Raw genomic sequence first — 56,404 nt, 5'->3', positions numbered from 1 at the left:
ATCGACGGTTTGCGCGCGATGATGAATCGCGTCGTGCATGAGGCCCGTCGGCCCTGTTTGGGTGTGGGTTCAATCAGCGAGTTCGGAGACTCGGAGCCGGAACTGACGAAATTGCGCGAAGGGATCGGTAAATTCTTGCTCAAGGCGCTGACAAAAAGGGTGCAGGAGGCCCAGGCACAAGGTGACGTTTCACGGGAAGTTGACGCCGAACAGGCTGCAAGCTTTCTGGTTGCAAATATTGCTGCTATTCGGTTGTCGGCACGCGGAGGTGCCAGCGACCCGGAATTGGCATCCCTAGGCCGGTTGGCGATGCGAGTCTTGATGTGAAAATTTTTTGCCTTTTAATGGAACAATCATTCCAGTATTGGAGGGTATGATGAGAGCAGTGGTGATGAACGGCGTTGGCGATGTAGACATGCTTGAGTATGTCGAGCGAAATGATCCGGTTCCTGGTCCGGATGAAGTGCTGGTCGGCATCGCTGTGGCTGGCGTGAACTTCATGGATATTGGAGTTCGCCAAGGAATGGCATGGACCAACATGCCCAATCCTAAAATAATTGGCGTGGAGGGTGCGGGACGTGTGCTGGCACTGGGTGAGGGCGTGTCCGATCTTGAGGTCGGTCAGCGTGTGGCTTGGGCATATGCGCCAGGCAGCTATGCGGAAAAGGTCGTGCTGCCGGCGGCTGCGCTAGCGCTGGTGCCAGACGACATTGACGACCGTGTCGCGGCGTCGCTCATGATGAATGGATTCACTGCCAGTCATTTCGCCACCGACTTCTATCCGATCCAGCAGGGCGATATCGCACTGGTGCATGCCGCCGCCGGGGGCGTAGGTTCGTTGTTGGCTCAAATCATCAAGTTGCGTGGCGGTACAGTCATTGGCCGTGTTTCGTCGGAATCTAAGGCTGCGTTAGCTAAAGCCGCCGGTGCGGATCATGTAATTGTGGATCGCGAGGGCAATTTCGTTAATGCCGTGATGGACATTACGGGAGGAGACGGCGTGCATGTGGTGTACGATGGCTCGGGACCGACGACATTCCAGGCGTCGCTTGACGTGTTGCGTTATTCAGGTACCTTTTGCTGGTACGGACCGGTTCTAGGAGCAGATGCGACGATAGAGCTGTTCCGGCTACCCAAGAGCATCAAGATCGGATATGCCTCTTTCGCGAACCATATTCGGACCCCGGAGTTGCTGCGCTCGCATGCAGCGCAGCTGTTCAGTTGGGTGCGTAAAGGGGTTCTCAAGGTACACAATGGCGGCGTATACCCGTTGGCAGATGCGGCAAAAGCTCAAGCCGATATGTGGAGCCGTAAGACTTCTGGCAAGTTGCTGCTTATTCCATGATTTGACCGGCAGGAGACACCGAGCAGCGAACATACTGATCGGGGTCAGAGTTTGCTGTTTCGTTATGCAAAACGTGCAACTCGTTCACTCGCAACGGTATCTGACACTCGAGGCTATGACGGTGCGAAGGGCGACAAAGCGTCTATTAGCTGCCCAGTAGCCAACGGCAGGAGAGGCGATGACTTGTCGTCGAGCAACGATACGGAATGACCGTTCCGCTCTGATACCCGCCCTTAGGCCTACCACGGCTTGAGCGACAGCAACGGGTCGGGTCACGCCTTTTGCATCGCGAGCACGCCCGTGACGATCGCCGCGCACGGTCGTGGGGCTCTGGTCGGCCAGAAGGAGCTTTTCACGGTTCGTGGCACTTCATCATTCAGACGACCGTTCCTGGCCAGAAGGCGGACATGTCCGAGGCTCACTCAGAGGCGGCCAGATGGCTATTACACTCACCGGGCCGGCCACGACTGTTATGCCGCGAGGCTTCTCACGTAAGACGGTCTAAAGAGAAAACGGGCGTGATCGCGCCGATAGGTTGCGACCAGGCGGGCCGGCCGTTGTCTCATCCGATTGTCCGAACCACACCCCCATCGACCCGCAACGCTGCACCCGTCGTGGCGGACGCCTGCTCCGAGCATGCGTACACAACCATGTTTGCAACTTCGTTCGTCGTGGCGAAACGGTTGATCAGCGATGTTGGCCGCGAAGTCTTCAGGAACTGTTGTTCAGCCTGCTCTTGCGTGATTCCCTGCTCTCGCGCGGTCGCCTTCATCCAGTTCGACAGGATTTCCGAACGGGTCGGGCCGGGAAGCACGGCATTGACGGTCACGCCCGTGCCGGCAACCAGTTCAGCCAGCCCTCTCGACACCGCGAGCATCGCGGTCTTGGTCATGCCGTAGTCGATCATTTCTTTCGGGACATTCAGGCCAGACTCGCTACTGACGAACACCACGCGCCCCCAGCCCTGCTTCGCCATTTTCGGCACGTAATGGCGGGCGGTGCGAACACCGCTCATCACGTTGAGCTGGAAGAGGTCGAGCCATTCGCGGTCGTCCTGTGCGAAAAAGTCGTTCAGTCGCGCTGTCCCTGCGTTGTTGACAAGAATGTCGGCGGCCGGCGCGTGTGCAAACAAGGTCGCGCAGCCTTCGGGCGTCGCAACGTCGGCGGCAACGCCAGTCAGTTCCGCGTCCGGCAGGGTCGCGCGCATTTCGCGCAGCGCGGCATCGACCCGCTCCTGGGTTCGACCGTTGACCACGACCGCAGCGCCTGCCCGCGCCAGGCCCTCGGCAATTGCGCGGCCGATTCCCGCTGTAGAGCCCGTAACGATTGCCTTGCGGCCATTGAGTTCGATCTTCATGGCGCTTATCTCCGTCCTGCTTCTGCTTCGGCGGCTCGGGCGAGGCATTCAACCCATTCCTGGTGATAGCGATACAACGCGCCGGGATTCCTGCTGCCGATCAGCTCCACGAAGAACTGGCCTTGCTGCGTCTCTTCGGTCAGCAGATGACAACCATCCTGGGTCGGCGTGATCACCCAGCCGTGATAGGCGCTCGACCCGGTTTCGTCGCCATCGACGGTCGTTGCCCACGCCAGCCGGCGGTTCGGCACGCACTCAGTGACGACGAGCGACATGGGATATCCGACCGTCACGCGGCTGTAGCGTGTGCCGAGCGCGAGTTCCGGTTCGCCGGACATGATCCTGACCTGATCTTCGGCCGGAAAATAGCGCGACCAGCGCTCAGCGTCGACGAGGAGTTTCCAGACCACTTCGGGCGGGGCTTTCACGTCGATGTCATTGAGCGCGTAAATTGCCGAGATACGCGGGTCATAGCGTTCCGGCCAGTTAACTTTGTCGATCATGTATCGGACCTCCGTTTTTTCGGTAGGGTTAGCTGCGGGAACGCTCACGCGCCGTGGCGACTTCGGCGAGATTCCTGAGCAGCTTTTCGTGGGTGAGCCAGAACACGTCAGGTGCCTGCTTTGCGAGCTCCAGCCAGTGCGGTCCCTGCATCGTCTCCTCGGTCCACAGATGGCACCCACTTGCCGTGGGCGTGATGATCCAGGCGTGGTAGGCCCGGGACGTACTGGAAACCTTTGGATAGCCGCCCCACGCAATGCGGGTCATCGGCTCGAACTCCTGCACGGACGCGGACACATCCTGGCCGGCAAGATTCGTCTCGAATCTCGTACCCAGGCCAAAGCGATCGTCGCCGTCAAGCGGCTGCACGTGTTGAACACCGGGATAGAAAGCGGGCCACGACCTGAAATCGGTCAGCAAGGACCAGATCGTCTGGACGGACGCCGGGACCTCGAGCTCGTTGGTGAAATGGATCGGAGAGCGGCTCGGTTTCATCTCCTCGGGCCACTTGATTGTTTCGTACATGGCGATTCCCTTATGGAACAGCGGTGGACTCGAATGCTGCGCAGGCATGAGAGGCGCGCGAGCTACTCAGGCCTTACGAGATCCTTGAAGATGAGCGGCGCCCACTCGCGGCCCCTTGCCTGTACGAGCGAGCCGCCTTCCCGGAGTGCACCCAACCAGACCGGCGCAAAGCCGAGCCGTTCAGCGAGGTTGGCTACCGGTGCCGCCACTCCCTCGTCGTCGCTGGATAAAAACACGACGCGCCGGCCGCCGCCGACTTTGGGGTTGGCCGCCAGCACGTGTGCAGGCAGATGATTGAATCCCTTGACGAAGCGGGCACCCGTGAAGGCGCGCGCAATGACGGCCGATGACGGCAAGCCTCCCAGTTCCTCGACAGGCACCCCGAACGCGTTCGTCGCGTCGATGAGGGTTTTGCCCTGCCAGTCCGGCAGGACCTCAGCGACGTTGCGGTGCTCCCAGAACGGCACCGCGAGGATCAGCGTGTCGGCCTGCACGGCGTCCTGCAACGTCTTGGGAGTGACCTTTGGGCCGATAGCCTGTGCTTCCGGCAGCAGCGCATCGGGCGCTCGCCGGCTGGCTACAGCGACTTCAATGTTTTGTCGCGCGAAGGCGCGTGCCAGCGCCTGACCCACCGCGCCGAAACCGATGATCGAATAACTCACGATCTTTCTCCTGCTTTGAGTTAGCTCGTGGAGAATAGTAATTTCGGCTCAATCGAATGATAATTTCGGTATTTGATATAGAACTTATTCCAGACTGGAATAAGTTCCGAATGCCCATAGCGGGGTCGCGGATGGATCGGTTTCAGGAACTGAATGCATTTATCGCCGTCGTGGAGGCAGGGGGCTTTTCCGCAGCCGCTCGACGGCTTGGCGAGTCGCAGTCCGCCATCAGTAAAGCCGTGAACGCGCTGGAGAAACGCCTCGGCGTGGCACTGCTTCATCGCAGCACGCGCAAAGTGACACTGACCGATCAGGGGCAGCTGTACTACGAGCGTATGGGTCCACTGGTGGACGAGATCCAGGTGGCGGATAACGAGCTGACCAGCACCACGCTCGACGTTTCAGGCCTCATCAGGATCGCGGCACCCTCGACGTTTGGCCGACTGCACGTGTTGCCGCTCATTCCCGCATTGCTGGCGCAACATCCTGGCTTGCGGATCGATATGGTTCTGTCCGACGCCGTACGCGATATGGTGGAAGACAGGATCGATCTTGCGATTCGCGTGAGTCCCGTTGAAGAGCCCGATTCGGTGATGCGCCGTGTGGCTGCTACCTCGCTTGTGTGCGGCGGATCTCGCCGTTACTTTGAAAAGTTCGGTGTACCCCGTACGCCTGCCGAGCTCAAGGACCACAACTGTCTGGTCTATGGCGAGATGACGGAGTGGCCGTTCACAGGGCCCGAAGGCCAGTTCAATGTGCCAGTGCGCGGCAATCTGTCGTCCAACAGCGTGGAGACGATTCTTGCGGGCGTGCTGGCCGGCGTCGGCATTGGCATGTTTCACCGCGCTTCGTTAGTGGGCGAGTTTCGGCACCCGGACATCGTCACCGTACTCGATGACTTCGTGCGGCAGCCCAGGGAGGTCAGCCTTGTCTGGCCCAAGCGACGGTTTGTGCCTACCCGCGTACGCACTGCCACGGATTTTCTGGCAGATGCGCTCGCACAACGGATTTAGCTCCACGGCGATTGGCAATTCAAGATCACGATCAAGGTCGCCGTTCACTGTGCCACCGCTGATGCCGATGTGCTCGCGCTACGGTGCGTCATCGCTCCATAACGCGTGCTGTCGGCGAGGCTCATTGTTTCGCGACACTGCACACTTTCGCCGGCAACCTGCCCACGACGAACGGCCGGAATGGATGGGTGACGCGACGATCATCGCTACGGTCGCGAACGACTGCATAGGGTCCGTGTTATGCCTCTTGCGTCGAACGCGCAGCCGAGGCGATTGTCGCGCTCGGTTGTCGGACTCTGGTCGGCGGCAGCCTCGGCCGTTCGACATCGTCCCTGACTCGTCGACAATTCGGTTCGTCGCCTTTTCTTGCATCGGCCCGGTCATCCCTGTTGACGGCGGAAAACCCTGATGGAACCTTCTATGGCATGCGCTCGATGGGAGGATCTTTGCGTTCGGTATGCAATCAGACATCCTCGCGAGCCGAGGTCTCTTCACCGGTAGACAACCGGAGTCATTCCGGCCTGATAGCCGCGCGAGTCGCTCAGTGGGACCATACCGACAGGTATCTATCCAAATCCTGCACCGCCGAGTCTTTTCAGCTTTCCTTCTGAGGCCCCAACGAAGAATAGCCACCAAGCGCCTGCATCGACCTTATGAGAACGTCCGCGCTTTGCGGCGGCGGTCGCGAGCTATTGGTCAACGCATACACCCAGTTTTCCGTCGGGGACACGATGGGCCGCATCTGCACCTTTCCTGCTGATGCACCTGCTTGCGCCGTGAAGCCATCGACAACTGCGATACCCACGTTTGCTTCGACCAGCGCGCGCGCCAGTGCGTATGTCTTCACCGATGCCTTGATTTCGGGTTCGACGCCATCGAGCCATCCCATGACGGTGACGCCCAGTGGCGAAGCGGTATCGAGCGCGATAAACGGCTGGCCCGCGAGATCGGCGGGTACCGCTGGGCGGTTGAGCACCCTCTTTGGCCACCAGTCCGGTGGAGCGATGACATACAGGTCGAAATTGCAGACGGGCGTGGTCACGAGATTGGGCTGAGAGATTGCCTGCATCGTGAAACCCATATCGATCTCGCCGATCAGCAGCCAGTAGATCATCTCGCGTGTAAGCGACGAGACCAGCATGCACTGTGCGTTCGGGAACGCGCGGCCCCAGTCCGCCAGCGCATAGGGCACCAGATGATGGGCAAGCGAAGACGTCGCGGCAATCCGCAACGGCGCTTCCTTGCCCGCCGACAGGTTCGCCACGACCCGGTGAACGCGCGCCAGCTGATCGTCGAGCGGCTGCAACTCTTCCTGCAAACGCAGCGCCTCGGGCGTCGGCACCAGTTTGCCTTTCGACCGCACGAACAGTGCGAACCCGAGCGTGCGCTCCGCGTGCTGGAGCATTTTGCTGACGGCCGGCTGCGAGATGTTCAGCACCCTGGCTGCGCCGACCGCGCTGCCCGTCTTCATGATGGCGGAGAATACTTCGATGTGTCGAAGGCGCATGCGGGCTCCTTTTCGTGTGAGAAAAGTATATAGCCTGCGGTTATAGCCCATCGATTTTGTCTCATTCGACGGTCTCGCCATCCAGCTTCTATAGTCGCTTCCAACCTATACGCGATCGCACCAGGAGACGCACATGGAAGCACAAGCGGTCAGTCCCGCATACACACGGATGCAGAAAACGGTTTGTCTCGCCGCCTTGTTCCTCGCATGGGCAATCGGCTATTCCGACCGGATCGTGATGAGCACCGCGATTATCCCGATCCGCCGGGAATTCGCACTCGACGCCGGCCAGGCCGGTCTGCTGCTCAGCGTGTTCTACGTCAGCTACGCCGTGATGCAACTGCTCGGCGGCTGGCTCTCGGACCGCTACGGTTCGCGCATTGTTGTCGTCATGTGTGTGACGTTATGGTCGCTGTTTACAGGCCTGACGGGACTGGCGTGGTCGTTCGGATCGCTACTGGTGATCCGTTTCATGTTCGGCGTCGGAGAGGGATTTTTTTCACCGGCCAGTTCGGTAACGGTCGCTGAGACGTTTCCGAAGCCGGAACGCGCGCGTGCCAAGTCGTTTCTCATTTCGACCGTCTTCCTTGGCAATGCCGCAGGCTCAGCAGGCGTCGCGCTGGCCGTCGTGTATCTCGGCTGGCGCAGCGCATTCCATATTCTCTCGGTCGTCGGCCTGGCTGTCGCCGTGATGCTGTGGCTCGCGCTGAGGGGTGGCATGGCGGGCCAACGCGGCAGGATGGCGGCGCGTCCGAAGCACCAGCTGCGTGAACTTCTCCGGCGTCCGGACGCACTGAAGCTGACTTTCATCTGGTTCGGCACCAGCATCGTCTATATCGGAATGATTTCCTGGATGCCGTCCTATCTGCTGAAGGCTTATCGCATCGATCTGCTGCATGTCGGCATTGCATCGACCATTCCGTATCTGATCGCGTTTCTCGGCACGAACGTCGTCGGCTGGCTGCTCGACCGTCACGGCAAGGGGCGTGAAAAGCACTTCATGATGGCTGGCGCACTCGGTTCCGCAGTGTTTCTCGCACTGATGATCTCGACGACGTCTATCACCCTGCTCGTGGCGTACTGGACGCTCTGCCTGCTGTCGTTCAACTTCGTCTATGCCACGGTGTTCTCGATTCCACTCAAGTATTTTCCGGAGCATCTGATTGGCAGCGCAACCGGCCTGATGAATTTCGGCGGCCAGATTGCCGGCTCACTCGCGCCGTCCGTGATGGGTGCGTTGATTGTCGCGTTCCACGGCAGCTATCTCGTCGCGCTGTCGTTTCTGGTGTCGAGCGCGCTGCTTGCTTTCATCGTTGCCACGACGTGGCGCGCGCAGCCGCGTCTGTCCGCCTGAGCCAGCCATGTACATCCATTCCGAACTCGACCTTATCGTCCACGGCGGCATGCTGATCGACGGGACGCGTGCGCCCCGCACGCGAGCCGACATCGGTATCAGAAACGGACGAATCGCCGTTATCGGCAACCTCGCTGATTGCAACGCCACCAAACGGCTCGATGCAAGCGGAAAGATCGTCGCGCCAGGCTTCATCGATTCGCATGCTCACGACGACCAGGCGGTGCTTGCGCAGCCGGACATGACGGCCAAGATCTCGCAAGGCGTGACGACCGTCGTCACCGGAAACTGCGGAATCAGCATTGCGCCGTTTCGCGACGATACGCCGCTGCCTGCGCCGCTCAATCTGCTCGATGCCGGCAACAGCGAGCGCTACGCAACGTTTGGCAGCTATCTCGCTGCGCTGCGCAGCGCGCCGTCTGCGGTGAACGTTGCACCGATGGTCGGCCATTCGACATTGCGTGTGCTGACGATGGATGCGCTCGATCGTCCCGCACGCGACTTCGAAATCGCCGCGATGCGCGAACTGCTTGAGGAAGCGCTGGCGGCAGGTGCAATAGGGATATCCACCGGCACGTACTACCCGCCCGCGGCTCACGCACCGACCCAGGAAATCATTGACGTCTGTCGTCCGCTCACCGGAACCGGCGCGGTCTATGCCACGCATATGCGCGACGAAGCGGACGGGTCGATGGAATCTCTCGAAGAGAGCTTCCTGATTGGGCGCGAACTGGGCTGCCCGGTCATTATTTCGCATCACAAACTGTTGCGGGCGTCGAATCACGGCAAGTCGGCCGTGACGCTGCCGCGTATCCGGCAGGCGATGCGCTGCCAGTGCGTGGCGCTGGACTGTTATCCGTATAACGCCAGTTCCACGATGTTGCATAGCGACCCCGCGAAGCTCCGCGAACGTATCGTGATCAGTTCGAGCGAGCCGCATCCTGAGCAGGCTGGCCGGGAACTCGGCGAGATTGCTGCAGGGTGGGGCGTCTCCAGGGAAGAAGCGGCCGCGCGGCTCCAACCCGCGAACGCGATCTACTTCGGCATGGACGAGGGCGACGTGCGCGCGATCCTCGCCTTCGATGAAACGATGATCGGCTCGGACGGCCTCGCCGTCGGCGCGCGGCCGCATCCACGTCTGTGGGGTACATTCCCGCGCATTCTCGGGCACTACAGTCGCGATCTGCGTCTGTTCGATCTCGAGACGGCGGTATGGAAAATGACGGGTCTGACAGCCAGGAATTTCGGACTCAGTGGGCGCGGCACGTTGGCGGTGGGCAATCATGCCGACGTCGTCGTGTTCGATCCCGAGACGATTCGCGACGTCGCCAGTTACGAAAGACCGATCCAGGCGGCCGAGGGCATCGAGGCCGTGATCGTGAACGGTGTGCTGACATGGCGCGATGGCCTGCATGCCGGCGCGCGCGCCGGGCAGGTCATCACGCGCAGGGTGTGCGCTTCATGAAAGTCCTCGTGATAGGCGCTGGCGTCATCGGTTTATCGACCGCTTACTACCTGCAGACCGATGGCCACGACGTGACCGTCGTCGACAGCAACAGCGGCGTCGGCACGATGGCGAGCTACGCCAACGGCGGGCAGCTGTCGTACAGCTACGTGGCGCCGCTCGCCGGACCCGGCGTGCTCGGCAAATTGCCGGCGTGGCTGTTGCGCGCCGACTCGCCGGTGCGCTTCAGCCCGGCGCTCGATCCGGATCAATGGCGGTGGTGTCTGAGCTTCGTGCGCGCGTGCAGCCAACGGCAAAGCGACCTGACGACGCGCCGTCTGCTGGGCCTGGCGATGTTCAGCCGCGCACTGATGCATGAGTTCGTTGCCCGCGAACCGGATATCGCCTTCGACTATGCGAATAGCGGCAAACTGGTGCTTCATCGCGACTTTGCTTCATTCGACAAGGCACGCCGACTGCTCGACTACCAGCGAACACTGGGCTGTGAGCAGCAGGCCATGACCGCAGATGAATGCGTAGACGCAGAACCGGCCCTGGCGCATATGGGCAGGCATCTGGCGGGCGGCATCTATACGGCAAGCGAGGACAGCGGCGACTGCTATCGCTTCTGCGTCGGTCTTGAACGGCGTTTGCGGCGCGAAGGTGTGCGGTTTCGCTTCGCCACGCAAATTGACGCTCTTCGCGAAGATGGCTCGGGCCGGATCGGCGCTTTCGCCGCAGGGGAAATGCTGGACACCGAGCACATCATGGTGGCGGCGGGAACGGCCAGTGTTGCGCTGCTGCGGCCGCTGCGCATCCGGGCGCCGCTCTATCCGCTGAAGGGTTACAGCCTGACCGTGAAGGTAAGAAACCAGGCTGCGGCGCCGTCGATCAGCGTGACCGATTTCCAGCGCAAGATCGTGTATGCCCGTCTTGGCGACCGGTTGAGAATCGCCGGCATGGCTGATCTGAATGGGCAGCGGGCAACCATTGATCCATCGCGTGTGGCCACGTTGAGAACTGAGGTGGAGGCGGCGTTTCCCGAGGCCGGCCACTACGCATCAACTGAACCGTGGGCCGGTCTGCGGCCCGCGACCCCTACGGGCACGCCGATACTCGGGCGCACGCGATATCGGAACCTGTGGTTGAACGTCGGTCATGGCGCGTTGGGCTTTACGCTGGCGCTCGGCAGCGGTAAAGGGGTGGCCGACAGAATTGCCGGCCGGGAACGCAAGTCTGCTGCGGACGAGTTTTTGTTGTGAACGAATGACTTCGACGAGCAGGACGGTGCTTACCGCAATCCAGGTCCTCACCCTGTGGGTGCCAGGAAGAGAGTCGCCTGCAACGGGCGAAGATCACGCGTATCGCCATTTCAGCCGGGTGGCTGGCCCGGCACGTGTGCCCAGCTGGCCAGCACGCGTGCACCGTCCGGGCCCGCTGTTGTCGTGTGCGAAGCATAGGCGGGCGACTGGAAGGACTCGCCCGCGTGCACGACGCGTGTCGGTTGGCCGTCCACCTGCACGGTTACTACCCGCTGAAATATTACCTACGAACGGGAACATAACGTTTTCATCGGTGCAGTCGCCTGCGTGGACGCCGCTCGCGATGAGCTAAACGATGCCATGGCGTGCGCGGTCCATTGTCGACACGGCCTCTTTCAGCAGCGCGCGCAACCACGTGAGACCCGGATCCGACGTGCGATGCTTGTGCCATTGAACGGACTGTTCCATCGTGGGCACGGCGACCGGTACGTCGCGCAGCACGATGGGCAGGCTGCGCGAAGCCACTTCGGCAAGCCGCCGGTGCATGGTGGCGATGCGGTTCGTGCCGATGAGCAGATGCGGGGGCGAGAAGAAGCTGTACGTGCTTGCCTCCACACGTCGCACGACGCCAAGCCGCTGCATGAACCAGGCTTCGAGCGCGGTCTGCCCCTCGCCTACCTGCACGACGATATGCCCGGCCCCCATGTAACGCTCATTCGTCATCTCCCCCTTTGCGAGTGGACTGTGTTCCCACACGACACAGCAGAACGTTTCCTCCAGCAGCACCTCGGCCGGATGCTCGGTCGAGCAATACTCCTTGGGGATGATGAGCAGGTCCGCTTCGCCGCGCTCCAGCACGCGGTGCGGATAGGCGACCTGCGGGCGCAGATCGAAACGGATGCCGGGTGCCTGCTCGTAGGCGAGCCTGAACAGGTGCGGAATCAGCGTCGTCATCGTGTAGTCGGACACGAACAGCCTGAACAGTCGATTGGCCTGCGCGGGCACGAATTCGGGCTGCGCTGCCACCGTCGCATCGACACGCACGAGGATGTCGCGCACGGCGTCCTTGAGTGCCTCGGCACGCGGCGTGGGCTCCATCTTGCGACCCACCTGCACGAGCAGTTCATCGTCGAAGTATTCGCGTAACCGCGCAAGCGCGTTGCTCGTGGCTGACTGGCTCAGGTGGATTTTCTCGGCGGCGCGGCTGATGTTCTGCTCGCTCAAGAGCGCGTCGAGCGCGACAAGCAGGTTGAGGTCGAGCTTGTTGAACCGCATGCGTGCTGTCTCCGTGCTTCTATTCTTGTCGCGGTGTGAGGGCGGCACCAGGGTTTTGCCTGAGAGTATTCACACCATCGATATCGCGCATGGATTGAATCCATTTCTCCAATACGTCCGGCTATCTTAACCTACGTCACATCTCGACGCGATCACGCATGCATTGCATCGGGAGGCCAGCGTCAGGGCACTTTCAGCGTGCACGTACCGCGCGTACGTGCACTGTGCACACCACGCTTTCCACTACTAAAGAGACGCCGCGCGGCACGAGCGCCGCGCAGGTTGAGGAGACAGCATGTTGAAGAATCCGGTCGCAAGGGCCATCGGCTGCGCCGTGTTGGCCGTCGTTTCGATGAACGAAGCGCAGGCATTCGAAGGCGGCGTTTCGCCGTATCCCGCGGGCGCGGTGGCCACGAATTTCGCCAATCTTCCGCCCATTCCGGGTCTGTTTGCGCTGGAGCAGTTCAATTACAGCTTTGCGAACGGGCTCTACGGCAATGACGGCAAGAAGCTGCCCATCCCGTTTCATTCGTCGGTGTTTTCCGAGACCACGCGTCTGCTCGTGGCGTATCCGTTTCATTTGCTGGGCGCGAACGTCTACTCGCAGCTCGTCATTCCGGTCGTCTCGCTGCATACCAGCGTAGCGGGGCAATCGGGCACGCAGAACGGTCTTTCCAACATCACGCTGACACCGGTGCTGGTGCAATGGAACGTGTCGCAAAACCTTGCGATTGCGTCAGGCATCGACGTCGCGTTCGAGACGGGTTCCTACAGCCCCGTGAAGGCGAGCGTGGCGGTGGGCTACACGTCGGTGCAGCCGGTCTTCTCCATTCGCTACAACGTGCCCAACGGCATCGACATCGGCATTGCCAACCGCCTGCTGCTCAACGCAAAGAATGGCACGACGAACTATCGCTCCGGCGACGGCTATGTCGGCGAGTTCGAGGCCGGCTGGAACTTTGGCCCGTGGAAGCTCGGCGTGGTGGGCGCGTATCTGAATCAGTTCAGCGACGACAAGGCAAATGGCGTGAACGTGGGCAACCGCATGCGCACGTTCGGCATCGGCCCCTCGCTCGTCTACGACGCGAGAAGCTGGAACATCAACCTCAATTATCAGCAGGGCGTGTATGCCGCGAATACGTCGAAGAGCAACAACGTGTGGCTGAACATCGCCATTCCCCTGTGGCCGGGCTTCGGGCGCAAGGGCTAGGCACGCTCACGCGCGCCATCGCAGGCAATACGTCATTTCAACGAAGGTAATCCGTATGTTTCGCTACTTTCCTACCAACTACGTCTGGAATCTGTCTGTCGATCTCGCCATCGAAATGGGCGCGCGCATGGGCGAAATCGAGGACATGTGCGCGCCGCTGCAGGAAGCCTCGCGGCAGCCCGATGCGGAAGGCACGCGCGCGTTTCGCGAAGCCTGGGTCAAGACGGCCGACCGCCTGTGCGACCTGGCGTGTGAAGACGAAGCGCAAGGCCGGCAGCTCTCCGCGGGCGAGAAATACCGGCGTGCCGCGATGTATCTCATCACGGCCGAGCGCATGCTCGCGCACGATGCGCCCGGGCGCATCGACCTGTACCGCCGTTCGCTCGATACGTTCGACCGGGCCATCGCGCTGACGGGCGAAAACTGCGAGCGCGTTGCCATTCCATACGGCAACGGGCACCTCTCCGGTCTGCTCGTGAAGGCGGAGCAGGCCGATGGCGCGCAAAGCCCGCTGCTCGTGCAGGTGAACGGGCTCGATTCCACGAAGGAGATGAAGTACCTCGTGGGCTTGCCGGCATGGCTCGCGCGGCGCGGTGTGTCGTCGCTCGTCGTCGATCAGCCCGGCACGGGCGAAGCGCTGCGGCTTCATGGCCTGCATGCGGTCTACAACAGCGAGGTCTGGGCGAGCCCCATCGTGGACTGGCTCGAAACGCGCGACGACGTGGACGCGAAGCGGATCGGCATGGAGGGCGTCTCGCTTGGCGGCTACTACTGTCCGCGCGCGGTCGCCTTCGAGCCGCGCTTCGCGTGCGGCGTGGTGTGGGGTGCCAATCACGACTGGCGCGACGTGCAGAAGAAACGCCTGCAGCGCGAAGGCAACTTCCCCGTGCCGCATTACTGGAAGCACGTGTGCTGGGTCTGGGGCGCCAAAGACATCGACGACTTCATGCGCATTGCCGAAAACGTGCATCTCGACGGCGTGGTCGAGCGCATCAAGGTGCCGTTCCTCGTGACGCACGGCTCGAAGGACTCGCAGATCCCGGTGGCCTGGGCGCATCGCACCTACGAGCAGCTCGTGAACAGCCCGAAGCGCGAACTGAAGATCTTCACCGAACGCGAAGGCGGCGTGCAGCACTCGAGCTTCGATAACTCCATCAACGCGGGGCACTTCATTGCCGACTGGGTTGCCGAAACGCTCGGCGGACGCACCGCACGCTGATCCACTTTTTTTAGAACGCCTATCTCATGAACATCATCGGACTCGATACGCTGGTCTTCGGCGTGGACGACGTTGCCGCCTGCGGCCAATATCTGATCGACTACGGCCTGTTGCCGGTGCGCCGCGACGCAACGGGCGGGCGCTTCGAAGCGCTCGACGGCACGGGCATCGAAATCGCGCATCGCGACGATGCGCGCCTCGCGCCCTCGCTCGGCACAGCGAGCATGCTGCGCAAGACGGTCTACGGTGTGGCCGATGCCGCGACGCTTGATGCGATTGCCGGCGAACTGCGTCGCGACCGCGAAGTGCGCACGCTTGCCGACGGCTCGATCGAATCGGTGGACGACATGGGCTTTGCCATCGGCTTTCAGGTCACGAGGCGCCGTCCGCTTGCGCTGCCCGCCGAGCCCGTGAACGCGCCTGGCGCGCCGGCGCTGCGCGCGCCGAACGTGGTCGGCGTGCGCGACGATGCCGCGCTTACACCGCGTACGCTTTCGCACGTCGTCTACTTCGTGCCGGACGCCGCGCGCGCCGAGGCGTTCTACGTCAAGCGGCTCGGCTTTCGCTGCACGGACCGCTTCACGGGCGTTGGCCCTTTCCTGCAACCGGCCGGCACGCTCGACCATCACACGCTGTTCATGATCGAGACGCCGCCGTTCATGAAGGGCTGCGAACACTTTACGTTTCATATGGGCGGCCCCACCGAGGTGCTTCAGGCAGGCACGCGTTTCGTCGCGAAGGGATACCAGTCGTTCTGGGGCCCGGGGCGTCACCGCTTCGGCTCCAACTGGTTCTGGTACTTCAACAGCCCGTTCGGCTGCCACGTGGAGTACGACGCCGACATGGACCTGCACGATACGGCGTGGACCGCGCGCGAGGCGCCCCTGGGCGCGGATACGTCGCAGCTCTTTCTGTTCCAGCATCGCGAGAACTGGGCGCCGGGCGCGGCGCCGCCGCCCGCCGTCAAGGCGGATTGACCGGACACTGCCATGTCAGGCCCATTGCTTCTGGTGCGCCTCGCAAGCGTCGCGGATCTGCCCGATCCCGGCGCGCGCGGCTTCGATCCGGACGGCACGGGGCGCGACACGCTCTTCGTCGTGCGCCGCGGCGAGGCGCTGCACGCGTGGCGCGACGCATGCCCGCATTTCGGCGACACGCCGATGGCCTGGCGCAAAGACGCCTATCTGAACGGCGACGCCACACGCATCGTCTGCCATGCGCACGGGGCGCAGTTCGACATGGCGAGCGGCGTGTGCCTGCTCGGCCCGTGCCTCGGCCAGCGGCTGATTCCTGTGCCGATAGAAGTGACCCGCGACGGCGAGATCATGCTGATCCGGCACGAGACATGACTCATCACATAACACCCAAGGAGACACCCAGATGACCACCCCTATCCAGCGCGTCCTCGTCATCGGCGGAGGCTTCTCCGGCATGGCTACGGCGATTCAGTGCGCGAAGCTCGGCATGACGGTCGATCTCGTGGAGATCGACGAGGGCTGGCGCTCGTATGGCGCGGGCATCAGCATCGGCGGCCCGACGCTGCGTGCGTTGCGCACCGTGGGCGTGCTCGACGCCTTCTTCGAACGCGGCTACGGCGGCGACGGCGTGAACCTGTTCACCGCCGCGGGCCAGCCGATCGGCACGTTGCCCACGCCGCGCGTAGCGGGCGACGATGTGCCCGGCGGCGCGGCCATCATGCGTCCCGCGCTGGCCGAGATTCTCGCCAATGCGACGCGTGCGGCCGGCGTGCACGTGCGGCTCGGCTGCACGTTCTCGCAAATCGCGCAGCGCGAAGATGGTGTGGACGTGATCTTCACCGACGGCACACGAAACAGCTACGACCTCGTAGTAGGCGCCGACGGCCTCTACTCGACGGTGCGGGCCGCCGTGTTCCCGGATGCGCCAAAGCCGCGCTACACGGGCCAGGGCGTGTGGCGCGCGGTCGTGCCGCGTCCGGCGGAGATCGTCTGCGCGACGATGTGGCTCGGGCAGAAGGTGAAGGCCGGCGTCAATCCCGTTTCGCAGGAAGAGATGTACGTCTTCGTCACCGAAGACCGGCCGACGAACGAGCACATCGATCCCGCCCACTGGCCGCGCATGCTCTCGGATCTGCTGGCGTCGTTCGGCGCGCCGCTGGTGCAGTCCATCCGCGCGCAGCTCGGGCCGCAGTCGCGCTGCAACTATCGTCCGCTGGAAAGCCTGCTGCTGCCGCAGCCGTGGTTCAACGCACGCGTGGTGCTGGTGGGCGACGCGGTACACGCCACCACGCCGCATATGGCATCGGGCGCGGGCATCGGCATAGAAGACGGCATCGTGCTGGCCGAGGAACTGGGGCGCGGCGCGACAGTGCAGGCGGCATTGCAGGCTTTTCAGGCACGGCGCTGGGAGCGCTGCCGCATGGTGGTGGAAAACTCGGGGCGCCTTGGCGAGATCGAGATTACCGGCGGCGACAAGGCCGAACACACCCGCATCATGCGCGAGACGCACCAGCGTCTCGCGCAGCCGATCTGACGACGGGAGGCGCGATGGAAACGAACCTTTCTGCGACACACGCGGCGCATGCCGCGCACGTCGACCTCCCGGGCGGCACCGATGCGGACACGGATTCAGCAGCCCGGTTGCGCACATCCGGCATTGTTGTCCTGATGGTCTCGCACTGTGCCGGCATGGTCGATCTGGTTGCCTTGCCGGTATGGGTGGGCACCTTGATCGGCGCATACCGGCTCGATGCAGAGCAGGCCGGGCTGCTCGCCACGCTTTTTCTGGCGGGCGCCGTGGTGGCCAGCCTGTTCTTCTCGCCGCGCCTGAACCGTCTGCCGGCGCGCGTCATGGCGACGCTCGGCTTCGGCGTGGCGACGCTCGCGTTTGTCGGCGTCGTGTCGATAGACGGCTATGCGGCGATGGCGGTTCTACACGCGGTGGCCGGTATCGCCGTGGGATGCGGCTTGAGCTTTACGCACGGCACGATTGGACGCAGCCGCCATCCGCATCGCCTGTTCGCTATTGCGGGGCTAGCGCTGGGTGTGTTCGCGATCGCGTTTCTGGGCGCGACGCCTGCCTTGATCGCGCAACACGGCGGTCCCACGCTGTTTCGCGTCTTCGCGGGCGTCATGGGTGTGGCGACGGTGGCCTGCGCGCTGGCGTTTCCGTCCGTTCGCGCGCAACGCAGCACGACGACGGTGGCCGAGCCGCGCTTCGAGCGCGCGGTCTGGTTCGGCATGGTGGGCGTGGGATGCATGGGGCTCACGCAGTCGATGCTCTTCAGCTTCGTGCAGCGCATCGGGCTCGACCACGGCTTCGGCTTCGGCGCCGTGACGGGCACGCTGATCGCGCTCGGCCTCGTCAACCTGTTTCCGGCGCCTGTGGCGGGGTTGCTCGAACGGCGCATTGCCGGCCGCAGGGTGGTGCAGGCCGGCCCCATCGTGCAGGCTGCGCTGGCGTTGATCATCACGCAGAGCGCGACCTTCGGGCCGTATGCAGCAGCCACCTCGGTCTTTGCCGCCGTGATGATCTTCACCCACACCTTCGCCTTCGGCATGCTCGCCCGCATCGACCGTACTGGACGCGCCGTTGCCGCGACGCCGGCCATGCTGATGACGGGCGCCGCGATCGGGCCGCTTCTGGGCGGCACGCTCGTCAAGCACTCGGGCTACGGCAGCCTGGGCGTTGCGGCGGTCGTGATGGCGGTGGCGGCGGTGTTCTGCTTTTCGCGGCTCGAGAGCCGTCCTGATTCGCAAGGAGTCAAGGCATGAAGCCTGTTCGCCGGTTTGTCGATCTCTCCATCTATCTGGAGAACGATGTGCTGTCTGATCCGCCGCCGCTCGCGCCGAAGATCTCGTACCAGAAGCACGCAGACACGTTGCCCGAGTTCATGGCCATGCTGCCGGGCACGAAGCCCGAGGATTACCCCGACGGCGAGGCTGCCGCCGCGGAATGGGTCACGCTCACCACGCACAGCGGCACGCATCTGGACGCGCCCTGGCATTTCCATTCGACCATGGACGCGATGCTCGGCGAGGCGCGGCCGTCCATCACGATCGACGAGGTGCCGCTGGAGTGGTGTTTCCAGCCCGGCGTGAAGCTCGATTTCCGCCATTTCCCGGACGGCTACGTCGCGAGCGCCGCCGATGTCGAGGCCGAGCTGGTACGTATCGGCCACACGTTGCAGCCGCTCGACATCGTCGTCGTGAACACGCGGGCCGGCTCGCGCTATGGGCACGGCGATTACGTGAACGCAGGCTGCGGCATGGGCTACGAGGCGACGCTGTATCTGCTGGAGCGTGGCGTGCGTCTGACGGGCACCGACGCCTGGAGTTGGGACGCGCCGTTCTCCTATACCGCGAAGAAGATTGCGCAGACGGGCGATACGTCGCTGATCTGGGAAGGGCACAAGGCCGGACGCGACATCGGCTATTGCCATCTGGAGAAACTGCACAACCTCGAAGCGCTGCCGCCCACCGGCTTCACGATCAGCTGCTTTCCGCACAAGATTCGCGGCGCTTCGGCGGGCTGGACGCGTGCCGTCGCGATTTTCGATCAACCCAATGCGGAGCCCGCGGCATGAGCTTTCCCACCATTCGCCGCGTCGTGACCGGCCATGACGCCAACGGCCGGGCGATCGTCGTGTCCGATGGGCCGTTGCCTAACGTTGCAGAGATTGCCGCGATTCCCGGCACGGTGTTCCACGAAGTCTGGAGCACGTCGGAAAGTCCGGCTGCGGTGAACAACGGCTCCGATCCCACCGTCGGCGCGCTCATGTTGCCGCCGCCCAGCCAGGGCACGCGCATGCGCTTCGTCGACATTCCGCCCGACACGCCGGAGTTTCTCGCGCACGGCGCCGCGAACATGCATGCCGCGTTCAGCCAGATAGGCGATGCCGATGCGTCCACCGTCCAGGCCGATTCGCCGCATCCGCTCATGCATCGCACGGAGTCGATCGACTATGGCGTCGTGATGGAAGGCGAGATGACGTTGATTCTGGACGATGCCGAGGTCGCGTTGAAGCCGGGCAGCGTGGTGATTCAGCGTGGGACCAACCATGCCTGGGCGAATCGTTCGGGGCGTATGTGCCGGATGCTGTTCGTATTGATCGACGGCGTCTACGACCCGGCCATTGCCGCCGCGCTCGCGAGCAGGGCGCAAGGGGAGACGCAATGAAATTCAGTTCGTTACCCGATGGCGTGGATGGCGCCGACGGCCGCCTGCTGCTCGTGTCGCGCGACCTTCGTTATGCGGTGGAGGCCACGCCGATTGCGCCGACGTTGCTCGATGCGCTGCAACGTTGGGACGCAGTCGCGCCGCTTCTCGAGGCACGTTACGACGCGCTCAATGCCGGCGCCTTGCCCGAGGCGCGCCCGTTCGATCCGCGGGCCTGCGCCGCGCCGTTGCCGCGCAGCCCTCAATGGTGCGACGGCTCGGCGTTCCTGAACCACGGTCGCCTGATGGAACAGGCGTTCAATACGCCGCCCATTCCCGAGTTCGATACGGTGCCGGTCATGTACCAGGGCGCGAGCGACGACTTTCTTGGGCCGCATCAGGACGTGCCTTTGCCTGACGAAGACCACGGCATCGACTTCGAAGGCGAGTTCGGCGTGGTGGTGGCGAACGTGCCGATGGGCGTGTCGCCTCGCGATGCGCTTCGGCACGTCCGCCTCGTCGTGCAGCTCAACGACTGGAGCCTGCGCGCGTTCGGGCCACGCGAGATGAAGAGCGGCTTCGGGTTTCTGCAGGCCAAGCCCTCCACGAGCTTTGCGCCCGTCGCGGTCACGCCGGACGAACTGGGCGAGCATTGGCACGACGGCCGCGTGCATCTGCGTTTGCATGTGGACTGGAACGATCGCTGGTTCGGGTATCCGCATGGCGGTGAAATGAACTTCGGTTTCGGCGACCTCATCGCGCATGCCGCGCGCACGCGCAGGCTGTCGGCGGGGACGATCGTCGGCTCCGGTACGGTGTCGAACGTGGACCGCCACGCAGGGTCCGCATGCATTGCCGAGCGGCGCGTGATCGAAATGATCGACGAAGGGAAGGCGCGCACGCCGTTCATGCAGTTTGGCGACCGGGTTCGCATGACGGCTCGCGACGACGCGGGCGGCGCGCCGTTTGGGTCGATCGACCAGCAGGTGGTGCGTGCGCTTGGCGGCGCAGAAGAGGTCGCGAATGAGGTCGCAACCCAGGCGCCGCGATCATGAGAGTGCTTGTTACGGGAGCGGGCGGGTTCGTCGGGACCGCGCTCGTCCACCGGCTGCTGCGCGAAGGCATCGCGCAGCGCGGCGATGTGTCGGAACTCGTGCTGATCGATCGGCAGATGGGGCTGGCGCAAGGCGATGCTCGCGTTACCGCGGTTGCCGGCGATTTCGGCAGCCCGCAGGTGCTCGAACCGCTCCTGGCCAAACCGGTGGACGTCGTCTTTCATCTGGCAAGCGTGCCGGGCGCGCAGGCGGAAGCCGAACCGGCCGTGGGCGACAGCGTGAATCTGTGGGGCATGCTCGCGCTGTTCGAACGTCTCGCGAAGCAGGCGGCGCAGTACGAAGGACGGGCGGCGCGCGTCGTCTACGCGAGCAGCGTCGCGGTGTTAGGCGAACCGTTGCCTTGCTCCGTCGATGAGCACACAGCGCCACAACCGACCATCAGCTACGGCACGCACAAGCTCGTCGGCGAACTGCTCCTCGCTGACTGGACGCGCCGCGGCATGCTCGACGGCCGCTCGCTGCGTCTGCCGGGCATCGTGGCGCGGCCGGAGTTGTCGTCGGGGCATGGGTCGGCGTTCATGAGCCAGCTTTTTCGCATGGCGCAGCGCGGCGAGGCCTATACGTGCCCCGTTTCGCCCGCGGCCACCGTATGGTGGATGTCGCGAAGATGCTGCGTCGACAACCTGCTGCACGCCGCACGCATGCCGGCGGCGCATCTGCATGCCGGGCGAGTCTGGACGCCTCCGGTATTGCATCTGTCCGTGGGCCAGATCGTGGAGGCCTTGCGCCGGCGTTTCGGCGCGTTCGAGATCGACTACGCGCCCGTGGAGCGCATCGAACAGCGCTTCGGAAGGCAACCGCCACTCACGGACGGCCGCGCGCTCGCGGCCGGTTTCAAGGACGATGGCACGATCGACGCGCTCGTAGAGGCCGCGCTCGAGGGGGAAGACGGAACCCTGAAATAGATGAGTGTTTGTGTTGACGCGACCGAACGTTAGATTCAGCGCCACTCAGCAAAGGGTGCGGGCTTTATGGGTCGCGGCGCGACCTGGGTCGGGTTAAATAGCGCTGCCCTGGCCTGGAAGTGGATATGCCGCACGCCTCATATCCCGTTGCCACCGTTCAGGGTCGTACAGTCACGTCTGCTCTCTACCGTGCTGTTGCTGATCACCGGGGAACGCGATCCCGGTCATGGAAGTGTTGCATCCAATGCGGAAACGGCATTGGCGTCGCAGAGACCTCATCGAGGCGTGTGAGCTGTTCAGGGGTCAGCAGAAGGTTTTGCGCATCGAGATTTTCCGCGAGTTGCTCCGGCGTTCGAGCTCCGACGATGACAGAAGTCATCTGCTCGCGCGCGAGTAGCCACGCCAGTGCGACTTGCGCTGGCGTAGTCGCCAGTTCGTTGGCCACTTCACGCAATACTTCAAGGATTGGCGCGGCCCTGACTGCATCAACGGGCGGAAAGTCGAGTTTCGCACGGCGCCCCGCAGTCTCACGCGTCGGTCCGTACTTGCCGCTCAGGTAACCGCCTGCGAGCGGGCTCCAGACCAGCAGGCCCAGCTTGTTTGCCGCAGCGACAGGCATGACTTCGTGCTCGACGTCGCGGCTCGTCAGCGAGTAGTGAACCTGATTGCTCGCAAGAGGTATGCGATCTGTGCGGGTCGTTATGCCGAACGCCCGCTCGATATCAGCAGCGCTGAAATTGCACACGCCGATGTGACGCACCTTGCCCTGTGTAACCAGGTCATCAAGAACACGAAGCGTTTCATCGAGCGGCACAAGTAAGTCGCGATCGTGCAGTTGGAACAGGTCGATGTGATCGCGGCCGATTCTCTTCAGACTTGTCTCCACCGTGCGCATGATGTGCGAGCGGCCCAACCCCACGTCGTTATGGCCGGAGCCGGTGCGCAGCCGGACCTTGGTCGCGACGAGCATCCGGCTTTCGTCGAGGCCCAGCGCGCGTAGAACCTCCCCCACAACTTCTTCGGAGCGGCCCTGTGAGTAAGCGTCCGCCGTGTCGATCAGGTTGACGCCGCGCTCCACGGCCATCGCGACAAGCCGGGCGGCCTGAGCGCTGTCCAGTCCGGCAATGTCGCTCCAGACGCCTGAGCCGGCCCCGAACGTCATTGCGCCCAGGCTCAGCCGTGAGACGCGCAGGCCGGTTCTACCCAGTGTGCTGTATTCCATCGTGTATTCCTTGTGTGTACGGCAATGAGATGCAATGGCCTGTCCACGCGCAGTTGCCCGCGTCGGCCCATCGGCTCCGTTCAGACGGAACGTGACACAAGCTCGCCCAGAACCGTATCAAGCTCGACATCACCGCGGACTATTTCGTCAGGATTGCTCTCGAAATCGATCCAACCTTCGTTGAACCCATCCAGCATGCGCATCCGTGGCAGCGGATATTTCATGCCCTGCGAGCGGAACAGCGCTTCCCAGGTCTGCCTGTCGACCACCTCGGCGCGGACGGGGCGACCGAGCACGCGAGCGAATGTCGACGCGAGATCGTTGGGCGATACCCGGCGCGGGCCTTCGAGCTCGACGACGCGTACGCCGCTCCACGTCTGCTGGAGAAGTTCGGCCGCAACTCGCCCGACGTCTGCGGTGCCAACCATCGGTACGGGCTTGTCGAGCGGCTGCAGGTAACTGGCGATAACACCGTCGTCACGCGCGGACGCGACGTCCCATGCCGCGTTTTCCATGAACCAGCCCGGCCGCAGGAAGGTCACCGGCATTGGCATCTCGCGCAACGCCTGCTCCATCAACGTGCGCTGCGTGAGCAAATTGCTTTCGTGCGCTTGAGCCCCGATCGTCGACAGGCAAACCACTTTTTCGGGTCGTGCCTTCACGATCGCCGTCGACACGGCGTCGATCACCGCCCGCGCCTCGGGAAATCCAGGCTCCGGATCGAACTCGGAAGGAGGCAGGATGAAAACACCCTTTGCGCCTTCGAACGCAGCGGTGAGCGACGAAGCGTCTTCCATGCGAGCCGTCGCGAGTTCGCAGCCGCGTTCTGCCCATGCTCCCGCTCGTGTGACGTCGCGCACGACGCCACGCACCGGTTGACCTGCCGCGAGAAGCCGGCGGGCAACTGCGCCGCCGACCTTGCCCGTGATTCCCGTAATCGCAAACATTGCTCGTTCTCCTTACATGGGTAAATAAAGGTGGCGCCTCGCCGAAGCAGCGGCCGCGAGGCGCTCAGGCGCGCGGCAAACCGTCGTAAAACGCCCGCTCGAATTGCCCGTAGAGATTCACCACGCGGGCATCGTAGAAAGGCAGCATCTGTGTAAAAAGCGATCCGGCGACGCGCTTGACGGGATCCACCCAGAAGTACGTGTTCAGCAGCCCGGCCCAGCTCACGCTGCCCGCACTGCGTCCGTGTGGTCCGGGCTGGGTGTTGATGTCAAACGACAATCCCCACTTGTGCGCCGCGCCCGGAAACTGATCGAAGCTGTTCGACCACGACGGTTGGGCCGTCTCCATTTCGGTAACCTGCAGATCACCGATGTGGTTGCGAAACATCATCGCGACAGTGTCGGCACGCAGCACGCGGTCGCCGCGATACGTGCCGCCGTTCAACAGCATCTGCAGGAACGCCATGTAGTCGCGCGGCGTACTGAACAGTCCACCACCGCCCATGAAGAACTCGGGGCGCTGGTTGATCTCGAACGGCTCGGGCACCAGTAACCCGTCTGCCTGACGCCTGTGCATGGTGGCGACGCGCTGTTTTTGCGCACTGCCGATCAGGAAGCCCGTGTTACGCATGCCCAGCGGTTCGAAGATGTGCTCGCGGAAGTAGACCTCCAGCGACTGGTCCGTCACCGCTTCGACCAGCTTGCCGATCCAGTCCATGCCGATGCCGTACTCCCAGCGTTCGCCGGGCTCGAACTCGAGCGGCGCCGCGAATGCGCCGTTCATCGAGCAGCCGATGTCGGGCATGCCCGTCGCCTTCTCGTATTGGCTCAGCCTGTCGCTCCAGATGCTGTATGTGAAGCCGGAGGTATGCGTCAGCAGGTGACGCACCGTGATCGCGTTACGCGCGGGGCGCAGCTTCGGCTGTCCTGAAGCGTCGAACCCCTCGAGAATCCGGGGCGCCTTCAACTGCGGGAGGATCTCACCAGCAGGCTGATCCAGTCGCAGCTTGCCGTGTTCGACGAGTTGCATGCACGCGGTGGCGGTAATCGCCTTGGTCATCGACAGGAGCCAGAAGATGGTGTCAGGGCCGATGCTCTCCCGACCATGAATATTCGCCCGACCGCGCGCTCCCTCGTACACGATCCCGCGTTCCGTCGCACCCATGGCGACAACACCGGCTACCGTGCCATCGTCGACGGCCCCTTGCAGGCATTGATCGATCGATGTGCAGGCCGGGTGATGGATCAGCGCCGCGTCCCCTGTCGAACGGCGTGGCGCCGCCTGTGCATGACGGCTTGCGAACCCGCCAAGCGTCGCGACGGCCAGCAGGCTCGACGCCCCTTTCAAAAGATGACGCCGATTCAGTCGAGCAGTCATTTTGCGTTCCTCTCCGAATGAATGATGTTTCGGTGAGGCGCATTCTGCGGAAATGCCGCTCGAAACCAAATGACATGGATGGCATTAGATAAGTGACATTGGGTCACTAATGAGGCATGGTTACAACCTGTATGCGGCGTGGCCGTCCGGTGCGATGATGCTGGGCTGTTCTTAAGCCGATCGCTTGCTATCCATCACCCGTAGTACGCGTGAGACCATGAAATCCAGTAGCGAGAAGTTGTCCGGCGGCATTAGCGTGTTCGCTGCGGTAGTCGATGCAGGGACCTTTGCGGCCGCTTCGGAAGTCTTAGGCATGTCGCCGCCAGGCGTCAGTCGGGCGATTGCGAGGCTGGAGAAGAAATTGAAGATCCGGCTCTTCAACCGAACGACACGGTCCGTCTCCCTGACAGAAGAGGGCCGCCGCTTTTACGAGCAGGTCATGCCCCACCTCGCAGGACTGGAGGAAGCAGCCGCTGCCGCGGCAGGTGGCGCGTCGGCTGTGCGCGGAAAGCTGAGAGTCAATCTGGATCCCGTTTTCTACCGGATCATTCTCGGGCAACGGCTTGATGAGTTCATGGACGCGCACCCCGAGCTCGAAATCGAGTTCATTGCGCGAGATAGTCTGGGCGACCTCGTCATGGACGGCTTCGACCTCGCGCTACGATTCGGCGAGCCCAGGACATCCACCCTGATCGCGCGAAAACTGCTCGATAGCGGCATTGTGACGGTCGCGGCGCCGTCGTATATCGCCCGTTGGGGATGCCCTGCCAAACCGGAAGAACTCGAAAGCGGCCACCACAGATGTCTTGAATTTCGTAATCCGCAGACGGGCAAGCCGTTCCCGTGGGAATTCCATCGCAGGCGAAAACGCATCCTGGTCGACACCCGAGGTCGCCTCACGGTCAACGATCCTGGCGCGCTTCTCAATGCATGTCTCGCCGGCTCAGGAATTGCACAGATGCTGCTGCTTGGCGCCGAGCATCTGATTGCCGAGGGCCGCCTGGTCAATCTGTTTCCGGAATGGACGGACGAGCGGTATCCCTTTTACGCCTACTACCCGTCGCGGCATCATCTGCCGGCAAAGACGAGGGCTTTTCTCGACTTTGTTATCGAGCTGACCAGCGATAACTGCCGCATCGGCACGAGCTAGTGCTGCTGCGGCCTGCTGCGGCGACTTGGCGAGGCGAGGTAAGTCGGCCGGTTACCGATCGTCAGCGGTCGTCCATGTTTATGCCGCGAACGTCGACTGTTGGCAGCTACCGCCCGAGCAAAGAGCGCGACGAACATCGCCGGGCGGCCGCGCGACGCGACAGGCATAACACGACCCTGAGCCGCTGGTCGCTCGATCATGATTTTCGCGTCGGGTAATGAAATACACCGGTCATTCGACCGCAGGGCCGAAATCTAAAAAATCACGGAACGCGATGTCATGATGGCCGCGCCCTGATCAAACGACGCGTCAAACGAGGCCATGTGTTGGAAGAAACCATCGCTGCTTTCCTCCGACCAGTCGATTAGCCCGCGAGTGTTTCAAGCTGGCAGCTCCAAACTTAAAAGAGCTAACACTGCCTGGCGCCGTGCGATCGAGGCGACGTTGGCATTGCGGTACTGCTGCGCCTGAGCATCGTTTTAGGTGCGAGATAGCGTAAACCCTGGCTCATAATTCCCATTGAATGGGAATCGCATTTTTGTCCAGCGGGAGCGACGTGGCATTCTGCGTCATCGGAATCGCATCTCTTCGGGCAAAACTCAACGTGAAACAGGAATCCAGCGTCATCGGCGCCGAGCGCCTGCTGCTCGTACTTGCTGCGCTCGCGAGCCACGGCAAGGCCATGTCCGTGAAGGACATGCTCGGCGTGACCGGCCTCGCGCAAAGCACGCTCTATCGCCAAATCGCGCTGCTTAAGCGCTGGGGCTTCGTGACGGAAGACGCGGGCTGCTATGCCCCTGGTCCTGTGAGCCTGCAGCTCGCACTCGGCTTCGACATCAATTCGATGCTGGTCGAAGCGAGCCGCGACGGCATGGCGGAACTCTCGCGCGCGACGCAGGAGAGCGTCGGGCTCATCATCGCCGTGAACGACCAGGTGATCTGCCTCGAGATGGTCGAGAGCACGCACTCGCTGCGTTGCTCGTTCGAAAAAGGCCGCGCGGTGCCGTTGCGCGCAGGTGCGTCCGCTAAGTCGCTGCTCGCCTTCATGGCGCAGAAAACGCGCAACGAAACACTGGAGCGCCAGTTCGCCGGCGACGACGCGGCGCGGGCCGCCCTCGAAACGGAGCTCGAGCGCATTCGCGCGCGCGGTTACGCCATGAGCGACAGCGAAGTCGATCCCGGCGTCTGGGGCGTGAGTGCGCCCGTGTTCCGGCGCATGTCGCGCGGCGCGGGCGCGAGCGCATCGATCACGCTGATGGCCCCGTCCTCGCGCGCCGCGGGCCGCGAACAACAACTCGCCGACTGGACCGTGCGCACGGCCAACAGCATCTCCACCCGACTGCAATCTGCCTGAACCTCACCCAACGACGACCACACACTCTGGAGCCCACACCATGAAACTGAAAAGCCTTCTTTCCGCTGCAACCCTTGGCATGGCGCTGATGACCGCGATCTCGCCCGGCACGGCGTCCGCGCAGGATTCGAACGTGCTCAATGTCGCGACCGACGCCACTTTCCCGCCGATGGAATTCGTCGACAAAGGCCAGCGCACCGGCTTCGACATCGACATCATGAACGCGCTGGCCAAGACTATGGGCAAGCAGGTGCAGTGGACCGACATCGACTTCAAGGGGCTGATTCCGGGTCTCGTGGCGCGCCGTTTCGACGCAGCAATCTCAGCCATCTACATCACGCCGGAGCGCGCGCAGGTTGTCGACTTCACGCAGCCGTACTTCGCGGGCGGTCTCTCCGCGCTGGTCAAGGCAGACTCGCCGATCAAGACCCTCGCCGATCTCAACGGCAAGAAAGTAAGCGTGCAGGTCGGCACGAAGTCAGTCAATTTCCTGCGTGACAACTATCCGCAGGTGCAGCGAGTGGAGGTGGAAAAGAACCAGGAGATGTTTGATCTCGTTGGTATCGGCCGCGCCGATGCCGCCGTCACTGGCAAGCCCGCCGCGTATCAGTTTGTGCGCACGCGCCCCGGTTTCCGCGTGCTCGACAAGGAGTTGACGACCGAAGCGTACGGCATCGCGGTGCGCAAGGACGAACCGCAACTACGAGACCAGATGAACGCCGCGCTCGCGAAGATCAAGACGGACGGCACCTACGACGCCATCGTGAAGAAGTGGTTCGGCACGAGTGCCAGCACTGCGGCGAACGCCAAGTAATCCGGCGGACCTGACTCATGCAACTCGACTTCACGCCGGCGTTCGCCGGTTGGGCCGACATCGCGCACGGCGCGCTGGTCACAGTTGAAGTGACCGCCGCCGCGCTCGTGCTCTCGTGCCTGCTCGGCCTCCTGATTGGCATCGGCCGGCTCTATCCGCAACGGCGGCTCGTCTACGGCTTTTGCACCGGCTACCTGATCTTCTTCCGCGGCACACCGCTGCTCGTGCAGCTGTTCCTGCTGTTCTTTGGCCTGCCGCAGTTCAACATCCTGCTCCCCGCGTTCGTCTGCGGCATGCTCGGGCTCGGGTTGTATTCGGCGGCCTACGTCTCGGAGATCGTGCGTGGCGCGATTCAGTCCGTGGATCGAGGACAGATGGAAGCGGCGCGCTCCATCGGCATGTCGTCGGGACAGGCCATGCGCGCGATCATTCTGCCGCAGGCCATCGTGCGCATGATTCCCCCGCTCGGCAACGAGTTCATCGCGCTGATCAAGAACTCGGCCCTGGTGTCGCTACTGACGATTGACGACCTCATGCACGAAGGCCAGAAAATCATCAGCGTGTCCTACCGGTCGCTCGAAGTGTATATCGTGATCGCGCTCGTGTATCTCGTGCTCACGCAGGCGACCAACTTCATTCTTCATCGCGTCGAGCGGCGGCTGCGCGCAGGAGGCATGGTGCAATGAGCAGCGTTCAACCAATCGTCAGCATTCGTGAACTCACGAAGTCGTTCGGCGCGCATCGCGTATTGAACGGCATCGACTTCGACATCCAGCCGAGCCAGGTCGTGGTCGTGATCGGGCCGAGCGGTTCCGGCAAGAGCACGTTCCTGCGCTGCTGCAACGGGCTGGAGCAGCCCGAGCGCGGCACGATCGATATTTGCGGCCACCGGCTCGTCGATCACGGCACTGTGCTAAAGGAACGCTCGCTCAACGCACTGCGCACCGAAGTCGGTATGGTGTTCCAGTCGTTCAATCTGTTCCCGCACCTTTCGGTGTTGCACAACATAACGGTGGGTCCGCGAATGCTGCGCGGCACTTCGAAAGCCGATGCAGAGGCCGCCGCGCTCGCCTTGCTTAAGAAGGTGGGCCTTGAGCACAAGGCGCATGCAATGCCCGCCAGCCTTTCGGGCGGCCAAAAGCAGCGCGTCGCCATCGCGCGGGCTCTGGCAATGCAGCCGCGCGTCATGCTCTTCGACGAACCGACTTCGGCGCTCGACCCCGAGCTCGTGGGCGAAGTGCTGCAGGTGATGAAGCTGCTCGCCTCCGAAGGCATGACCATGCTCGTCGTCACGCACGAGATGGGCTTCGCGAAGGAAGTGGCGGACGTCGTGGTCGTGATGGACGGCGGTGAGATCGTCGAAGCGGGGCCGCCCGCGCAGATTTTCTCGACGCCCACGCAACCCCGCACGCGCTCTTTCCTGCAGGCGGTGCTGTCGCGCGCATGAACCCGACTTTGATACGCGGCGCCGCGCTCGCGGCGGCGCCGTGGAAGAACGGCGGCGGCCTCACGCGCGAAGTCGCGTCTTGTGCGCACGCCTGGCGCGTGAGCATCGCCGATATCGATTGCGACGGGCCGTTCTCGCGCTTCGAAGGCGTCGATCGCCTGTTGATGGTTCTCGACGGCGCAGGGATGACGCTCCGCGGCGTAGGTGTCCTGGGTGCGTTCGACGTTGCTCGCTTCACCGGCGAGGCGCCGGTGACGGCGCACCTCGCAAACGGCCCGGTGCGGGTGTTTAACCTGATGACGTACCGCGGCGCGCGCGTCGGTCGACATCGTGCGCGCGCCTGGGCGCCGGACCTTCGCCGCTGACACGGCGCTGCTGCTTTGCGCTCAGGGATCGGTCGAGGTGCGGGCCGGCCCGGCGTGCATTGCGCTGACGCCACTCGACACGCTGCGCATCGACCGGGCGAATCCCGTCGAGATCGCCATACAAGGAGACGGCGTGCTGGTGTGCACGTCGCTGGATACGGAAGCCAACTCTTGAATTCATCTCCGAAATCGCTCTTTGCAGCGCATGCGCTGCTGCCGGACGGCTGGCGCACCAACGTACTGATCGAGTGGAACGACGCGGGTACGCTCATCGCAGTTACGCCCGACACGACCCCCGCGCCGGCGGATGCCGTGCGCGCAGCGGGGCCGGTCATTCCGGGCATGCCGAACCTGCATTCGCATGCGTTTCAGCGCGCCATGGCCGGCCTCACGGAATACCGCGCCAATCCCACGGACAGCTTCTGGAGCTGGCGCGACCTGATGTACCGCTTCGCCGCACGCATCACGCCCGAGACGCTCGGTGCGATAGCGCGCTGGCTGTATGTCGAGATGCTCAAGGCGGGCTATACGTCCGTCTGTGAGTTCCACTACGTGCACCACGCGCAGGACGGCGGCCGTCACGCGCATCCGGCCGAACTCGCACAGCGTGTCGTGGATGCCGCCTGCGAAACCGGCATCGGTATGACGATGCTGCCGGTGCTCTATCAGTACAGCGGTTTCGGCGCACGACCGCCGCGCGCTGACCAGCGCCGCTTCATCAACGCGACCGACGCCTTTCTGGAGCTTCTCGGCACGCTGCGCGCCGCGCGTCCGGAGCATGGCGCGCTGCGTTACGGAATCGCGCCGCACTCGCTGCGCGCTGTATCGGGCGATTCATTACGCGCCGCGCTCGAGGGACTCGACGCAATGTCGCCCGGCGCGCCAGTGCATATCCACATTGCCGAGCAGACCGCGGAGGTCGATGACTGCGTTGCGGCGCTCGGCGCTCGGCCCGTGCAATGGCTGCTCGAACATTTCGATGTCGGCGCGCGCTGGTGTCTCGTGCATGCGACGCACGTCGACGAACGCGAAACGCTCGCGCTCGCGAAGAGCGGCGCGATTGCAGGCCTGTGCCTTACGACCGAAGCGAATCTTGGCGACGGCCTGTTCCCCGCAAGCGACTATCTCGATGCAGGAGGCGCATTCGGCGTCGGCTCGGATAGCCATATCGGCGTGGACTGGCGCGCGGAACTGCGCCTGCTCGAATATGGCCAGCGGCTGGCGCGGCGTCAGCGCAACGTGCTGGCCTCGCCGCAGGCATCGCATGTCGCCGACCGTCTGTTCCAGGGCGCGCTTGCGGGCGGCGCACGTGCGACCGGCCGCGCGGCCGGCGCCCTCAAGCAGGGCGCGCGAGCGGACTGGATCGTGCTCGATCCTGACCATCCCGATCTCGCGGAGCAGACCAGCGCGACGTGGCTGTCGTCCACCGTCTTCTGCGAGCACGGCGAAACACCGGTGCGCGACGTCTTCGTCGGCGGCGAGCGCGTGATCCACGAGCGCCGTCATCGCGACGAAACCAGGCTTTACGCGGACTATCGCCGGGCGTTGGCGCAGCTTCTCGCCGACGCCTGAGCGCAACCGTCAACCGATCCCGGGCACCATGAACGATCTTTTCTCACTCGAACGCGGCGACGCGCCGCTGATGATTCCATTCCCCATCTGGGCACGCAGATCCCGGATGCGCTGCGCGACCGGTACACCGATATCGCGCTGACGGTCGCTGACACCGACTGGCATCTGGACCGCCTCTACGGATTCGCCCGCGCCCTCGGCGCCACGATTCTCGGTGCGCGCGTGTCGCGTTACGTGATCGACCTGAACCGGCCGTCGAACGACGAAAGCCTGTATCCCGGGCAGACGACCACGTCGTTGTGCCCGACCGAAACCTTTCGCGGTGAGCCGCTGTATCGCGAGGGCCGCGCGCCGGACGCGGCAGAGCGCAATCGCCGAGTAGCCACGTACTGGCAGCCGTATCACGACGCCTTACATGAAGAAGTGACGCGCCTGCGCCGTCAGCATCGCAACGTGCTGCTGTGGGAAGCGCACTCGATAGCGAGCGTGCTACCGCGCCTTTTCGAAGGCAAGCTTCCGGACCTGAACATCGGCACCCAGGATGGCCGCACCGCCGCGCTTTCCGTGCAGGAAGCGGTGCAGCGCGTCGCCGCGGCGAGTCCGTTCACGTGGATTGTGAACGGCCGCTTCAAGGGCGGCTTTATCACTCGGCACGCCGGCGCGCCGCAGGACGGCGTGCATGCGGTGCAACTGGAGATGTGCCAGTCCACCTATATGAGCGAGGACGCACCGTTCGACTATCTGCCCGAAGTCGCGAAGAAAGTGGAGCCAGTGGTACGCGGCATGGTGAATGGTGCGCTCGACGCAATCGTCAAGCTGACTCCGAGCGCCTCGCGGGCGAAATGAGGGCGATACTTCCTGCCGCGGGATCTCTTGGAAGTACATTCTGAACACCACGAGCGCCAATCCGACCGAGCAGGGACGCTCTGGCCAATACACGCTTGCAGAACTTCACCAGCGCTCGGAGCAGGCGCGCGTATTCCGAATGCGGAAGTGAAAGCCCAGTAGCGTCGAAGAGAGTGAAGCGCATGGAAAAGTGCTGCGGCCCCGTGACTACGTCGGCTAAGGTCGACAGCTCGGGTCGGCGCTCTGTGCTGAAAGATCGCTTGTTGGCTTGACGAGACCCCTGAATGTCTCGCGCCTCAATCGAGTCAAGGTCCCTTTTTTGGCCGACCAGAGCCCCACGACCGTGCGCGGCGATCGTCGCGGGCGTGCTCGCGATGCAAAAGGCGTGACCCGACCCACAAGGGACAGTCAAGACTGCGGAGAGCGGACGTTCGCACCATCCTATTAGCCGGCGATATGGAGCTTGCGACTGTCCCAAGCCGCAAGCTACGTCGACAATGGAGTTCGCTACACAAGTCCTTGAGCGGTCATCGCTAACAATAGTCGTTCAGCGCCGATGCCGAATCCTGCTCCCTCCTGATATGCACCGCCACCAACCACTTGCTGTTGTGCTCCGAGTTCGGTACAGCGGATTTCGAAGCCCCGCCCGTTCAGATAGTAGCTGAGGCCTCTACGGGCCGAATCGTCTATTTCATAGCGAAGGCCGAGCGAATCTAAAAAGCCGATCGCTGCTTCCAGGCTGCGCTTGACTGCGGATTCTGGATCGGGACATAGATACTCAAATCCTAGTTGGGAGAATTCGCGGTATCGGCCGGCTTGAGGTCGTTCGTAGCGGTAGCATCGAGCGATATAAAACAACATCCGCTCACGTTGTCGGCCCAGCAGTTCGTTGCATCGCTCCTGGAACAGTGCTGTTGCCTCAGGAATCAGGCAGCAAGCGCGTCCCTTTTTATCGGGAAAGGCCCACATCTGGCCGATGATCTCGCTGCCGCCAGCTTTTTGAATGAATGTATCTTGCGACCACAACGCGGGGACAATCGCCTCCTCTGCTCCAACCTTAATGAAGATAGCTCCGGAATCGGGTTTCCATAGCACGAATTTGTGCGGCTTCCTTGCCAACGATGAAGCGTGTTCCGCGAATCATGGTCATGAGAGTTCTCCTCTGGGTAAAAAATAAAAAAGGCGCCGTAGGCGCCTTGGTCGTTGTACAGGAGGGGAAACTGCAATCCCGGATGTCCTGTTATGGACGTAACGAACCACGGCGCATCGGGTGGCGGCCGTGATGATGAAGCGACTGGTTCAGGACGTTACGGAGTTCCATGCCAGTCATATTGGCACACTAAATTTCATTTGTGAACAGATTCCCACGTCTCGGAGGCCACGGCATAATCTCAAGGCCCAAAACTAGTCGCACGGCTAAGGATCGTCGACGATTTATGCTCTGTTACCGACTGACCGGGTCTGGCCGACCAGAGCCTGACGACCGAGCGCGGCGATCGTCGCGGGCGTGCGCGCGATGCAAAAGGCGTGCCCTGACCCAGAGCGGTCTGTTGTCCGAATGAACGTCGCGCGACCGCTGTAACTCGATGAACGGACATCCAAAAGGTCACGACTGCACCGGCGTGAAGCCGTCGGGACTCCAGTCCTCGCTCCCGACCCCGTGATGGACGAAAAAGAATCCCGCGGGGTCGTAGCGGTTCTTGATCGCTTTCAGCCGCGCATAATTCGCCCCCCAAAACGCTTCGCGCCAATCTCCACGGAAAAAATCTGTTTCCGAAAGATAGGAACCGCTTTGCGGTGACAATGCTTTAATAATGCCCGCGGCTTTGGCCACACGCTCGGCTTGGCTATGGGCCTCTGTCATGTCAGGCGGTGGGATCGGGAGACCCGCAAACGGCGGCGGACCGCCCGCAGCCACGATCGCCAAGGCGAAAGCATCAGCAACTTTCGGATTCATCGCGCACTGACGTGCGTGTTCCTTCACCTCCGTGGGGGCGCCCGCGAGTCCCTTGTTGACATGCAGTTCCACGGCCTGAAATTGGACGGCGGCCATGAGCGCTCCAGCAAATTGACTGCGTTGGGTTGGTTCGAGAAGCGTCGCGGGCAGCCATTGTGACTCGTAGCCGTACAGGAATAGTGAGGCCTGGTCTTCATCTCCTCGCCACCAACCGTGCTGGGTGGTCGCTCCAGCCCGCGGGTCGCGTACCAGTCCCGGGTTGGACTTGAGATCCCACCAGCGGCGTGCGGGACCGGCGCCGATCTGAGGCTCGTCGTTGAAGGTGAAATCTGCCGATGAGGTTCGTACCCAATCGATGAAAGGTGCCCAGACCGATTTGGCCTGTCCGTCGTTGAGGCCCTGACATACCATCGACACGTGGATTTCGTCTTCGTGAAAAACAAGCTGCTCGCCCCATTGGGGGTTGAACAGGTTTTCGGCGTAGTGATCAACGAGCCGTTCCACCAGCCGTCCGTAGGCCTCACGCGATGACGCCTTGACCCTGAACTCGGCCCAACCAAAGTGCTCGGGCAGATCGTGGGTCTGCAAAGTGACCCGGGTCACCACACCGAAGCTGCCGCCACCTCCGCCTTTCAGCGCCCAAAAAAGATCGGGCTCCCGCGATGCGTTGACCGTACGGACAATGCCGTCAGCGGTGACGATCTCGGCTTGGAGCAGGCTCGCGGCCGCTAATCCGTAACGCTTCGAGAACGATCCGAAACCGCCGCCCTGCACGAGGCCGGCCACCCCCACGCTCGCACAGCCGCCGCCCTGGACGTATCGCCCCGCCTGGGTGGTGACGGCAGTGTAGACGTCGATCCACATGCAGCCGGCCTCTGCAGTCACAGCCGGCGCCGGAGGCATCGAGGAACCCAATGGAACGAACGCATCGTGCAACTCGATGCGGTTCATCGCCCGTGTCCAGATCAAAAGGGAATCCGGCGCGTTCGAGCCGCCAAGGTAACTATGGCCCCCGCCCTTCACCACCAGACGTAAATTGTGTCGACGGACGAAATTGATGCCCGCAACCACGTCCGAGGTAGAACGGGCCGCCACAGCGTAGGCGCTCGCGCGGGGCGCCCATCCGTCGAGCCAGCCTGAGACCTGGGTGCCCCCAGGATCGTCGCCGAGCGCGATCGGGTTTCGCGCTTCCCCCAGGCGAGCGAGACAGTCGGGTGTGCGGGGCGCTTGCGCACAGGTCTGCCAGATGGTCGTCGGCCGCAACAAATTTCCACTGACTGCGCGACTCAGCGCCTCCCACTCCTCTGCCACCGGCCACTCAGGGTCGCCAGGCCGGACGCGGGCCGCTCCAGCAACGGCTGGAATCACGTCGGCAAAGATCGTGGTGGTGGGAAGGAAAGGCAGGGCGGCAGCGCCCTTCAGAAGGCATCGTCTCTTCATGTCGTCTCTATTTCTTATCGGGAGGCCAGTAGTTTGGCGAACCTTCTTTTCTGGATTCTAAAGCGAGTCTGGTTGGCTCCATCGGCCGAATAACTGAATGACCGCCACCAAAGATAGAAGCGACATTCAACTGTCAGGGCGACGCCAGAAATGAATCATCCGACCGCCGGTCTTTTTGGTCGGGCATCGGCCAACACGGTCAACAGTGCCGCAGAACCTTATCGACCTGACGTACGCCGAGTTCCGAGTCGTTGGATGCGAGGAAGCCGCATCAGATAGAGATTGCGCCGAAAGCCGCTTGTATTGCCGCAGCAATCTCGTCTTCGCTGCGCCCCCCATTGATGGCAATGCTTTCCCCAAAGACAAAGTGAGGAACCGAACGGACCCCGGCACCGGCCGACCTGGCCGCTTCCTGCTCGACGCGGCGGTGCTGTTCAGGATCAAGTGCGATAGCACGAGCCTGGTCGCGGTCAAAACCGCAGTCGGCGGCGATGTCGGCCAGCACATCCGCATCGGAGATGTTCCTGGCCGTGATGAAGTAGGCATCGGTGATTGCAACTGCGAGCCTGTGCTGCATGTTAAGCCCAGCGGCTGCCAGAATCACGGCATGAGCAGCTTGAGTCGGATAGGCCCAGAGCTGGCGGCCAAGATCCAGGTCGAAGCCCGAAGCGCGGGCTTCTCCTTCAGGGCGAGCAAAGGCGACCTTCGGATCGGTGATGCCGTAGCGCGAACGCAGCAAGTCGGGAATATAGAGGCCACCTGCCGGCGCATCGGGCAGCAGCAGAACGGGATGCTGCCGGATATCAACGGCCAGGTCGGGAAAACGCTCCGCCAGCACTTTGTCGAGACGGTGATACCCGACGATGCACCACGGGCATGTGATTTCAGTATAGAGATCTATTTGCATAACCATGTTCTGGCGGTCTGATCTGCACGCTATGAATTTGAAGGTAGCTCGGCATCGATTCCGGTCAGTTGAACCGATACGTCCCACAGTCGTTTTGCGAGTTCTGGATTTCGCGCGTCCCGAGACGGAGTGCATTCACCAGAGGGGCCTCGCAATTCGGAAGTTTTCGTCGGCCCGTAATAGCCGCCGGACTTTATTTGTCCGGTCGCCGCTTGCAATGCGCCCCACGCGCCCTGAGCCGACGTGTTGAAAAACAGGCCGATCAATGACATTGCGATGCTGCCCCACCAGCTATCGCGCGCAAGGTTGGTTCCAGCAAGACCCGGGTGGCAGGCCACAGCCGCAACAGGTATCCCCGCCGCCCGCAGTCGCCGATCCAGCTCAAAGACAAAAAGCAGATTCGCAAGCTTGCTGGCTGCATAGCGAGGCATCCACTTGTAACTCCTCTCCGCATCAAGATCGTCCCATTCGATCTTCGCGCTCTTGTGCAGACCGCTGCTCGTGACAACGATGCGCGACCCGGATGTTTCCGTGAGCCTGGGCAACATGAGCGCAGTGAACGCAAAGCAACCAAGATGATTGACGCCGAATGTCAGCTCGAAGCCTTGCACCGTGCGCTTCAGCTTCGGCCCTTGCACGCCCGCATTATTGATGAGCGCGTCGATGCGCGGTTCCTTTTCGGCCAGTTTTGCTGCGTTCCGCACGCTCGTCAGGTCTGCGAGGTCAAGCGGCAGGAATGCGAGATTCGCTTCAGGGGTCTTCAGACGAATCCGGCTAATAGCAGCTTCCGCCTTCGCCTCATCGCGGCACGCGAGAAGCACCCTGGCTCGCCGTGCCGCCAACGTACTCGCTATTTCAAGGCCTATGCCGGTGTTGGAGCCGGTGACAATAAAGGTCTTGCCCGATTGATCGGGTACATCAGCATGGGTGAATCCGCTCATGGCGTGAACCGTGTCGAGACGTTATTGCGTCAATGGTTAGCAATGCATGGCGCGGCACGCACGAACTTCCTGTCGGTCACCTGGTCGACCAGGAACTTCGCAAGGTTGCCTCTGGAGAGCTTCGTGCTGAGTCTGGTTTTTCCATACCAACCCACATCCACGTGGCCATCGGCGGGACCATCCTTTAGGTTCGGAATGCGTACCAGTGTCCAGTCCAGGTCCGAATTGGCGATCAATTCGCCAGTCGCCTTGATGTCCTCATACCCCTTGCGCGCGATAACCTTGAACAACAGCGTGAACGCATGGGTTTTGAAGGCAAAGCCATCCTTGGGATCACGATAGGCAGCCGTAGAAATCTGGATAAGACGGCGCACGCCCGCGTGCTTCATCGCGGCGATGATGTTGGTCAAGCCGCGCATGATCGGCTTATCGCCCTGCACCTTGAGACTGTTGGGACCAAGGGCGCTAATGACCGCATCGGCACCCTGAACGCACTTTGAAATGGCACGCTGGTCTTTGAGGTCGCCGACAACGATTTCTGCCCTTGCCGCGAACGGCGCGAGTTTCTTTGCGTCGCGCGTATAGACCGACAGTTTGTAGCCCTGCGTCAAGGCTTCCTCGATGATGTGCCTTCCGGTCGGCCCGGTCGCACCGAACAGCGCGATGGTTTTTTTCCCGGCCATGAGGTCACGCAGCCTTCGCCAACAAGGCTTTGATGGCCGTTTCGGTGTTGGCGATTGCGGCCTTCACCGCATCGGGGCCGAAAACCGTGCCTTCGACACGCACAACCTCAACGTCGGTCAGGCCGATGAAACCAAGCAGATGCAGCAGATAGTTAGTCTGAAAGTCGAACGGTGCCCAGGCCCCTTCCGAGAACACGCCGCCGGTAGCGGTAACGAGATAGACCTTCTTGCCGGTCAGCAGCCCCTTCGGCCCAGTATCGCCGTAGCCGAAGGTGACGCGCGGCCAGGTGACGTGATCGAACCAGGCCTTGAGCTGCGAGGGCAGACCGAAGTTGATCATGCCCGAACCGAGCACGATCACATCGGCGACCTTCAACTCATCGACCAACTCTTGCGCGACCTTCACCGCCTCGACCTGTTCCGGTGTGCGATCTTCGGGTGCCGTGATCCGGCCCTGGATGTAGGCCGGCGTGATGTGCGGCGGCGGATTCGCGGCAAGGTCGCGCACGGTCAGCGGACCGCCCGAGCGGGCCTGGATACCATCGGCGATTTCGGTGGCAAAGCGGGTGGAAAGGCTGTCGGCCCCGCGCGGGCTGGAAGTGATAAGTAGGGCATGGCTCATGACGGCTCCTAGGTATAAAATAAGAACTAGGTAATCTCTCGATTCTGAATTACCTATTCATACAAAGGATCGTATGGCTCCTGCCATTTCCCCACAAGAAGGCACATGCATGTCACTTAGTCACACCGAGCTACCTGCCGATATGCCTGCACCTGACGCTGGCGGCTGCCTGGCAACCCGTGAAATCCTGGATCGCATCGGCGACAAGTGGAGCCTCTACATTGTCGCTATGCTGGCTAATGGTCCGCGGCGCTTCAACGAATTGAAGCGCGGCATCGACGGCATTTCCCAGCGGATGCTGACACTCACCTTGCGCGGACTGGAACGCGACGGACTGATAACACGAACGATGTATCCGACGATTCCGCCGCGCGTCGATTACGAACTCACTGACATGGGAAGAACGCTGTTGAAGCCTGTCATGGCGTTGGTCAACTGGGCGAGTGAGAATCAAGTCGCCATCGCCGAGGCGCAGAAACGTTTTGACGAGGCGCCGGAGCCAGATCTGGTCTTGATTCAGGGCGTTGTCTACCAGCGTCGATAGACGGGTCCAGACCGTAGGCTTGTGCCAATACAGCGGCGAAATCCAGATGCCGGCTCCCGTTGGGACCTGTTCCAACGCGGATCTTTCGTGGGCTGAGAAGGTGCTGCATGTTCCGATCTATCCAACCATGAGTCGGCCACGACCAATCGGAAAAGTCGCATAGCCTGACTTGGGTGTCCGCTCCCTGAGCCAAACGGGACGCCTCAACGTCTCGCCGTTGACGCAAACCAATGACGCTTCCTGGCCGACCAGAGCCCCACGACCGTGCGCGGCGATCGTCACGGGCGTGCGCGCGATGCAAAAGGCGTGACCCGACCCACTACGCTCAGACGCCCCCCTCCAAAGCGGTCCGTCAGTCGAATCACGGTTTTGCGAGCTGGAGCACCTTAAAGCGGCCATCGGCAAGCTCACACAACCGGCCAACAAGAGGCTGACCTGCATCGCCAGCGTCACAGTCAGATCGGAGGCCGCGTTGATGGACCAAGCCTCGCCTTCTACAAAACGCTGCATCAGATCGGGCGGCCAGGTGCGCGCTGTTAGCCGACACTGGTTTGCGAATGGCAGCGAACCAGGCGTTCGAGGCGCCTATTTAATGAAATCCTGGATTGCGGTGACGGTGGCCTTGGGGTTTTCTTCCATCAGCCAATGGCCCGAGTCGGGGATGACGGCGCCCTGTACGTTGCTGAAGGCCGCCTTGGCGACAACGGCCATTTCCGGACCGAAAGATTTCTCGCCGCCGACGGCCAGGACAGGGATCGGCAGCGGGCCGTTGGCCAGGAACGCCTGGTTGTCGACAGCGTCCTGATCGAACGCATGGAACTGCTCGAAGCCGTCGTGCATCGCATTCGGCCGGGCGTAGAGCCTGGCGTAGTGGACGCGGCTCGCTTCATCGAAGTTCTTGGGGTTGGCCGAGAAGTCATTCCAGAACCGGTCGAGATAGATCCGCTCGCGACCCTTGACCAGCCGTTCCATGTCGGGTCCGCCAAACCGGAAATGCCAAAGGAGAGGATTCTTCAGAATCTCTTCCCAAGGGCCGACGCCGGGAATCGGGGCGTCCATCAGGACCAGATGCGTGACGCGTTCCGGCTGCTCGGCGACGAACGCGAAGGCGACCATGTTGCCGATGTCGTGGGCAACGACGTCGACTTTGTCCACGTGCAGCGCGTCGAGCACATCGGCCACATCGTGCCCCTGATTCTTCTTGTCGTAGCCGGTGGCTGGATGGGCGGAAAGGCCCATGCCGCGCAGGTCGGGTACGATCACCGTATGGGTTTGGGCGAGAGCGGCGGCGAGCGGTTCCCACATGTCGCCGCTCTCGCCATAGCCGTGCAACATGACCACAGCCGGCCCGTGTCCTCCGACGCGGACAAATATCCGGGTTCCGTTCGCGGCGATCGTTTCGGTTCGGAAGCTGCTCGGGTAAGGCGTCACGCCAGCCGCACAAGGTTGCGCGGCAAGTACTGAGCAGCATGCAATCAGGGACGCGAGCATTCGGATCATGATGAGCACCTTTGGGCCTGGTTGGTGGCGCTAACGATAGGTGCCCGCCGGATCGGCGGCTTGAAGAAACGTATCGAACTTGTCGCTCGATCCGCTGCCGTCAAGTTCCGAATGCGCTGCACGGCGCTAGCCGCGGGAGGATTGGCGGCCTGCGGCCATAATAGATTCGTTCAAGTTCGTGCATGAGCGGTCGGCTATGATCGGTTTTGTCACACGGTCGACCCAGATTTCTAATCGTGTGCAGTGACCTCATCACTTCACCGCGCCTCGATCGGAACAAGGGTGCCACATGACAACGCAGCTCGAAAACGCGCACGTCTCCATGCAAGATACGGAGCAAGGTAACGCCACGTTGACCGGCGACCTTCAATCCTGGGAGCGAAGCTTCCGCATCGCGATCGACACCATTCCCGGGTTGGCCTGGTTCGGCAGCGCCGATGGGCCGGTCGAATTCTTGAACAAACAGTGGTGCGAATACACGGGCATTGCGATGGACGATGCGTTGGGCTGGGGGTGGACCCGCACCATTCATCCGGAGGATTTTCCCCGCCTCGAGGCCCAGTGGAGCGATGCACTGATGCGCCGCCTGCCGGGTGAGCTCGAGGCACGCGTGCGCCGGTCCGACGGCGAATATCGCTGGTTTCTGTTTCGCTACGCGCCGCTACAGGACGATACGGGCCGAGTGCTCAAATGGTACGGGGCCAACATCGACATCGAAGCACGCAAGCTCGCTGAGAAGGCATTGCAGGCGTCGGAGCAACTGGCTCGCGCGCAGGTCGATGCCCTCAAGAGTTCCCTCGATGCCCTCGCGATGGAACCGGACCCGAATCGGCTCGTCGCGCACAGCCTGCGGACCTTGTCTCGGCAATTCGACGCGCACAGCATGAGCGTATGGCGCCGCGATCCGGCCGACGGCACGGTTGGGCTGGCATACGCTTTCGAAGACGGTTACGTCATACCCAACACCGACTCGCGGTTCGCCGGGCTGGATCTGTCGCTACCGATGGACGAGGCCTATCCGTGGCCCGAAGTGTTCCGTTCCGGAAAGGCGAACGTTATCGAGGATATTCGGGCCGTTCCGTCCTTTCCCTTGTGCGACAGGCTGATCCCGCTCGGTATCGTCACGGTTCTTTTAGTGCCGATGGTCGTCGCCGGGTGTTTGGAAGGCGCCATCGGACTTCGCTTCAAGCAGCGCCGCGCCTTCCGGAGCGAGGAGGTCGAACTGGCCCAGGCACTGACCAATCAGACCACCCTGATGATCCGGTTGGCCGAGTTGTCGGCGCAAGGCCGGGAAACCGCGATTACGGCGGAACGCAACCGCATCGCGCGCGATATTCACGACACGCTGGCACAAGGCCTGACTGGCGTCATCGTCCAGTTAGAGGCTGCAGAAGACGCCAGTCGGCGCGGCCTCGGGCGCGACGCGGAGCGGCACGTCACATCGGCGCGCAATCTGGCGCGAGAAAGCCTGAGCGAGGCCAGGCGGTCTGTTGCGGCGCTGCGTCCTCAGCCTCTCGAGGAAGGCGCCGTCACCGATGCCCTACGCGTGCTCATCAGGCGGTTGACCGATGGCGTCGCACTCGGCGCCGATTTCCGCGTTCTGGGCGTGCCTCGGGCGCTTCCGCGCGACTGGGAAGACAACCTGTTCCGGATCGCACAGGAGCTCGTGACCAACGTGCTTCGCCATGCCAAGGCGTCTCGTATCGCCGTCACCATTGCCTTCACCGAAGAGGACGTCCGGCTCGAATGTGCGGACGACGGCTGCGGCTTCGATTCATCCGCGAAACATGAAGGCTTTGGCGTAATGGGCATACGCGAGCGTATTGACGCCATGGGGGGCCGCATGAAGTTGACGAGCTCGATCGGTCGCGGCACCGAGGTGTCGATCCGCCTGCCAACCCCTTCTGTGGTGTCCGGCGCGCCGCGAGCGTGACGATGGAGCTATCGATGTCTGACACGAATCAGCAGCCGGCACCCATACGCGTTCTCATTGCCGACGACCACGTGACGGTTCGGGAGGGGCTGGCAGCGATCATCGGGCGGCAGCCGGACATGGTCGTGGTCGCGGAGGCCACCAACGGCCAGCAGTGCGTCGACCGATGGCTCGAGTGCCGTCCTGATGTGACCTTGCTGGATCTGCGCATGCCGATTCTCGACGGCGTGGGCGCGATAGAAGCGATTCGCCGCGCTGAACCCTCGGCCAGGTTGATGGTCTTGACCACGTTCGACAGCGATCACGACATCTCCCGGGCCATCATGGCGGGAGCCAAGGGATACATGCTCAAGGACGCTCAGCGTGAGGAACTGTTGGAATGCATCCGCAAAGTTCACGCCGGCAAGACTCAGATTCCTTCGTTCCTCGTTGCAAAACTCGCAGCCGGTGTCAGCGGCGAGGCGCTGACGAGTCGCGAACTCGAAGTCCTCTCCATGCTGGCGGGCGGGTGCAGCAACAAGGACATCGGGGCGCGCCTCGGCATCGGCGAAACGACTGTCAAGTCTCATCTGCGCAGCATCTTCAGCAAACTGCAGGTCCTGAGCCGCACGGAAGCGGTGGCGGTGGGCAGCAGGCGCGGCCTTATCCGGTTGTAGATTTTGGGACTTCGCACGCCTCTAGTTCGAATGGATGAGGCCCGTATGATCCGTTAGCGCGGTACGCGTGCCCGTCGACCGATCAATAGATTGCGGACGCGATCGGCGCGATAGTGTGGCCCGGCGGGAGTGAATCTCTCCAACTCGAGGGCAATGACCATGCGCGCGTCGGTTGAAAACGAGAATGTCGTTTCGATTGTCACTGAGCTTCTCCAATGTGCAAGCCGGGTGCTCGAGCGGGATGGACAGAGCGCCAGGAAGGAAATCCAGCGGGCGCTGGATCTTCTCCTGGCCTGCCAGGCGAACAACACGGGAATCCAGCCGCGCAATACTGAATATCGCGCCCAGGGATTGGCGCTTTGGCAAGCGCGACGGGTCATCGATCATGTCGCGGGCAATCTTGAGACGCAGATTCGAGTTGAAGAGTTGGCGAGCGTGACGCGGCTCAGCAAGAGCCATTTTTTCCGGGCGTTCCGGCTCAGTTTCAGCACATCGCCGCACGCCTACATTCTCACGCTGCGGCTCGCGCGCGCGAGAGAGATGCTGATGGCAAGCGACGAGCAGATCAGCCGCGTGGCCGCGGCTTGCGGATTTGCCGATCAAGCGCATTTCTCGAGGATCTTTCGGCGGGAAATTGGCTGCGCGCCAGGATTGTGGCGGCGCGAGCAGCGCCGATCGTCCATCGCTGACAGGGCGAGTTCAATACATTCGACGAAAGCCGGACACCCGTGAGCATCTAAACGTATCCCAGCAATCTACACTGGGCCGCACTCGTGCATCTCGCGGCCTCTATTCACGAGGTCCAGGAGAAACGACATGGATATGCAATTGAAGAATCGGCTGGCGCTGGTGACCGGCAGCACCGCCGGCATCGGTCTTGCCATTGCACAAGGGCTCGCCGCGGAAGGCGCGCGCGTCATCGTGAACGGCAGGACGCAGGAGGCAGTCGACCGGGCTGTGCGGTCGATTGCGGAGGCGACGGGTAACAAGCCGCTCGGTTTCGCCGGCGATCTGAGCGATGCCGCCCAGGCCGAGGCACTTGTGCGTGCGTTCCCGAACGTGGAGATTCTCGTCAATAGTCTGGGCATTTTCGAGCCCAAGCCGTTCGAAGAGATCCCCGACGAGGACTGGCGCCGTTTCTTCGACGTGAACGTGCTCAGCGGCGTGCGCCTCGCGCGTATGTATCTTCCCGCGATGCGGCGCGCCGACTGGGGGCGCATCATCTTCATCTCCAGCGAGAGCGGTGTGCAGATTCCGGTCGAGATGGTTCACTACGGCGTGACCAAGACCGCGTTGCTTGGCGTGTCGCGAGGTCTGGCCGAGACCGTCGCAGGGACCGGTATTACCGTGAACAGCGTTCTACCGGGGCCGACCAAATCACGAGGCGTTACCGACTTTGTCGATGCGTTGGCACAGGGTGACGAAAAGACATTCGAGCAAGTCGAAAAGGAGTTTTTCGAAAACATTCGGCCGACGTCCCTCATCAAGCGTTTTGCCTCGCCCGAAGAGGTCGCGTCGATGGTAACGTATCTCGCCAGCCCGTTGGCTTCGGCGACGACGGGGGCAGCGTTGCGTGTCGACGGTGGCGTCGTCAAGAGCGCTTTCTAGTGTTTTATCCGCACCCCCAATGGCGGGAGATGAGCGCTCTCGCTCATCAGTAATGCTGACCGTTATGTGGCGCTTACCGAAGGTTCGCCTGGAAGAACTGAAGGGCCATCTGATCGAGTTGTGTATGGAAGGCGGCCCAGTGAAACCCGGCAGCATCGACGCACAGTGCCGGCGCGCCCGCCCGCCGGGAAAATTCACGATGCGGTGATTGCCGCCCATCCGCTTGCGGGCCAGCGGCGTCTAGTCGAGCTTCCAGGCGCCCACCGCTTCGGCAAGCGTGCGGGCGCGTTCGTTGAGATCCTCGGTGGTAGTCATCAGATGCTGCACCATCCCGGCGTTCTGCTGTGTGACCGCATCAATGTCCTTGATGGCCTCGTTGAGTTGCCGCACGCCGTGGCTTTGCTCGCTTGCCGAGCGGCTCATGGCGTCGCTGAGTTGCGCGACTTCGTGCGCGGCGCTCACCACTTCGTCCATGGCGCTGCCCACGTCGGTACATAACCTCGCGCCCTCGGCAATCGTGCCGCGCGCGCTTCCAATCAGCGCTTCGATTTCGCGCGCCGCCTGGGCGCTGCGTTGCGCGAGGCTGCGCACTTCGCCGGCCACCACCGCGAACCCCTTGCCTTGATGACCGGCGCGCGCGGCTTCCACGGCAGCATTGAGCGCCAGGATGTTGGTCTGGAACGCGAGTTCGTTCACGACGGACACCACGGCGCTGATCTGCTGCGAATCGCGGGCAATGGAATCCATCGAATCGATCACAGCACGTACGCGCGTGCGGCTGGCATGCGCCAGTTCCGATGCCTGCCCGGCGAGCCGGTTGGTCTGCTCGGCCACCTGCGCGCTGCGCTGCACGCCTTCGCTGATCTGCTGCGTCGTCGCCGCGGTTTGCTGGATGGCCGCTGCCTGCGATTCGGCGCCGCTCGACAGGCGCGCGTTCTGGGTATGCAGGCGACTCGCGCAATCGTCGACGGCCGCCGCTTCGCGGGTCACGGCGCTCAGCGTTCCGACGAGCCCTTGCTGCATCTGGGCGAGTGCGGCGAAGAGGCGCCGTGCCTGGGTGCGCTCATCCACGACGATAGCTTCGCGCAACTCGCCGAGCGCAATCGCGTGCACGGTTTGCATGGCGTGGTCGAGCGGCCGGACCACCTTGGCGCCGAGCCAGCGCCTTCCGGCAAACGCAAGCACGACGCTCGCGAGAGCAAGCGCCGCGAAGCTCCAGAGCGCGACGGCTTCAAGGCGATGCACGCCGGCAACGTAGGTTGCGAGCGCACCGTCGGGCGGCGCGCTCGCCGCGCTGGCCGCCGCTTCGGCGAGCGTGGCATACGCGTAGGCACACGCCGCGCCACCGGCAGCAATCGTCAGCGACATCGCAAGTCCCGCGCCGACGATCAGCGTGAGCGCGGCGGGAATGCGGACGTTCCTCATCTCGATCTCGGCCTCCGGCGTCAGAACTTGTGTACCAGACCGGCGATCTCGGTCGTGATGTTCTTGCCTGCGCCTACGGCGATGCCGGGCCCTGCGGCGTCGGCCACGGTGAATGCCGTCGTGCCGTGATTGCGCACGCCTGCCACGCCGGCGTAGAAGCCGGTGCGCTTCGAGAACGGATAGTCGTAGCGCAAGGCCCATGAGAGCGCATGCCCGTCGCCGCCGGAGCGAAGCCAGTACTGCCCGAAGCTTGCCAGCAGCGAGCCGCCCACGACATGACGAATCAGGGCATTCACTTCATAGAAGTCGTGATTCGGTGTTGCGTAGGCGCTTGAAATCGACGTGCTCACGCCCGTGGCGTTGCGGTGCATTTGATAGAGCGCCGCGGTTTTCACCACGCCGAAGTCGTATGACGCGCCGATCAGATAGAAGCGTCCCGTGCCGACAGGCGTCGTTGCGCTGAGCGTGGCGCTGGGTGCGAAGCGCTGCTGCAGATAATCCGCGTCGGCGGAAAACGCGCCGGCCTTGAAGCTCACGCTGGCCGAAAGCGTGTCGCCGAGTGAAGGCGGCACGCCGCCCGATCCGTTCGCGCCGCGCGCATAGAGGGCGCGCAGCGTGAAGCCCGCCATCTCCGGCGACGTGTAGCGCAGCGAGTTGGCCGTGCGCGCCGAGGGCACGAATACGTAATTGTTGGTGGCGTTACCCCAGGCGAGCGCATTGAGTTCGCCGAGCGAGTACGTCACGTAGGTCAGGAACAACGGCGTGTAGTTGTTGCCGGCCTGGATCTGGCCGAACGGGCCCTGCACGCCTACCCACGCCTCCCGGTTGAACAAGGTCGTGCTGTTGGCCATGGCGCCCGAATTCGAATTGAAGCCGTTCTCCAGCTTGAAGACCACGTTGTAGCCGCCGCCGATGTTCTCCTTGCCGAGCAAGCCCCAGCGCGAGGGCGCAACGGAACTCGTCGCTTCGCGCACGACGGTCTTGCCGCCTGCGTTGGCGGCCTGGATCGCCGTATCGATGATTCCGTAGAGCGTGACGGCCGACTGGGCGTGGGCGCTCGTCGCGTTGAGCGCGGCAACGGCGGCAAGGGCGGCGGTGGCGAGTGGGGCAAGTTGCGGCTTCATGTCGTCTCCTGAACGGTGCCGTCGAGATGCGGCACTCTCTGAGGGCAGGAGTTTTGTGTATGAAGCAATCGAAGTCAATAAAAAATATACAAAACTATAGAAAACACCAGGTTGTATATTTGACGTGAAATCCGCGGACGAACGGCTGCCGCGCCCGGGGCGACGGGGCGCGGCAGTACGGCAGGTAAGACGGGAGGGCGGTCAGCGGGAAGGCGGGAACAGATCGGCGTCCGCGAGGATGATGTCCGCTGTCTGGTGGTAGTGCGTGGTGAGGAGCTTGATGGCGAGCGCCGCGTCGCCGGCTACGACCGCGTCGAGCATGGCTTTGTGCTCGGCGCCTTCGTGGCGTCGCGGAAACACTCGCCGCACGGAAAGCTGCCGGTAGCGGTAGAGCTGGTCGGCAAGCTGGTCGCAAAAGCTGATGAGCCAGCGTGACTGGCACCCGCCGATCAGCGCGCGATGGAACTCGCGGTGGCGGCGCTCCCACTCGGGGTTCTCCTTGTACTCGGTTTCGCTGAGCGAACGCGGCACCTTGGAGAGCCGGTGATAGGCCAGCACAACGGCCTCTTCCCACTCCACCGAGCGGCTCGCGAAGGCTTCGCGCAGCGCGACTTCCTCCAGCCAGCAGCGCGTTTTCGTGATTTCCTGGAGGTCGCTCGCGCTGATGCCCGCTACCGCGAAGCCACGCTGGTCGCGCCGTTCCACGAGTCCATCCGACGTCAGGCGATTGAGCGCCTCGCGAACGGGGGTCTGTCCGGCCTGGTACTGCTCGCAAAGGAACTCGATCTGCAGCCGGCGTCCCGGCTCCAGCTTGCCGTCGAGCAGGTCTGCGCGGATGCGGTCGTACAGGTTCGTGGCGAGCGTGGCGGCGCTGGCGTTGGCGCCGCCGGCGCCTGCGGGCGTTACGGGGGAGATCGCTGTGCGTGACAACTTCACACCTTCAGAGGTTTCGTCTGGCGCAAAGTATATCTGATCCGCGCGCGGTTCCGGTGCGATCTGACTGTTTTGGGGTTTTCCCTTTGAAAATACATAAAAACGTCGACATGAGAGTTTTGTATATATTATGATCGGCAACAGGTTGAATCGCTGGAGGCATAGGAATGGAGACATTGACGCTGGATCAAGCCAATCGCATCGTCGCGGCTGCGCTGCAGGCGGCCCGCCGCGACGGATTGCGGCCCATGGCGCTCGTCGTGCTGGACGAGGCGGGCCAGGTGAAGCTGGTGACGCGCGAGGATGGCGCCACGCCGCTTCGCGTGGATATCGCGCACGGCAAGGCCGCGGCGGCGTTCGGCATGGGCATCGCATCGCGCACGCTGCACGAGCGCGCCAGCGGCAACCCGGTGTTCTTCAACGCCATCGCGCCCGCGTGCGGCGGCAAGTTCATCGCGCAGACCGGCGCGGTCGTGATCGTCGCGCCGAACGGGCAGACCATCGGCGCGATAGGCGCAAGCGGCGGCACGGGGGACGAGGACGAAGCCATCTGCATCGAAGGTCTGCGCGCAGCGGGCTTCGCGCACCGTTGACGCGAGGCGCGCCATGCAAGCTGCTTACCGTTGCGCATGCCACGGCATCGACATCCACGCGCACGTCGTGCCCGCCGAATTTCCGCGCTATCTGGGCGCGAGTGTGCCGCGCGACTGGCCGTCCATGCAGCCGGCGCACGCCTGCCACCGCCACGTGGTGATCGACGGCAAGATCTATCGCACCGTGTCCGACCTGTGCTGGGACACGGATAAACGCCTTGCCGACATGGACAGCCAGAACGTGGCCGTGCAGGCGATCTCGCCCATGCCCGAGTTGCTCTCCTACTGGATGGCGGCGGCCGATGCGCTGCCGCTGTTGCAGTACCTCAACGACACGATTGCAGGCATGGTGGAGGCGAGCAGGGGGCGACTCGTCGGGCTCGGCGCGGTGCCGCTGCAGGACGTGGACGCGGCGATCCGCGAACTCGAACGGCTGATGGCGATGCCGGGTGTTGCGGGCGTGGAAATTGGCAGCAACATTAATGGCGCGCCGGTGGGCGCTCCGCAGTTCGACGCGTTTTTCGAAACCTGCGAAGCGCTTGGCGCGGCGGTATTCGTCCATGCGATCAGACCGGCTGGCAAGGAGCGTCTCGTCGGTCCCGCGCAGCTGGTGCAGGCGCTCGCTTTTCCGTCCGACGTTGGGCTCGCCGCCGCTTCGGCCATCACGTCTAACCTGATCGTGCGGTATCCGAAACTTCGTATTGGTTTCAGTCACGGCGGCGGTACCCTGGCTTCGCTGCTGCCCCGCCTCGAACAGGCCAGCCGCGTTTTCGCGCCGCTGCGCGAGACGCTTCAGGCCGCGCCGCGCGAGCAGGCACGCGGCCTCTGGTACGACTCGCTCGTGTTCGATCCGGCCACGCTGCGCCATCTCGTCGAAACGTTTGGCGACACGCGCGTGATGCTGGGTACCGATTACCCGTTCGCGTTCCGCGAGCACGATCCCGTGGGCGGCGTAGTCCGACTCGGGCTCGACGCCGCGGCCGCCGAACGGCTCATCTATCGCAACGCCCGGGAATTTCTGGGCATCAGCAACGGAGCATGACATGACGCAGTGCCTCGTCACCGGCCTGAGAGGCATCGAGATCGGCGTACCGGATCTCGAACTGGCCGCGGCCTTTTACGCACACACCTGGCATCTCACCGAACTCACGCGACGCCCGGAAAAGGTCTACTTTCGCGGCACGGGTGCCGCACACCACATCCTCACGCTCGCGCAGAGCGAACGTGCCGACGTGCGCGCCATCGAGTTCAGTGTGGCCGACGTCGCGCACCTCGATACGCTCGCGCAGTCCATCGTCCTGCATGGCGGCACCGTGATCTCCGGTCCCGCACCCACGACGATGCCAGGCGGCGGCTCGATGCTCGAAGCACTCGATCCGCAGGGGCGCGTGCTGCGCTTCATCGCGGGCGCGCGCAGCCATGCGGATACGCAAAGCGTGAAAGACCGTCCCATCAAGATCACGCACGTCGTGCTCAACAGCGAGAACGTGGCGGTCGCGCAGGCGTTCTTCGAAAACGCGCTGGGCTTCAGGCTGTCCGACCGCACGCGCATCATGGCCTTCATGCGCTGTTCGAGCGATCACCACAGCATCGCGCTCGCCGATGCGCAGGAGAACACGCTCAATCACATCGCTTTTCTGATGCCGGACCTCGATTCCGTGATGCGCGGCGGTGGCCGTATGAACGACGCGGGCTATCCGGTGGAATGGGGCGTGGGGCGCCACGGGCCGGGCAACAACGTGTTCGCGTATTTCCTCGGGCCCGCCGATTTCGTCATCGAATACACAGCCGAGGTGCTACAGGTGGACGACAGCTACCGCACGGGCGGCCCGGACGACTGGAAGTGGCCGCCCGGGCGCATCGATCAGTGGGGCGTGGGGCGCGCGCCGTCCGAACGCCTCAAGACCGCGCAGAAAACCATCTTCTTTCGCCGGCCGCAAGGTGTTGCGGCACTGAGCGACAACTGAGCGGCATCTGCCCTGAAAGAACGTTTCCCTCAACCGATTGATTCATCCGATAACTCGAATACATCATGAAACTGGTTACTTTCCGATCGGGCGACACCACGCGCCTGGGTGTTCTGGACGGCGAGCACGTCGTCGATCTCAACAAAGCCGACGCCCGCGTGCCGGCGGATCTGCGCGCGGCGCTCAAGGCCGGCGTGGACCTCAACGCGGCCGCGCAACGTGCTATCGCGAGCGGCGAGCATCGCGCGCCCTATGCGTCGCTCGAACTTGCGCCCGTCGTGCCGGAGCCTGGCAAGATCGTCTGCCTCGGCCACAATTACTACGACCACGCGAAAGAGGGCGGCAATCTGAAGCCCGTTTATCCGCTCATCTTCTTTCGCGGCGCCTCTTCGCTGATCGCGCACGAAGACCCGGTGATCCGTCCGCGTGTGTCGGAAAAGCTCGATTACGAGGCTGAACTCATGATCGTGATCGGCAAGCGCGCGCGCCACGTGAAGCGTGAAAACGCGCTGGACTACGTGTTCGGCTACGCATGCTTCAACGACGTTTCGGTGCGCGACTATCAGAAGCGCACGACGCAGTGGACCATCGGCAAGAACTTCGACGGCACGGGCGCGTTCGGCCCGTGGCTCGTGACCGCCGACGATCTGCCGCCCGGTGGCGAAGGCCTCACGTTGCGCCTCATCCTCAACGGGCAGGTGATGCAGCAGGCCAGCACGAGCGACATGATCTGGGGCGTGGCCGAAACCATCGAGCTGCTGACCGAGTGCCTGACGCTCGAACCCGGTGACGTCGTGGCGATGGGCACGCCCGCCGGCGTGGGCTGGGCGCGCGATCCGTCGGTGTGGCTCAAGCACGGCGATGTCGTGGAAGTAGACATCGAACGCGTGGGCCGTCTGCGCAACACGGTGCAGGACGAAGCGGGTGCGTGACGATGGCGACGAGTAACCATTACGAAGTGATCGTGGTCGGCTTCGGGCCGTCCGGCGCCGTGGCAACCGCTTTGCTCGGGCAGCTTGGCCGCAAGGTACTGTGCGTGGACCGCGCGCGCGAGGTGTACGACAAGCCGCGCGCCATCGCCGTCGATCACGAGATCATGCGCGTGTTCCAGGGCCTTGGCGTGGTCGAGGAAATCGCCGAACACATCGCCGTGTTTCCGCCTTCGGAGTACTACGGCGTGGACGGCCAGCTCATCAAACGCATCGACACGGTGCCCAAGCCCTGGCCCCTCGGCTACATGCCGACCATGGTGTTTACGCAGCCCCCGGTGGAAGCGGCCTTGCGCGAGCATGCGAGCGCGTATGAATCGGTGGAAGTGGCGCTCGGCACGGAACTCGTGAGCTTCGATCAAACCGCGCACGGTGTGAGCGTCCAACTGAAGGACGACGCAGGCGCCACGCGCGCCGTCACGTGCGACTACCTCATAGGCTGCGACGGCGCATCGAGCACGGTGCGCACGCAGTTGGACATCGCCTACGAAGACCTCGTGTTCGACGAGCCCTGGCTCGTGGTCGACGTGCGCGTGAACGAAAGCGGCCTTGCGAAGCTGCCGAAGGTGGCGGTGCAGTACTGCGAGCCGTCGCGGCCGTGCACCTATGTGGTGGGGCCGGGCGCGCACCGTCGGTGGGAAATCATGCTGATGCCCGGCGAAGATCCGCGCGAGATGCAGACCGAGGCGCAGGTGTGGAAGCTGCTGTCGCGCTGGCTTTCGCCTGAAGACGGTCAACTGTGGCGCGCCGCGAGTTATCGCTTTCATGCGCTTGTCGCGCAGGAATGGCGGCGTGGGCGCATTTTCATTGCCGGCGACGCGGCGCATCAGCAGCCGCCGTTCATTGGTCAGGGGATGTGCCAGGGCATTCGCGACGTGGTGAATCTCGTCTGGAAGCTCGACGCCGTGATGAGCGGCACGGCCCAGCCCGCGCTGCTCGACAGCTACGCCGCGGAGCGCGGCCTGCACGTGCGGCAGCTCACCACGCGCATCAAGGAACTCGGCAAGGTGATCTGCGAGCGCGACGTTGCTGCAGCACGCGAGCGCGATGCACGCCTCTTGCGTGAAGCGGCCGGCCAGATCAGGACGATTGCGCGCCAGGACATCGTGCCGAAGCTCGAAGCGGGTTTGCTTGCGAGCGTCGCGCATGCTGCCAACGGCACGCTGTTTCCGCAGCCGCGCGTGCGTGTTGATGCCGTGGTTGCCGACGGTGGCGACGGCGCCAATGCGGCCTTGCTCGATACCGTAGTGGGCGGCCATTGGCGCATCGTCACGCTGGGTAGCGAGCCGGTTTCGCAGGCGGCGCGCGATGCCGCGCAGCGCATCGGCGCGCAGCTTGTCGAACTCGTGCCGGACGGCGACGTGAATCGGGCGGCCGCATGGTCCGGCGTGCATCGCGTCGTGGAAGTGGATGGCGTGCTCTCGGCCTGGTTCCGGCGCAACGAATGCAGCGCAGCGATCGTGCGTCCCGACCACTACGTCTACGGCGTAGCGAGCGATGCGGCGACGCTCGCCGCATCGCTCGAGGAACTGGAGGCAGCGCTGCACGGATGACACCTCGCAAGCGGAGCGCGGCCTTCATCATGCCCGCTCCCCGCATGCACCCACCGGTGAAGCCGCCCTCAAGAGGCGGCGCCGACACTACACAACACGGAGACAATCTTGGCCACGTCCATCAACGCTCGCGAGGAACTGGCGCTCGCCCCCATCGGGAGGTTTCATATAACCTTCGCGATTCTGGTCGGATTCATCATGTTTTTCGACGGATTCGATCTCTTCAATGCGGCTTACGTCATCCCGCTCGTCAGGAAGTCGTGGCAACCGTCGCCGGCGATGATCGGCGTCATGCTCTCGAGCGGTATCGTCGGGCTCTCGATCGGATCGGTAGTTCAAGGATTGCTGTCGGATCGATTCGGGCGTCGACGCGTGATGTTGCTCGCACTCTGGTTGTTGACGGCGGCGAGCGGCGCGCTGGCAACCGTGGCTCACACGCCGCTGGCTTTCGCTCTACTTCGACTCGTACTGGGAACAGCCCTCGGGATGGTCACACCGCTGGCGCTCACGTGTATCAACGAGTGGGCGCCGCGAAAGCACGCGAATACTTACGCCACCTGGGTTTTTCAATTCGGCTTCTCGGCGGGCGGGATATTCGCAGGGGTCGCAGGAATTCTTCTTACCCCGCGTTTCGGCTGGCAATCCCTCTACTACATCGGGATCCTGTCTGCCGTTGTCGCCGCTGTCGCGACCATCTGGCTTCCCGAATCCATTCAATACCTGCTAATTCGCCGGCGCTTTGACGAGGCGCGCCAACTTCTTTCGCGACTGCGGCCCGAGCGCAGCGAGCTATATCGCGATGCGGTGTTGGCGACTGCGGTCAAGGCCACCCGTGTTGGCTCGATTGCAGATCTTGTCGGGCCGTTGTATCGCAGAAATACGATCGTGCATTGGATCACCGGCTTTCTTAGTCTCTTTTGCATCCATGGCCTCACCGGTTGGCTACCGTCGCTCGTCGTGAATCGTGGTGAAGGTGTCACGTCGGCGTTCGCGTACGGAACGCTCGTCATGACCGCGTCCGTCGTGGGCGGCATCTCCATGGGATGGCTGGCCGACAAGCTCCAGAGCCGTATCCGCGTCATGATCGTGGGATATATCGCCACTGCGGCTTCGATGGGAGCGGTGGCATTTTCTCTTTGGCAAGCGCCGGCACTCGTTGCAGTCGCGGTCGCGTCGACTGGCTTTTTCATGTTCGGCTCGCAGGCCGTACTGAACAACTATCAGGCGATGTGCTATCGGACCGAGGTGCGAGGCACCGGAATCGGCATTGCGATCGGGCTAAACCGCGTGGGCGGCATTCTTGGACCCTTCATCATTGGGCTTGTCGTTTCGATCAATCCAGACCCGAGCTACACCTTCGGCGTGTTCTGTGCCGCCGCGGCGCTGTCGGCCCTCGTGATCGCCCTCGGCCGCACCGAGATCACGGCAACGCGATCGAGCGATATTGCGAGCGCCGACAGTTCGGCACCTTCGGTATCGACCATGCCCGGTTCCGCACAGCCGAATGGTTCAAAGTGATCCGCGTTGTTGTGTCGCGTTGGTTGGACAGGCATATCGAATTGGAAAATTCAATGAAAGTCAAAGTAGTGTCGAAGCGGTTCGACGCCAAAGATATCTGTGTGCTTGAACTTGCCGATCCGGCGGGCAACGAACTTCCATCGTTCTCGGCGGGGGCACATATCGATGTCCACGTTGGTGCCGGCATGATTCGGCAGTATTCCCTCTGTAATTCGCCAGAAGAGAGAAATCGCTATCGACTCGGTGTACTGCTCGATCCGAACTCGCGGGGCGGGTCGAAGGCGATACATCGCCTTAATGAGGGAGATGTCCTCGAGATTAGCGAGCCAAAAAATCACTTCCCTCTGGCCCACGAAGCCTCGCATTCGGTACTCATGGCCGGTGGTATTGGCGTAACGCCAATTCTCTCCATGGCAGAGAGCCTTCTCCGTAGTGGAGCCTCTTTCGAAATGCACTACGCGACGCGAGATGCTGAGCGAACGGCGTTCCGCGATCGAATGAGTGCAGAGGACCTGTCTTCACGTGTTTGTGTGTATCACGACGACGCCCCCGAAAGGGTTCGCCTTGACATCCGGCGCGTGGTCGA

The 56,404-nt window shown here is 62.8% G+C and carries 53 protein-coding genes and 2 pseudogenes (2 of these 55 running past the window's edge); 36 read left to right on the top strand and 19 right to left on the bottom strand.

The genetic code is table 11. From position 1 onward, the window contains the following. Both PXJ20_RS24990 and PXJ20_RS24985 read left to right on the top strand, forming a co-directional pair. Positions 1-327, top strand: the 3' portion of a protein-coding gene (locus PXJ20_RS24990; RefSeq protein ID WP_027792443.1) for a TetR/AcrR family transcriptional regulator. The gene continues 240 nt to the left of window position 1, outside the view; 327 of the gene's 567 nt are visible here — the last part of the coding sequence; its start codon lies beyond the left edge, outside the window; it ends in the stop codon at positions 325-327. Between the two features lie 64 nt (positions 328-391). Next, positions 392-1,345, top strand: coding sequence for a quinone oxidoreductase family protein (locus PXJ20_RS24985; protein WP_421057442.1), 954 nt, complete (start codon positions 392-394; stop codon positions 1,343-1,345). 562 nt (positions 1,346-1,907) lie between these two features. Here the strand turns inward: PXJ20_RS24985 and PXJ20_RS24980 are convergent. The 4 genes from PXJ20_RS24980 to PXJ20_RS24965 all read right to left on the bottom strand — a co-directional run bounded on the left by PXJ20_RS24980 (position 1,908) and on the right by PXJ20_RS24965 (position 4,390). Continuing rightward, positions 1,908-2,702: an SDR family NAD(P)-dependent oxidoreductase gene (locus tag PXJ20_RS24980; protein ID WP_421031763.1), complete on the bottom strand. Its 795-nt coding sequence runs from the start codon at positions 2,700-2,702 to the stop codon at positions 1,908-1,910. Between the two features lie 5 nt (positions 2,703-2,707). Beyond that, complete coding sequence (locus tag PXJ20_RS24975; RefSeq protein ID WP_421031764.1) at positions 2,708-3,205, bottom strand: SRPBCC domain-containing protein; 498 nt, start codon at positions 3,203-3,205, stop codon at positions 2,708-2,710. A 28-nt stretch (positions 3,206-3,233) separates the two neighbouring features. Then, positions 3,234-3,728: an SRPBCC domain-containing protein gene (locus PXJ20_RS24970; protein WP_421031765.1), complete on the bottom strand. Its 495-nt coding sequence runs from the start codon at positions 3,726-3,728 to the stop codon at positions 3,234-3,236. 62 nt (positions 3,729-3,790) lie between these two features. Then, a complete protein-coding gene (locus PXJ20_RS24965; RefSeq protein WP_421031766.1) occupies positions 3,791-4,390 on the bottom strand; it encodes an NADPH-dependent F420 reductase in 600 nt (199 codons plus the stop codon). A gap of 131 nt (positions 4,391-4,521) precedes the next feature. On the opposite strand from PXJ20_RS24965, the gene PXJ20_RS24960 reads away from it, so the two are divergent. Beyond that, entirely contained in the window at positions 4,522-5,403 is an 882-nt protein-coding gene (locus tag PXJ20_RS24960) for a LysR family transcriptional regulator (RefSeq protein WP_421031767.1), read from the top strand. Positions 5,404-5,998: 595 nt separating this feature from the next. On the opposite strand, the gene PXJ20_RS24955 is transcribed toward PXJ20_RS24960, so the two are convergent. Beyond that, positions 5,999-6,961 (bottom strand): LysR family transcriptional regulator, encoded by a 963-nt coding sequence (locus PXJ20_RS24955; RefSeq protein WP_421031768.1) that lies wholly within the window; start codon positions 6,959-6,961, stop codon positions 5,999-6,001. An 82-nt stretch (positions 6,962-7,043) separates the two neighbouring features. On the opposite strand from PXJ20_RS24955, the gene PXJ20_RS24950 reads away from it, so the two are divergent. Genes PXJ20_RS24950 through PXJ20_RS24940 form a run of 3 tightly spaced genes read left to right on the top strand, consistent with a single transcriptional unit; the run spans position 7,044 to position 10,970 of the window. After that, the gene (locus PXJ20_RS24950; RefSeq protein WP_421031769.1) at positions 7,044-8,264 is read left to right on the top strand and encodes an MFS transporter; all 1,221 of its coding nucleotides are present in this window, start codon (positions 7,044-7,046) and stop codon (positions 8,262-8,264) included. Between the two features lie 7 nt (positions 8,265-8,271). Beyond that, the gene (locus PXJ20_RS24945) at positions 8,272-9,729 is read left to right on the top strand and encodes an N-acyl-D-amino-acid deacylase family protein (protein WP_421031770.1); all 1,458 of its coding nucleotides are present in this window, start codon (positions 8,272-8,274) and stop codon (positions 9,727-9,729) included. After that, on the top strand, positions 9,726-10,970 hold the full coding sequence (locus PXJ20_RS24940; RefSeq protein ID WP_421031771.1) for a D-amino acid dehydrogenase: 1,245 nt from the start codon (positions 9,726-9,728) through the stop codon (positions 10,968-10,970). The genes PXJ20_RS24945 and PXJ20_RS24940 overlap by 4 nt, the downstream gene beginning before the upstream one ends. A gap of 348 nt (positions 10,971-11,318) precedes the next feature. On the opposite strand, the gene PXJ20_RS24935 is transcribed toward PXJ20_RS24940, so the two are convergent. Continuing rightward, entirely contained in the window at positions 11,319-12,245 is a 927-nt protein-coding gene (locus PXJ20_RS24935; protein ID WP_421031772.1) for a LysR family transcriptional regulator, read from the bottom strand. Positions 12,246-12,540: 295 nt separating this feature from the next. Here PXJ20_RS24935 and PXJ20_RS24930 point away from each other — a divergent pair, with 295 nt between their 5' ends. The 10 genes from PXJ20_RS24930 to PXJ20_RS24885 are packed head-to-tail and all read left to right on the top strand — an operon-like array spanning position 12,541 to position 21,830. Then, positions 12,541-13,455, top strand: coding sequence for a SphA family protein (locus tag PXJ20_RS24930; RefSeq protein ID WP_017774860.1), 915 nt, complete (start codon positions 12,541-12,543; stop codon positions 13,453-13,455). Positions 13,456-13,510: 55 nt separating this feature from the next. Next, entirely contained in the window at positions 13,511-14,674 is a 1,164-nt protein-coding gene (locus PXJ20_RS24925) for an alpha/beta hydrolase family protein (protein ID WP_421031773.1), read from the top strand. A gap of 26 nt (positions 14,675-14,700) precedes the next feature. Continuing rightward, positions 14,701-15,651: a VOC family protein gene (locus tag PXJ20_RS24920; RefSeq protein ID WP_277598770.1), complete on the top strand. Its 951-nt coding sequence runs from the start codon at positions 14,701-14,703 to the stop codon at positions 15,649-15,651. A 12-nt stretch (positions 15,652-15,663) separates the two neighbouring features. Then, on the top strand, positions 15,664-16,023 hold the full coding sequence (locus tag PXJ20_RS24915; protein WP_413215532.1) for a Rieske (2Fe-2S) protein: 360 nt from the start codon (positions 15,664-15,666) through the stop codon (positions 16,021-16,023). Positions 16,024-16,054: 31 nt separating this feature from the next. After that, a complete protein-coding gene (locus PXJ20_RS24910) occupies positions 16,055-17,185 on the top strand; it encodes an FAD-dependent oxidoreductase (RefSeq protein WP_421031774.1) in 1,131 nt (376 codons plus the stop codon). Positions 17,186-17,199: 14 nt separating this feature from the next. Next, a complete protein-coding gene (locus PXJ20_RS24905) occupies positions 17,200-18,426 on the top strand; it encodes an MFS transporter (RefSeq protein WP_421031775.1) in 1,227 nt (408 codons plus the stop codon). After that, positions 18,423-19,238: a cyclase family protein gene (locus tag PXJ20_RS24900; protein ID WP_421031776.1), complete on the top strand. Its 816-nt coding sequence runs from the start codon at positions 18,423-18,425 to the stop codon at positions 19,236-19,238. Before PXJ20_RS24905 ends, PXJ20_RS24900 begins: the two co-directional genes overlap by 4 nt. Then, positions 19,235-19,831, top strand: a complete 597-nt coding sequence (locus PXJ20_RS24895) for a cupin domain-containing protein (protein ID WP_421031777.1) — start codon at positions 19,235-19,237, stop codon at positions 19,829-19,831. Before PXJ20_RS24900 ends, PXJ20_RS24895 begins: the two co-directional genes overlap by 4 nt. After that, positions 19,828-20,865 (top strand): fumarylacetoacetate hydrolase family protein, encoded by a 1,038-nt coding sequence (locus PXJ20_RS24890; RefSeq protein ID WP_421031778.1) that lies wholly within the window; start codon positions 19,828-19,830, stop codon positions 20,863-20,865. The genes PXJ20_RS24895 and PXJ20_RS24890 overlap by 4 nt, the downstream gene beginning before the upstream one ends. Further along, positions 20,862-21,830 (top strand): NAD-dependent epimerase/dehydratase family protein, encoded by a 969-nt coding sequence (locus PXJ20_RS24885; protein WP_421031779.1) that lies wholly within the window; start codon positions 20,862-20,864, stop codon positions 21,828-21,830. Before PXJ20_RS24890 ends, PXJ20_RS24885 begins: the two co-directional genes overlap by 4 nt. Positions 21,831-22,032: 202 nt before the next feature. On the opposite strand, the gene PXJ20_RS24880 is transcribed toward PXJ20_RS24885, so the two are convergent. The 3 genes from PXJ20_RS24880 to PXJ20_RS24870 form a co-directional block, all read right to left on the bottom strand. Then, the gene (locus PXJ20_RS24880; RefSeq protein ID WP_421031780.1) at positions 22,033-23,052 is read right to left on the bottom strand and encodes an aldo/keto reductase; all 1,020 of its coding nucleotides are present in this window, start codon (positions 23,050-23,052) and stop codon (positions 22,033-22,035) included. Positions 23,053-23,132: 80 nt separating this feature from the next. Next, a complete protein-coding gene (locus PXJ20_RS24875; protein WP_421031781.1) occupies positions 23,133-23,999 on the bottom strand; it encodes an NmrA family NAD(P)-binding protein in 867 nt (288 codons plus the stop codon). A 64-nt stretch (positions 24,000-24,063) separates the two neighbouring features. Beyond that, complete coding sequence (locus PXJ20_RS24870) at positions 24,064-25,377, bottom strand: serine hydrolase domain-containing protein (protein ID WP_421032631.1); 1,314 nt, start codon at positions 25,375-25,377, stop codon at positions 24,064-24,066. Positions 25,378-25,594: 217 nt separating this feature from the next. Between PXJ20_RS24870 and PXJ20_RS24865 the strand changes: the two genes are divergently transcribed. From PXJ20_RS24865 to hutG, 8 genes and pseudogenes are all read left to right on the top strand, one after another. Continuing rightward, positions 25,595-26,527 (top strand): LysR family transcriptional regulator, encoded by a 933-nt coding sequence (locus tag PXJ20_RS24865; protein WP_017774873.1) that lies wholly within the window; start codon positions 25,595-25,597, stop codon positions 26,525-26,527. Between the two features lie 604 nt (positions 26,528-27,131). Continuing rightward, positions 27,132-27,881, top strand: coding sequence for an IclR family transcriptional regulator (locus PXJ20_RS24860; protein ID WP_421031782.1), 750 nt, complete (start codon positions 27,132-27,134; stop codon positions 27,879-27,881). Positions 27,882-27,921: 40 nt separating this feature from the next. Beyond that, positions 27,922-28,695 carry a transporter substrate-binding domain-containing protein gene (locus tag PXJ20_RS24855; protein WP_277598759.1) on the top strand — a complete coding sequence of 258 codons (774 nt, stop codon included), beginning with the start codon at positions 27,922-27,924 and terminating at the stop codon, positions 28,693-28,695. Positions 28,696-28,712: 17 nt separating this feature from the next. Continuing rightward, on the top strand, positions 28,713-29,381 hold the full coding sequence (locus tag PXJ20_RS24850; RefSeq protein ID WP_017774876.1) for an amino acid ABC transporter permease: 669 nt from the start codon (positions 28,713-28,715) through the stop codon (positions 29,379-29,381). Then, positions 29,378-30,142, top strand: coding sequence for an amino acid ABC transporter ATP-binding protein (locus PXJ20_RS24845; protein ID WP_017774877.1), 765 nt, complete (start codon positions 29,378-29,380; stop codon positions 30,140-30,142). Before PXJ20_RS24850 ends, PXJ20_RS24845 begins: the two co-directional genes overlap by 4 nt. Then, positions 30,139-30,682, top strand: a pseudogene (locus tag PXJ20_RS24840) (HutD family protein). The gene PXJ20_RS24845 and the pseudogene PXJ20_RS24840 overlap by 4 nt, the downstream one beginning before the upstream one ends. Further along, complete coding sequence (locus PXJ20_RS24835; RefSeq protein ID WP_421031783.1) at positions 30,679-32,079, top strand: formimidoylglutamate deiminase; 1,401 nt, start codon at positions 30,679-30,681, stop codon at positions 32,077-32,079. The pseudogene PXJ20_RS24840 and the gene PXJ20_RS24835 overlap by 4 nt, the downstream one beginning before the upstream one ends. Positions 32,080-32,107: 28 nt before the next feature. Next, positions 32,108-32,925 (top strand): annotated as a pseudogene (gene hutG, locus PXJ20_RS24830) (N-formylglutamate deformylase). Positions 32,926-33,432: 507 nt separating this feature from the next. Here hutG and PXJ20_RS24825 read toward each other — a convergent pair. The 6 genes from PXJ20_RS24825 to PXJ20_RS24800 all read right to left on the bottom strand — a co-directional run bounded on the left by PXJ20_RS24825 (position 33,433) and on the right by PXJ20_RS24800 (position 39,475). Continuing rightward, complete coding sequence (locus PXJ20_RS24825; RefSeq protein ID WP_421031784.1) at positions 33,433-34,020, bottom strand: ATP phosphoribosyltransferase regulatory subunit; 588 nt, start codon at positions 34,018-34,020, stop codon at positions 33,433-33,435. Positions 34,021-34,531: 511 nt separating this feature from the next. Next, positions 34,532-36,322, bottom strand: coding sequence for an FAD-binding oxidoreductase (locus PXJ20_RS24820; protein WP_421031785.1), 1,791 nt, complete (start codon positions 36,320-36,322; stop codon positions 34,532-34,534). A gap of 271 nt (positions 36,323-36,593) precedes the next feature. Further along, entirely contained in the window at positions 36,594-37,229 is a 636-nt protein-coding gene (locus PXJ20_RS24815) for a DsbA family oxidoreductase (protein ID WP_421031786.1), read from the bottom strand. A 29-nt stretch (positions 37,230-37,258) separates the two neighbouring features. Then, on the bottom strand, positions 37,259-38,170 hold the full coding sequence (locus PXJ20_RS24810) for an oxidoreductase (protein WP_421031787.1): 912 nt from the start codon (positions 38,168-38,170) through the stop codon (positions 37,259-37,261). A 29-nt stretch (positions 38,171-38,199) separates the two neighbouring features. Then, positions 38,200-38,853, bottom strand: a complete 654-nt coding sequence (locus tag PXJ20_RS24805) for an NAD(P)-dependent oxidoreductase (protein WP_421031788.1) — start codon at positions 38,851-38,853, stop codon at positions 38,200-38,202. Between the two features lie 4 nt (positions 38,854-38,857). After that, the gene (locus tag PXJ20_RS24800) at positions 38,858-39,475 is read right to left on the bottom strand and encodes an FMN-dependent NADH-azoreductase (protein WP_413215545.1); all 618 of its coding nucleotides are present in this window, start codon (positions 39,473-39,475) and stop codon (positions 38,858-38,860) included. A gap of 109 nt (positions 39,476-39,584) precedes the next feature. Here PXJ20_RS24800 and PXJ20_RS24795 point away from each other — a divergent pair, with 109 nt between their 5' ends. Beyond that, positions 39,585-40,019 carry a winged helix-turn-helix transcriptional regulator gene (locus PXJ20_RS24795; protein ID WP_421031789.1) on the top strand — a complete coding sequence of 145 codons (435 nt, stop codon included), beginning with the start codon at positions 39,585-39,587 and terminating at the stop codon, positions 40,017-40,019. Positions 40,020-40,604: 585 nt separating this feature from the next. Here PXJ20_RS24795 and PXJ20_RS24790 read toward each other — a convergent pair. Further along, positions 40,605-41,519 carry an alpha/beta fold hydrolase gene (locus PXJ20_RS24790; RefSeq protein ID WP_205703019.1) on the bottom strand — a complete coding sequence of 305 codons (915 nt, stop codon included), beginning with the start codon at positions 41,517-41,519 and terminating at the stop codon, positions 40,605-40,607. A gap of 289 nt (positions 41,520-41,808) precedes the next feature. On the opposite strand from PXJ20_RS24790, the gene PXJ20_RS24785 reads away from it, so the two are divergent. The 4 genes from PXJ20_RS24785 to PXJ20_RS24770 all read left to right on the top strand — a co-directional run bounded on the left by PXJ20_RS24785 (position 41,809) and on the right by PXJ20_RS24770 (position 45,716). Next, positions 41,809-43,452: a histidine kinase gene (locus PXJ20_RS24785; protein WP_421031790.1), complete on the top strand. Its 1,644-nt coding sequence runs from the start codon at positions 41,809-41,811 to the stop codon at positions 43,450-43,452. 14 nt (positions 43,453-43,466) lie between these two features. Beyond that, entirely contained in the window at positions 43,467-44,108 is a 642-nt protein-coding gene (locus PXJ20_RS24780) for a response regulator (protein WP_026121453.1), read from the top strand. A gap of 153 nt (positions 44,109-44,261) precedes the next feature. After that, positions 44,262-44,840, top strand: coding sequence for a helix-turn-helix domain-containing protein (locus PXJ20_RS24775; RefSeq protein WP_413215515.1), 579 nt, complete (start codon positions 44,262-44,264; stop codon positions 44,838-44,840). An 84-nt stretch (positions 44,841-44,924) separates the two neighbouring features. Beyond that, complete coding sequence (locus PXJ20_RS24770) at positions 44,925-45,716, top strand: SDR family NAD(P)-dependent oxidoreductase (protein WP_017774891.1); 792 nt, start codon at positions 44,925-44,927, stop codon at positions 45,714-45,716. 240 nt (positions 45,717-45,956) lie between these two features. Here the strand turns inward: PXJ20_RS24770 and PXJ20_RS24765 are convergent, their stop codons facing one another. From PXJ20_RS24765 to PXJ20_RS24755, 3 genes are all read right to left on the bottom strand, one after another. Continuing rightward, on the bottom strand, positions 45,957-47,141 hold the full coding sequence (locus tag PXJ20_RS24765) for a methyl-accepting chemotaxis protein (RefSeq protein ID WP_413215513.1): 1,185 nt from the start codon (positions 47,139-47,141) through the stop codon (positions 45,957-45,959). A gap of 20 nt (positions 47,142-47,161) precedes the next feature. After that, a complete protein-coding gene (locus tag PXJ20_RS24760) occupies positions 47,162-48,265 on the bottom strand; it encodes a porin (RefSeq protein WP_421031791.1) in 1,104 nt (367 codons plus the stop codon). A 201-nt stretch (positions 48,266-48,466) separates the two neighbouring features. Beyond that, positions 48,467-49,201 carry a GntR family transcriptional regulator gene (locus tag PXJ20_RS24755; protein WP_017774895.1) on the bottom strand — a complete coding sequence of 245 codons (735 nt, stop codon included), beginning with the start codon at positions 49,199-49,201 and terminating at the stop codon, positions 48,467-48,469. 164 nt (positions 49,202-49,365) lie between these two features. Here PXJ20_RS24755 and PXJ20_RS24750 point away from each other — a divergent pair, with 164 nt between their 5' ends. The 7 genes from PXJ20_RS24750 to PXJ20_RS24720 form a co-directional block, all read left to right on the top strand. Next, entirely contained in the window at positions 49,366-49,791 is a 426-nt protein-coding gene (locus PXJ20_RS24750; protein WP_126879061.1) for a GlcG/HbpS family heme-binding protein, read from the top strand. Positions 49,792-49,804: 13 nt separating this feature from the next. Beyond that, positions 49,805-50,833, top strand: coding sequence for an amidohydrolase family protein (locus tag PXJ20_RS24745; protein ID WP_277598742.1), 1,029 nt, complete (start codon positions 49,805-49,807; stop codon positions 50,831-50,833). A 1-nt stretch (position 50,834) separates the two neighbouring features. Continuing rightward, on the top strand, positions 50,835-51,758 hold the full coding sequence (locus PXJ20_RS24740) for a VOC family protein (protein WP_413215510.1): 924 nt from the start codon (positions 50,835-50,837) through the stop codon (positions 51,756-51,758). Between the two features lie 65 nt (positions 51,759-51,823). Beyond that, complete coding sequence (locus PXJ20_RS24735) at positions 51,824-52,690, top strand: fumarylacetoacetate hydrolase family protein (RefSeq protein WP_126879064.1); 867 nt, start codon at positions 51,824-51,826, stop codon at positions 52,688-52,690. A gap of 2 nt (positions 52,691-52,692) precedes the next feature. Next, a complete protein-coding gene (locus tag PXJ20_RS24730; protein ID WP_421031792.1) occupies positions 52,693-54,300 on the top strand; it encodes a bifunctional 3-(3-hydroxy-phenyl)propionate/3-hydroxycinnamic acid hydroxylase in 1,608 nt (535 codons plus the stop codon). A gap of 108 nt (positions 54,301-54,408) precedes the next feature. Further along, on the top strand, positions 54,409-55,818 hold the full coding sequence (locus PXJ20_RS24725) for an MFS transporter (RefSeq protein ID WP_413215508.1): 1,410 nt from the start codon (positions 54,409-54,411) through the stop codon (positions 55,816-55,818). 53 nt (positions 55,819-55,871) lie between these two features. Next, positions 55,872-56,404, top strand: the 5' portion of a protein-coding gene (locus tag PXJ20_RS24720; protein ID WP_421031793.1) for a PDR/VanB family oxidoreductase. 415 nt of this gene lie beyond the right edge of the window; 533 of the gene's 948 nt are visible here — the first part of the coding sequence; it begins with the start codon at positions 55,872-55,874; the stop codon falls past the right edge of the window.

The organism is Paraburkholderia sp. A1RI_3L, assembly GCF_048957895.1.
GTDB classification, from domain to species: Bacteria; Pseudomonadota; Gammaproteobacteria; order Burkholderiales; family Burkholderiaceae; genus Paraburkholderia; species Paraburkholderia kururiensis.
Note: the sequence above shows the minus strand (reverse complement) of the source record. Positions and strands in the feature narration are given on the sequence as shown.

What these genes read in the sequence shown, in the direction of transcription:
- PXJ20_RS24780 (WP_026121453.1), top strand. Translation starts at nt 43,467, where the DNA reads ATGTCTGACACGAATCAGCAGCCGGCACCCATACGCGTTCTCATTGCC.
- PXJ20_RS24900 (WP_421031776.1), top strand. Translation starts at nt 18,423, where the DNA reads ATGAAGCCTGTTCGCCGGTTTGTCGATCTCTCCATCTATCTGGAGAAC.
- PXJ20_RS24750 (WP_126879061.1), top strand. Translation starts at nt 49,366, where the DNA reads ATGGAGACATTGACGCTGGATCAAGCCAATCGCATCGTCGCGGCTGCG.
- PXJ20_RS24785 (WP_421031790.1), top strand. Translation starts at nt 41,809, where the DNA reads ATGACAACGCAGCTCGAAAACGCGCACGTCTCCATGCAAGATACGGAG.
- PXJ20_RS24760 (WP_421031791.1), bottom strand. Translation starts at nt 48,265, where the DNA reads ATGAAGCCGCAACTTGCCCCACTCGCCACCGCCGCCCTTGCCGCCGTT.
- PXJ20_RS24890 (WP_421031778.1), top strand. Translation starts at nt 19,828, where the DNA reads ATGAAATTCAGTTCGTTACCCGATGGCGTGGATGGCGCCGACGGCCGC.
- PXJ20_RS24865 (WP_017774873.1), top strand. Translation starts at nt 25,595, where the DNA reads ATGAAATCCAGTAGCGAGAAGTTGTCCGGCGGCATTAGCGTGTTCGCT.
- PXJ20_RS24910 (WP_421031774.1), top strand. Translation starts at nt 16,055, where the DNA reads ATGACCACCCCTATCCAGCGCGTCCTCGTCATCGGCGGAGGCTTCTCC.
- PXJ20_RS24870 (WP_421032631.1), bottom strand. Translation starts at nt 25,377, where the DNA reads ATGACTGCTCGACTGAATCGGCGTCATCTTTTGAAAGGGGCGTCGAGC.
- PXJ20_RS24905 (WP_421031775.1), top strand. Translation starts at nt 17,200, where the DNA reads ATGGAAACGAACCTTTCTGCGACACACGCGGCGCATGCCGCGCACGTC.
- PXJ20_RS24805 (WP_421031788.1), bottom strand. Translation starts at nt 38,853, where the DNA reads ATGGCCGGGAAAAAAACCATCGCGCTGTTCGGTGCGACCGGGCCGACC.
- PXJ20_RS24820 (WP_421031785.1), bottom strand. Translation starts at nt 36,322, where the DNA reads ATGAAGAGACGATGCCTTCTGAAGGGCGCTGCCGCCCTGCCTTTCCTT.
- PXJ20_RS24935 (WP_421031772.1), bottom strand. Translation starts at nt 12,245, where the DNA reads ATGCGGTTCAACAAGCTCGACCTCAACCTGCTTGTCGCGCTCGACGCG.
- PXJ20_RS24775 (WP_413215515.1), top strand. Translation starts at nt 44,262, where the DNA reads ATGACCATGCGCGCGTCGGTTGAAAACGAGAATGTCGTTTCGATTGTC.
- PXJ20_RS24930 (WP_017774860.1), top strand. Translation starts at nt 12,541, where the DNA reads ATGTTGAAGAATCCGGTCGCAAGGGCCATCGGCTGCGCCGTGTTGGCC.
- PXJ20_RS24795 (WP_421031789.1), top strand. Translation starts at nt 39,585, where the DNA reads ATGTCACTTAGTCACACCGAGCTACCTGCCGATATGCCTGCACCTGAC.
- PXJ20_RS24855 (WP_277598759.1), top strand. Translation starts at nt 27,922, where the DNA reads ATGAAACTGAAAAGCCTTCTTTCCGCTGCAACCCTTGGCATGGCGCTG.
- PXJ20_RS24880 (WP_421031780.1), bottom strand. Translation starts at nt 23,052, where the DNA reads ATGGAATACAGCACACTGGGTAGAACCGGCCTGCGCGTCTCACGGCTG.
- PXJ20_RS24790 (WP_205703019.1), bottom strand. Translation starts at nt 41,519, where the DNA reads ATGATCCGAATGCTCGCGTCCCTGATTGCATGCTGCTCAGTACTTGCC.
- PXJ20_RS24850 (WP_017774876.1), top strand. Translation starts at nt 28,713, where the DNA reads ATGCAACTCGACTTCACGCCGGCGTTCGCCGGTTGGGCCGACATCGCG.
- PXJ20_RS24915 (WP_413215532.1), top strand. Translation starts at nt 15,664, where the DNA reads ATGTCAGGCCCATTGCTTCTGGTGCGCCTCGCAAGCGTCGCGGATCTG.
- PXJ20_RS24740 (WP_413215510.1), top strand. Translation starts at nt 50,835, where the DNA reads ATGACGCAGTGCCTCGTCACCGGCCTGAGAGGCATCGAGATCGGCGTA.
- PXJ20_RS24970 (WP_421031765.1), bottom strand. Translation starts at nt 3,728, where the DNA reads ATGTACGAAACAATCAAGTGGCCCGAGGAGATGAAACCGAGCCGCTCT.
- PXJ20_RS24770 (WP_017774891.1), top strand. Translation starts at nt 44,925, where the DNA reads ATGGATATGCAATTGAAGAATCGGCTGGCGCTGGTGACCGGCAGCACC.
- PXJ20_RS24875 (WP_421031781.1), bottom strand. Translation starts at nt 23,999, where the DNA reads ATGTTTGCGATTACGGGAATCACGGGCAAGGTCGGCGGCGCAGTTGCC.
- PXJ20_RS24885 (WP_421031779.1), top strand. Translation starts at nt 20,862, where the DNA reads ATGAGAGTGCTTGTTACGGGAGCGGGCGGGTTCGTCGGGACCGCGCTC.
- PXJ20_RS24810 (WP_421031787.1), bottom strand. Translation starts at nt 38,170, where the DNA reads ATGAGCGGATTCACCCATGCTGATGTACCCGATCAATCGGGCAAGACC.
- PXJ20_RS24800 (WP_413215545.1), bottom strand. Translation starts at nt 39,475, where the DNA reads ATGAGCCATGCCCTACTTATCACTTCCAGCCCGCGCGGGGCCGACAGC.
- PXJ20_RS24940 (WP_421031771.1), top strand. Translation starts at nt 9,726, where the DNA reads ATGAAAGTCCTCGTGATAGGCGCTGGCGTCATCGGTTTATCGACCGCT.
- PXJ20_RS24845 (WP_017774877.1), top strand. Translation starts at nt 29,378, where the DNA reads ATGAGCAGCGTTCAACCAATCGTCAGCATTCGTGAACTCACGAAGTCG.
- PXJ20_RS24745 (WP_277598742.1), top strand. Translation starts at nt 49,805, where the DNA reads ATGCAAGCTGCTTACCGTTGCGCATGCCACGGCATCGACATCCACGCG.
- PXJ20_RS24980 (WP_421031763.1), bottom strand. Translation starts at nt 2,702, where the DNA reads ATGAAGATCGAACTCAATGGCCGCAAGGCAATCGTTACGGGCTCTACA.
- PXJ20_RS24975 (WP_421031764.1), bottom strand. Translation starts at nt 3,205, where the DNA reads ATGATCGACAAAGTTAACTGGCCGGAACGCTATGACCCGCGTATCTCG.
- PXJ20_RS24950 (WP_421031769.1), top strand. Translation starts at nt 7,044, where the DNA reads ATGGAAGCACAAGCGGTCAGTCCCGCATACACACGGATGCAGAAAACG.
- PXJ20_RS24735 (WP_126879064.1), top strand. Translation starts at nt 51,824, where the DNA reads ATGAAACTGGTTACTTTCCGATCGGGCGACACCACGCGCCTGGGTGTT.
- PXJ20_RS24895 (WP_421031777.1), top strand. Translation starts at nt 19,235, where the DNA reads ATGAGCTTTCCCACCATTCGCCGCGTCGTGACCGGCCATGACGCCAAC.
- PXJ20_RS24815 (WP_421031786.1), bottom strand. Translation starts at nt 37,229, where the DNA reads ATGCAAATAGATCTCTATACTGAAATCACATGCCCGTGGTGCATCGTC.
- PXJ20_RS24730 (WP_421031792.1), top strand. Translation starts at nt 52,693, where the DNA reads ATGGCGACGAGTAACCATTACGAAGTGATCGTGGTCGGCTTCGGGCCG.
- PXJ20_RS24960 (WP_421031767.1), top strand. Translation starts at nt 4,522, where the DNA reads ATGGATCGGTTTCAGGAACTGAATGCATTTATCGCCGTCGTGGAGGCA.
- PXJ20_RS24920 (WP_277598770.1), top strand. Translation starts at nt 14,701, where the DNA reads ATGAACATCATCGGACTCGATACGCTGGTCTTCGGCGTGGACGACGTT.
- PXJ20_RS24765 (WP_413215513.1), bottom strand. Translation starts at nt 47,141, where the DNA reads ATGAGGAACGTCCGCATTCCCGCCGCGCTCACGCTGATCGTCGGCGCG.
- PXJ20_RS24925 (WP_421031773.1), top strand. Translation starts at nt 13,511, where the DNA reads ATGTTTCGCTACTTTCCTACCAACTACGTCTGGAATCTGTCTGTCGAT.
- PXJ20_RS24945 (WP_421031770.1), top strand. Translation starts at nt 8,272, where the DNA reads ATGTACATCCATTCCGAACTCGACCTTATCGTCCACGGCGGCATGCTG.
- PXJ20_RS24985 (WP_421057442.1), top strand. Translation starts at nt 392, where the DNA reads ATGAACGGCGTTGGCGATGTAGACATGCTTGAGTATGTCGAGCGAAAT.
- PXJ20_RS24955 (WP_421031768.1), bottom strand. Translation starts at nt 6,961, where the DNA reads ATGGGCTATAACCGCAGGCTATATACTTTTCTCACACGAAAAGGAGCC.